The sequence below is a fragment of the Luteibacter sp. SVR4-7G genome (assembly GCF_056755555.1).
The window spans coordinates 1-54,297 of the sequence record NZ_JBPGXO010000025.1 but is presented as its reverse complement, the minus strand read 5'-3'; the positions used below and the strand labels follow the sequence as shown (position 1 = coordinate 54,297).

Sequence of the window (54,297 nt, the reverse complement as noted above, 5' to 3'; positions counted from 1 at the left end):
GTTCAGGCACATCCACATGTTCGCGGCCACCTTGCTGGACCGCCTGTTTTTCCTCGCGCACGGCGAACGCGATTTCGCGGTGGACATCGAGGGCGTGGAAGCGCTCGACTACTGGATCGACCAGGGCCGGGGCGTCCTGCTGATCGGCTCGCACCAGGGCAGCTTCGAAGCGCTGCGCGCGGTAGGTGCGCGGCGTCCCGACATCCCGCTGCGCGTCGTCCTGGATAAACAGAAGACCCCGGCGCTCACCGCCGTCCTCGAAGCCCTCGCGCCCGATGTCGGCGCGGCCGTGATCGACGCCTCGCGCGGCGGTGCCTCGGTGGCGCTGGCGATGGCCGAAGGCGCGGCGCAGGGGGGCATGGTGGCCATACTGGCCGACCGCGGCCATCCGAACGAAGCAACCTGCCGCGTGCCGTTCCTCGGCCGGCCCGCGCCTTTCCCGGTCGGCCCCTGGCTGCTCGCCTCCGCCCTGAAGATTCCCGTGGTGCTGTGCATGGGCATTTACCTCGGGGGCAACCGCTACCGGCTGATCTTCGAGACCTTCTCGGACGGCATCGACATCCCGCGCGCCGAGCGCGCGGCCGCGCTGGACCGGCTCATCGCACGCTACGCCGCACGGGTGGAGCACTACGCCCGTCTTTATCCCTTCAACTGGTTCAATTTCTATGACTTCTGGCAAGAAACTGGCCCTGCTGACGAGCCTGCTGCTGCCGCTCACCTGCCTAGCCACTCCGACGCCTGATGCGGACGACGCGAACGCGCTGATCGCCACCTTGCATCGTCCGGCGCCCGCGCGAACGCCCTTTGCGGAAGCGCGCTTCATGCGCGTGCTGGACAAGCCGCTCGTGGTCTCGGGCGAACTGGCCTGGCTCGGCGGCGACCGCCTGGAACGCCGGGTGGACAAGCCCACCCGGGAAGTCTCGACCATCGCCGACGGCGAGGTGACCCAGGAGCGCGAGGGCAAGAAGCCGCGCAGCTTCTCGTTGAAGCGCGCTCCGCAGTTGCAGGTCCTGCTCGACAGCTTCGTCGCGCTGCTTGCCGGCGATCCGTCGCGGCTCGGCCAATCCTTCGACGTCAAGCTCGCCCGCGACGCCGATCGCTGGCAGCTCACCCTCACGCCGCGCGACGCACGCGTGGCGAAGCAGATCGCGGGCATCCACGTGTACGGCAGCGGTCAACTCGCCCGCTGCATGCGCATGGACGAAAGCGACGGCGACACCTCGATCGACCTCCTCGGCGACCTCGCCGCCAGAATGCCGGCGGAGCCGACCCGCGAAGGCCTGATCGCGCAGTGCGGCGGCGCGATGTGAGGGGCGCACGCCTCGGCTTGCTGGTCGCCTGGATCGCCGTCCTCGCACTGTTGGGGGTACTGGTGGCCACGCAGCTGAAGGTCGGCACCGACCTGCGCAGCTTCATGCCCGCGCCGACCACGCCCGACCAGAAGCTGCTGATGGAGCAGGTGGGCGAGGGGCCGGGCTCGCGCCTGCTGCTCGTCGCCATCGAGGGTGGCGACGACGCGACGAAGGCGTCGCTCAGCCGCGGACTGGCGGCCGTCCTGCGCAAGGATCCGCTGTTCACCCAGGTGGTGAACGGCGATTTCGACCTGGGCATGCTCGACAGCAGCCTGCTGCCCTACCGGTACCTGCTCTCGCCGACGCTCGATGGAGGGGCGCTCGACGAGGCGTACCTGGCCGACCAGCTGCAGCAACGCCTGGACGACCTCGGCTCGCCCGCCGCGACCCTGCTCAAGGGGCTGCTCCCGCGCGATCCCACGCTCGAGACGCTGAAGCTGGCCGAACGCTGGACACCGGTTCGCTCGCCCGAAGTGCGCGAAGGCGTGTGGTTCTCGTCGCAGGGGGAGGCCCTGCTGCTGGCGCAGACGCGCGGCGCGGGCTTCGATCCGGGCGCGCAGGACGAGGCCATCGGGCGTCTCCGCTCCGCCTTCGCGGCGCTGCCTGGCAGCGCTGCCTCGCATCTGACGATCAGCGGTCCGGGTTACTTCACCGTCGTGGTGAACGCGCAGACGCGCGACCAGGCCGACTGGATCGGGCGTATCTCGACGATCGGCTTCATCGTGCTGATGCTCGCGGCGTACCGCAGCGTGAGCAGCCTGCTGCTCGGCGCCTTGCCGGTCGCCACCGGCGCGCTCGCGGGCATCGCGATGCTCACCGCGTGCTTCGCCGAAGTGCACGGCATCACGCTGGCCTTCGGCTTCACCTTGCTCGGCGTGGCCCAGGAATACCCGATCCGCCTGCTTAGCCACCGGCGCGAGGGCGAATCCGCGGTGGCGAGCGTGCGCGGGCTGTGGCCCCTGCTGCTCACCGCGATCGCCTCGGCCTGCATCGCCTACCTCGCTTTTTATGCGTCCGGCGTCGGCGGGCTCAAGCAGCTGGCGGTGTTCACGATCACCGGTCTGCTGGCCGCGGGTTTCAGCACCCGCTACGCGCTGCCCTACCTGCTCCCCGAACACGCGCGCGACGTCGCCGGCATGCCTGGCCTCGCGGCATTCCGTGGCTGGCTGGACGCGCTGCCGCGACCGCGCTGGCTGCCCATACCCATCGTTGCCGCCGTGGTCGCGATGATCGCCTTCGCGCCTGGCCCCTTCTGGCAGAACGATCTGTCCGCACTCACGCCGCTGCCGCGCGACCTGCTCATGACCGATGCGCGCCTGCGCGGCGAACTCGGCGCGCCGGACGTGCGCTACCTCCTGATCGTGCAGGCGAAGACCGCCGACGAGGTCCTGGTCGCCTCGAAGAAACTGGAGCCGCGCCTGCGCGAGCAGGTGGCGGCGAAGGCGCTCGACGGGTTCGAACTGCCTTCCATCTATCTTCCCGACCTCGCGACGCAGCGTGCGCGGCAGGCGAAACTGCCGGATCGCTCGGCGCTCGACGCAGCGCTGGAGCAGGCACTCGAAGGCATGCCCTTCCGCAAGGACTTGTTCGCGCCCTTCGTCGACGACGTGGAGACCGCGCGCAGCGCGCCGCTGCTGACGCCGGAGGTGTTCGCGCGGTCGCCGCTGGGCCAGCGTCTCGCCGCGATGCTGGTGCAGCGCGGCGACCACTGGGTCGGGCTGTCCACCCTGAGCGGCGTGCACGATGCGGCCGCCGTCGCCGCAGCGGTTGCCGCCGCCGGTCCGGGAGCGCGCCTGCTCGATCTCAAGGAAGCCTCCGAATCGCTCGTCGCCGAGTACCGCACGCGCATCCTGCACGCTGTGCTGGCCGCGGGCCTGCTGTTGTTCGTCACCATCACGCTGGCGCTGCGCAGCATTCGCCGCGCATGGCACGTGCTGGCGCCGATGACGCTGGCGACCTTCCTCGTGCTGGCGGTGGAGCGCATGGCAGGCATTCCCGTGTCGCTGTTCCACCTCGTGGCGCTGATCCTCGCCGCGGGCCTGGGCCTGCACTACGCGCTGTTCTTCGAGCGCGACACCGGCGATCCCGCCGAACAGCGGCGCACGCTGCATGCGACGGTGGTCTGCGTCATCGCCGCACTGCTCGTGTTCGGCATGCTGGCCTGGTCGTCGATTCCCGTGCTGCGCGCGATCGGCCTTACCGTGGCGCTGGGCGTGGCCTTCCACTTCTGCCTTTCGATCCTGATGGCCCCGCATGCTCGCCAAGACCGAGTTCATTGACCTCATTCCGCACGCGGGCGACATGTGCCTGCTCGATGGCGTGCTGGCCTGGGACGCCTCGACGATCCACGCGATCAGCACGAGCCACGTGCTCGCCTCGCATCCGCTGCGTGGCGAGGAAGGGCTGCACGCCGTGCACCTCGCCGAATACGGCGCGCAGGCGATGGCGGTGCACGGTGCGTTGAGCGCAAGGGATCAGGGCAGGACGGAGCCGCGTCCCGGCATGCTGGTGAGCCTGCGCGGCGTGAAGCTGGCCGTCGATCGCGTGGATACGCTGCAGGGCAGGCTCGACGTGCACGCGGAGTGCCTGCTGGCCGACGAGAGTGGGGCCCAGTACACCTTCCGCATCGAACACGACGGTGTGGAGATCGCCTCGGGAAGAGCGGCGGTCATCCATCGGCAGGGATAGCCGACGACCCGGAGGGGCAGCGCGAAAGGGTGACTGATGAGGAGCCTGACCGGCCCCTCCGGGCCGACAGGAACAGTCTGCGCCACGCGTGTCTCAGGGAACGAGACGGCTCGAAACTCAGGCCACGCGGGCGAACAGTTCCATGCGCCGTCCTTCGGCCTCGACCAGGTGTTCGTATCCCTCCACCACGGACGGATAGTCTGCCGCGGCGTGCTCCACGATGCTCGACGCCAGCGCGCGCATCATGCGTACGTTGTCGCGCAGCCGGCGGGCGAGCGTGTCGTCGTTGAGGCTGTCGTGCAGCGTGGCATTCATCTCGGCGAACCAGGTGAGGTCGCGCTGGTCCATCATCGTCTTGCCGTTGCGTCGCCCAGACAGGGCATGCCAGCGCTGGAAGAAGGTCTGCATGACCGTGTTGAGCTCGGCCGACTCCATCAGCTCCGGCCCCAGGCGGGTGATGAACCCGGAATCGCCCAGGCGATCCTGGAAGACGATCTGGCAGAGCACGCCCCAGTAATACGCGTAATCCCAGATCACCTTCACCGGCAGCACTTCCGGATCGCCGAAGAGGTTGTACTGGCCGCGGTACATCTTCAGCGTGCTCTCGTAGAAAGAGAAGAACATCCGTTCGTAATGGCGGGCGTACGGCGCCAGCTTCTCGCCGCGCCGGTCGGCGCCGACCAGCAGCGTGATGTAGGTATTGGCGATGGCGATGAAATCGCTGCCCGGCGAATAGAACGGATCGAGGAACGCACCGGCCTCGCCGGTGAGCGCCCAGCGGTCGGACGAGAACATCCGCGAGCAGCCGTAGGAGAAGTTCCGGAAAAAGGCGAAGTCGAGGAGTTTGTCGCGCCGCGAAGCCACATGCTTCGCGACGACCGGCTGGTGCTCCTCGAGCCACGCCAGCGCGAGGTCGAAGGTCTTCATGCTTTCCAGCGGATGCATGGCGGCGTCGGCGACGATGCCGACCGAATGCGCGCCGGACGAAAGCGGGATCAACCATACCCAGTAGCCGGGGCCGACGAGGTGGTTGGTGGAGCGCCAGCGCTCCGGCGGGTGGCAGCGATCCTTCCACACCGCGTCGTCGCACCAGTCGTCGATCGCCAGCCGCTCGCCGATCCGGAACCACACGGCATTGGCGTGATGGCCGTTGTCGCGGGTGAGGTCGAGCTTGCGGCGCATCAGCCCCGCCCGGCCGGATGCGTCGATCAGCCAGCGGGCCTGCAGGCTTTCGTCGTCCGCGCCAGCGGTGAAGCGCACGGTATGCGGCTCATCGCCGGCACCGATGTCGAAGCCGCGCACCGTGACGCCTTCGCGGAAGTCGATGCCGCGGCGGCGCGCCTCGTCGCCGAGGAAGTTTTCCAGGATGCCGCGGTCGATCTGGTAGCTCGGCGTGGGAAGCACCGCGCTGACGCCGAGTTCGGTGACCTCCTCGAGGTTGTGGCTGCCTTCGGAGAAGAAGAAGCGGAAGCCGAACTTGCGGATGTGAGCTTGCTCGAGGTGGTCGAGCAGGCCGAGGGTGTCGCCGAAATAATGCGCGGCGATCTCGACGGTGGACTCCCCAACCTTGTGGGCGGCTTCGGGCAATGGCCGCGCCTGCCGCTCCAGCACGACGATGTCCATGTCCGGGTGGGCGCCCTTGAGCTGCATGGCGAGGGTAAGGCCGGCGAGGCCCCCGCCAAGGATCACGGCGTCGTGCTGCGTGCGCTCCATCGTTCGATCCCCTCGTGCGCTTATGTCAGTGTACGGCCGAGCTTACCGTTCCCTTGTCGTCGACGATCGTGGGATGGGCCCGCGACCGCCGGTAACTGGCGACGATGCTGCCATAGTGGAGCAGCCGGCCTATCGTATACGTGGTGATCCGCGTCACGTCGCGGACAGGCTGGAAGTGGCTGAGGCGGAACTCGCCCTGGTAGCGCGATGCGATGGGCACCGAGACCACGCCGATACCCCGCTCGCGGCAGGCAGTGATCAGTACGGCCGCCTCGAAGACGAAGTGCTCCGCAGGGAGATCGACCAGATCCAGGGTTTCCCGTGGATAGAGTCGCTGTCCGCTCTGCGTGTCGACGATCGGCCGGCCGCAGGCCCAGGAAATGCCCCAGTCGGCCACCGCGTTGGCGCGGCGGCGCCCGCTCGGCTGCTGCTCGCGGTCGAGCAGGCGGGCGCCGATGACGATGTAACCGGGATAGCGTTCCGCCGCGGCGAGGATGGCGGGGATGTCGGCGGCGAGGTGCTGGCCGTCGCCGTCCATCGTCACCACGCCGTCGTAGCCCATGCGGCGCACTTCGCGGAAGCCGGTGCGCAAGGCCTCGCCCTTGCCCCGGCGGGTTTCATGGCGGAGCAGGGTGACCGGCAGCGCGCCGACGATGTCCGGGGTCCGGTCGTCCGAGCCGTCGTCGACCACGATGATGGGCAGGCCCAGTTCCAGGGCTTCGGCAACCACGCGTCCGATCGCCCGTTCCTCGTTGAGACAGGGGATGAGGATGCAATAGCGTGGCGTAGCGATACTCATGTGGCCACTCCGATGTCGATGTGCAGGTCGAGACCGCGCGCCGCGGGAAGGCGCAGCGCCGAAGGGCGGGTGAGCGCCAGCGCATGCATCAGCGGAACGGCGCGCGCGGAAGGATTGCTTGCCGCCAGCCCGTCCAGCCACGCGTGACCCAGCGCTTCGGCGCCGCTGTTGCCGCGCTCCGGCGTGATGTCCAGCCGAATCGCCGCGCCGTCCGCGCGCGGCGAAAGCACCAGGGCGACGGCGAACGGGCCGGTGGTGCTGGTCATCTCGCCGAGCGGTCCCGTGCCGGCGATGTCGTAACTCGCCAGGAGCACGTCGCGATCGTCCGCCACGGCGAGCGTGGCCGCTTCGAGCAAGCCGGCGCCGAAGGCTTCCTCGCCGCCGGAGACGGCACTGGACGACGCATGGCAACCGGTGGCGATGGTCCAGTAGCCCGCCGGCGCGTTGTGCACGGAGTTGTGGAATCTGGTCGGCGAGAGCTCCAGCGGGTTGCCGGCCAGCGTCTCGCACATGTAGTCGGTGATGACCTGGTCGCCATGCGCGGAGGCGAACACGCAGGGCAGGTCGGCGGCGTCGCGACCGCTCATGCGCACGGCCTGTCCCGCGGCGGCCGCGGCGAGGAGAACGCTTTCCGGCGCGCGGCGCCGCTCGTTCGGCGGGAGCACCTCGGCGAGCGGCCGTGCGTATTCGCCCGGCGCCGCCGCGCCGCTGGCGATCTCGCGGAACGCATGCCAGTCCGCCGCACCCGGTGCCCACAGTCCGATGCCGCTGATCCACACCGACAGTGCCGGGCTCATGCGCGCCGCTCCGCGCGGGCGAAGGCCAGGCATGCGTTGTTGCCGCCGAAGCCGAAGGAATTGCTGAGCGCGATGTGGATATCCGCCGCTTCCGTCTGCCAAGCCATCTGCGGTCCGCACAGGGGATCCGGCGTGTCCGCGCCGAGGTTGCCGGGAACGCGGCCGTCGCGCATCGCGAGCAGGGTGATCGCCGCTTCCAGAATGCCGGCGGCACCAAGGGTGTGGCCGGTGAAACCTTTCGTCGAACTCGCGCGGGTCGAGGGAGGGAAGGTCCGCGCGACGAGCGCAGCTTCGACTTCGTCGTTCTTCTGGCTGGCGGTGCCGTGCAGGTTGATGTAGTCGACGTCGCCCGGCTCGATCCCTGCGCGGGCCAGCGCATCGTTCAGTGCGAGCTCCGCGCCCAGCCCTTCCGGATGCGGCGTCGACATGTGGTGCGCGTCGCTGGCCTCGCCGTAGCCGATGAGCAAGGGCGCGTCGGTCGCCGCTTCCACGCGCTCGAGGATGGCGAAGCCTGCGGCTTCGCCGATCGAAATGCCGTTGCGGCCCGCATCGAACGGGCGGCAGGGCTCGGGCGAGACGAGCTCGAGCGAATTGAAGCCGAACAGCACGCTGTCGCACAGCGTGTCGGTGCCGCCGACGATGGCGGCGTCGATCAAGCCGAGGCGGATCATCCGCTCCGCGTTGGCGAATACCTTGGCGCTGGACGAGCACGCGGTAGCCACGGTGAGGCAGGGACCTTCCAGTTCGAACGCCGCCGCGACGAAGCCAGCCAGCGAGTGAGGCGTGTGCAGCACCGGGCGATGCAGGTCCGCCGGCATCCGCCCATGGTCGAGGCGGCGGTAGCCTTCCTCGGTCGCACCGATGCTGGCCGTGGACGTGCCGAGCAGGACAGCCACGCGCGTGGCGCCGTAGCGCTCGCGCAGCGCGCGCACGGCGTCGGCGAAGCCGTCCTGGCGCAGGGCGATCCAGGCGAGCCGGTTATTGCGGCAATCCCATACGGCGAGTTCCGGCGGAAGCGCTTCCTCTTCCACGCCTGCGACGCGGCCGATCCAGCAGTCGAGCGGGGCCACGCTGAAATCGTTCGGGGCGAGGCCGCCGCGCGAGGCGGCAAGGGCGTCGGCGTGGGCCTGCAAGCCGCGGCCGAGGGCGGAGGTAGCGGTGTAGGCAGTGATGGCGAGCGGTGTCATGGGATGGGGCATGCGGCGAGCCTATCCTTTTTGATCCGTAGCGTCGCGTGAACGCGCGAGTGCGTTCAGGCGATACTGCGCTTCCTCGGGATGTAGCCATGTCCGGTATCCAAGCCCCCAACATTCTGCGTCGCGGCGTATGGCGTTACCTAAGCGATCGCGACATCCTCGTGGCCGCGCTGGTCACCGCCGTGGCTGTCGTTGTCAGCCTCGGCCTACTCTACGCCGCGCACCTCGCCCGGGTCTGCTGGCTCGCGGCGCGGGCACCGGCAGGCGCGACCGGCCGTCGGGCAATGCTGATATTCGGCCGTCGGCTCATAAGCGACCTTCCCGAAGCCGACTTTGCCGGGCGCCTCGCCCGTGCCCGCAGCGATGCACTCGCGGGACTGGCCGACCGCGTGCTCCTCCTTGGCGGCTACAGTGGCGGCTCGATCAGCGAGGCCGAAGCGGGCCGCCGCTGGCTGATGGCGGAAGGCTGGCCGGCGGCCGTGCCGCTCGAACTGGAACAGGCCTCCATCGACTCCCTCGAAAACCTGCGGCACGCCCGCGTTTTGCTGCGGGAACGGGACGACGAGCCGTTGCCGCCGGTGTGGCTGGTGACCAGCCGCTACCATCTCGCCCGCTGCCTGTACCTGGCACGGCGCCTGGGCTTCGATGCCTCCCCCGTCGCCGCCGAGGAGCGCCTTCCGCTCGGCCGCCGCTACGTGACCCGGCTGTTGATGGAGGCGGGATACCTCATGTGGATCGACACCGGCATGCGCTGGGCCGCGCTCACCCGCAACCGGCGCATGGCGACCCGGATTTCCTGAGCTAAGCTTGGCGGCCATCCACCGCGAAAGAATGTGCCATGTCCGAACAAGCCGAGCTCGCCGCGTCGTTCCTGCGAGGCCTGCAGGACCGCATCTGCGCAGCCATCGAGGCGGTGGACGGCACGGCGCGCTTCGAGGAGGACGCCTGGACGCGACCGGCCGGTGGCGGCGGACGGACGCGCGTGCTGCGCGAAGGCACCATCTTCGAGCAGGCGGGAGTCAATTTCTCCCGCGTGTCGGGCTCGCCCTTGCCGCCGAGCGCCACGGCGCACCGTCCCGACCTCGTCGGCGGGAGCTTCATCGCCACCGGCGTCTCGCTGGTGCTCCACCCGCGCAATCCGTACATCCCGACTACGCATGCCAACGTGCGCTACTTCGAAGCCTCGAAGGAAGGCAGCGACCCGGTATGGTGGTTCGGCGGCGGTTTCGACCTGACGCCGTATTACCCGTTCGACGAGGACGTGCGTCACTGGCATAGCGTGGCCAGGGACCTCTGCGAACCTTACGGCGACGATGTCTACGCCCGCTACAAGCGCTGGTGCGACGAGTACTTCTACCTCAAGCATCGCGGCGAAACGCGCGGCGTGGGCGGGCTGTTCTACGACGACGTAAACGAAGGCGGCTTCGAGCGCTGCATGAATTTTACCCGCGACATAGGCAACGGTTTCCTCGATGCCTACCTGCCCATCGTGCAGCGACGGCGCGACATGCCGTACGGCGAGCGCGAGCGCGAGTTCCAGCTCTATCGCCGCGGGCGCTACGTCGAGTTCAATCTCGTCTACGACCGCGGCACGCTGTTCGGCCTGCAGTCGGGTGGCCGCACGGAATCCATTCTCATGAGCCTGCCGCCGCGCGTGCGCTTCGAATACGGCTACACGCCGGAGGCAGACAGTCCGGAAGCACGGCTCCAGGAATACCTGAAGCCGCGCGACTGGGTGTGACGGGACAGGCGAAGGTTACGGCGTCGAGCCGGAGAATTTCTTCGCCGTCGCACCCTCGATCTTGCCGACCGTGGCCGAATCGCTGACGTAGAGTTCCACGTCACGCTCGAAGGTCATCGTGCCCTGGACGACGGCGTGCGGGCCGATGACGATCTTCGGTACGCGATCACTGTTGCTGTTGAAGAAGCCCCAGGACGGTTTCTTCACCAGCAGGCCGCCCTCGACCCTGGAGCCCTCGCCGATCGTGACATCGGCGTTGGTGGTTTCGATGCCGCCGCCGACATGGGCGCGCTCCAGGCTGATCTCGCCATTCACGTTCTGCAGGTGGCCCTTCACGTCCGCGCCTTCCTCGAGGCGGACCTTGCCGTTCACGTTTTCCAGGTCCTGGGACACGCGTGCCTTCTCGTTGAGGGTCACGGAGCCGTTGACGGTTTTCACGAGGGTCGCCGTGGCACCCTCGCCGATTTCCACCGAACCGTTCACCGTGCTGGCCTTCTGCACCACGGCGCGGTCGCCGATGCGCACCGAGCCGTTGACGGTGTGGACGTCGCCCGCGTGCTGGCCCGCGTCGACCGAGGCCGTGCCGTTGACCTTACTCACGTCCTCCTGCGCGAGGGCCGCGCCGGACACGGAAAGGGCGATGAGGAGGGAAATAAGGGTTCGACGCATTGCGGGACTCCGCGGGTGGAATGAACCCGTAGGATGCACCGTTTGGCTCCAGGGTTTAGCGTGACTGACGACAGGGGGTGGCGCCGGAGCAAAGTTGACGGCTCCGGGCCCACGCTCCACCATCGGTTTTTTCCTTCCCGCGTGGGACGCCATGTACAAGCTCGTGATGATCCGCCACGGCCAGTCGGCCTGGAACCTCGAAAACCGCTTCAGCGGCTGGGCCGACGTCGACCTCAGCGAGCAGGGCGTGGCCGAGGCCCGCGAGGCCGGGCGGCTGCTCAAGGAAGCCGGCTTCAGCTTCGACCTGGCCCACACCTCCTACCTGAAGCGGGCCGTGCGCACGCTGTGGCACGTGCAGGACGAGATGGACCTGATGTGGATCCCGGTGGTGACCGACTGGCGCCTCAACGAGCGCCATTACGGTGCCCTGACCGGCCTCAACAAGGCGGAAACCGCAGCGAAGTACGGCAACGAACAGGTCCATGTCTGGCGCCGCAGCTACGACACCCCGCCGCCGGCCCTCGAGCCAGGCGCGAAGTCGTTCGCCGACGACGAGCGCTACAAGGGCATCGACGTGCCCCTGACCGAATGCCTGAAGGACACCGTCGCCCGCGTCATGCCGTACTGGCACGAGGTGCTGGCGCCCGCCATCCGCGCGGGGCACAACGTGCTCATGGCCGCCCATGGCAACTCCATGCGCGCGCTGGTGAAATTCTTCGACGGGATCTCGGACGATGACATCGCCGAGCTCAACATCCCGAACGGCATCCCCCTGGTGTACGAGTTCGATGCGGAACTGCGCCCGGTAAAGCACTACTACCTGGGCGACCAGGCCGAGATCGAGGCCAAGATGGCCGCCGTGGCCAACCAGGGCAAGGCCAAGTAGGGCGGGTGACAGGCGTCACCCTCGATGGGTCACAAGGGCCCCTCGAACGGTGACGCCGCTTCGCTAACCTGGCCTCACATCCACCCAAGAGGCTTCGCCATGCTGGCTCCGTCCGCCGTCTCGCTCATTTTCACCGTGCCGCTGATGGCGTTCGCCGTGTACCGCCGCGTGCGCGGCAGCTTCGGCCGCCAGCCGATCCGTACGAAGCGGATGACGGTTCGCGTCGCGATCTTCGCGGTGGTGATCGGTCTGCTGATGCTTTCGGGCCTGCAGGACATCCGCCTCGCCGAAGGCGCCCTTGGCGGCGTGGTGACGGGAGCGGCCCTGGCGATCCTGCTTGGCCTCCGCCTGACCCGGTTCGAGATCGGCGGCGACGGTGCGGACTGTTACGTACCCAACCCCTGGCTGGGCGGCGTGCTCACGGCGCTGCTTCTGGGCCGGCTGGCCTGGCGCTTCCTGATGCTGGCGCCCGCGATGGCCGGTGGCGCCGCGATGGCCGCGCACGGCCCGGCCCCCGGCAACAGCCCGCTGACGATGGCGATCGTCGGGCTTACCATCGGCTACTACCTCGCCTATTACGCCGGCATCCTCGTGCACCACCGCCGATACAAGCGGGCCCTGCAGGCGGCCTGAGGCCTGCCCCGGCGCCCTCGCTCAGAGGGCGTCGTTGTCCAGTTCGCCGGTGCGGATGCGGATCACCTGCTCGAGCGGGCTGACGAAGATCTTGCCGTCGCCGATCTTGCCGGTGCGGGCCGCCTGCTGGATGGCCTCGACCACGCGTTCGATCTGGTCGTCGGCCACGGCCACCTCCAGCTTGATCTTCGGCAGGAAGTCGACCACGTACTCCGCCCCGCGGTACAGCTCGGTGTGGCCTTTCTGCCGGCCGAACCCTTTTACCTCCGTCACCGTCACCCCCTGGACCCCCACCTCGGCCAGGGCTTCGCGGACGTCGTCCAGCTTGAAAGGCTTGATGATGGCGACCACCAGCTTCATATATCACTCCTCGTGCGCGACCCGCCGCCGCGCGGGAGGTCATTGTGCCATCCGGGTCCGGGGTCGTCTCCATACGGTGGCTTGTAGGAAAAACCCTACACTACGTGTAGGTGTCGGCCTATAGCGCCGACGAGCCAGTCACCTAAAATTCATTCACGACATCGAGGTGCGCAAGATGGATGTGCAGGGTATCGATCAACTCGCACAGCGGTTGGCATCGTTGGTTCCGCCAGGGTTGGCGCAAGCGCGTGAGGATCTGCACGCCAACTTCAAAGATATTCTGGCGCAGGGACTACGCCGCCTCGATCTCGTAACCCGCGAAGAATTCGATGTTCAGAGCCAGGTGCTTGCGCGTACGCGCGAACGGCTCGAGCTTTTGGAAAAACGCCTCGCCGATCTCGAAATCAGCGCGGCGCAACGCGGCCAGTAAGGACGGCCGCACGTCCCGGGACCGCCCCCGATCCGTCACCCTCACCCCGAGAGCGGTCGGGGGCGGTTATTTTTTCCTAGTGAGCGCAAGGGAGTGCGTATGCAGAGCGGATCCAGCCCGGATCGGGAGCGTGCTCTGCCGGCCCATATCCGTTACCGGTTACGATACGCCTTGCCATGAGCCTCGCCGTCACCCTTTCGCGTGCGCAGGAAGGTGTCGCGGCGCCCCAGGTGATCGTCGAGGTCCACCTGTCCGGCGGACTCCCTTCCACCTCCATCGTGGGCCTGCCTGAAGCGGCGGTGCGCGAGGCACGCGATCGCGTGCGCGTCGCCATACAGAATACCGCCTTCGAATACCCGAACCGGCGGGTCACCGTGAACCTCGCTCCTGCGGAGCTCCCGAAGGACGGTGGCCGCTTCGACCTCGCCATCGCCCTCGGCATCCTGGTGGCGGGTTCCCAGGTGCCCCGCGAGCGCCTCGACGACTGCGAATTCCTGGGCGAGCTGGCCCTTTCGGGCGAGTTGCGCGCCGTGCCGGGCATCCTGCCGGCCCTCATCAGAGCCCGCCGGAGCGGTCGCCGCATCGTGGTGCCGCGTGCGAACGCCGCCGAGGCGGCCTTGATCGGGGAAGGTGACGTCCTCCTGGCTGGCAGCCTGGCCGAAGTCTGCGCCTGGCTCAGTGGGCACGCCGAACTCGCCGGCCCGGAAGCCGCCGATTTCCAGGCGATGCCGACCTGCGGGCCGGACATGCGGGACATCCGCGGCCAGTACCAGGCCCGGCGCGCGCTCGAGATCGCTGCGGCGGGCGGGCACCACCTCCTCCTGATCGGACCGCCGGGCACCGGCAAGACCATGCTGGCGGAACGCCTGCCAGGCATCCTGCCGCCAATGACGGAATCCGAAGCGCTGGAAAGCTGCGCCGTCCGCTCGCTTTCGGGCGAAGAGATCGACCCGGGCTGCTGGCGCCGCCGGCCCTTCCGCGCGCCACACCATACGGCCTCGGCCGCCGCGCTCGTCGGCGGCGGTTCGTCGCCACGCCCCGGCGAGATCTCGCTGGCGCACAACGGCGTGTTGTTCCTCGACGAGTTGCCCGAATTCAGCCGCCACGTGCTCGAAGTACTGCGCGAACCGCTGGAATCCGGGCAGATCGTGATCTCCCGGGCGGCCCGCCAATCCACCTTTCCTGCGGAATTCCAGCTCGTCGCGGCAATGAATCCGTGTCCCTGCGGATACGCCGGCGATCCGCTGCACGAATGCCGCTGCACGCCCGACCAGGTGCAGCGCTACCGCTCGCGCATCTCCGGGCCGTTGCTCGACCGCATCGACTTGTGCGTCGAAGTGCCGCGCGTTCCGATCGCTGAGCTCTCGGCAGCGCGCGGACTGCACGACGACGACAGCGCCGCCGTGCGGGCGCGCGTGATCGCCGCGCGCGAAAAGGCGTTACTCCGTGCGGGACAGGCAAACGCCGAGCTGAGCGTGGTCAACCTCGAGCGTGACTGCGCGCTCCCGTTGGCCGAGCGCGAGTGGCTGCAGGCAGCGGTCGAGAAGCTCGGTGCATCCGCGCGCGCATACCACCGCATCCTGCGCGTGGCGCGGACCATCGCCGACCTCGACGGTGGTACCGGGTGTGTGGAGCAGGGGCATCTGGCGGAGGCGTTGCATTACCGGAGGTTCTGAGCCGTGACTTGAAGTTGTGTATCAAGCGCTCCATAATGACTGTTATGGAGCAATCGATACATAATTTCTCGGGAGGCCGGCATGGCACGTCCACGCGCATACGATGAATCCAAGGTGCTGGCCGCAGCGGCGGACGTCTTCTGGTCCAAGGGCTACGAGGGCGCGTCCACCCGCGACCTCTCGGCCTGCACCGGGCTGAACGCGTCCAGCATCTACGCGGCCTTCGGGGACAAGCGCGAGCTGTTCCACCGGGCGCTGGATCATTACCTCTCCGCGACGCTCCGCGCGCGGATCGAACACTTCGATCTCTCGGACTCCCCTTCGGCGGCCATCCGCGGATTCTTCGCAGACATCGTCGAGCGGAGCGTCGGCGATCCCGAACGGCGCGGCTGTCTGCTCGTCAACTCGGCGCTCGAGTCCTCTCCGGAAGATACGAAGTTAAGCGAGGCCATAGCCAGCGAGTTGTCGAGCATCGAGTCCTTCTTCGAACGGCACCTCGCGAACGCAAGGCGTGCGGGCGAAATCGCCACCGATGTCTCCCCCGCGCGTTCCTCCAGGCACCTGCTTGCGCTCCTGCTTGGCATCCGCGTGCTGGCGCGCGTCCGCAGCGACCGCAAGTTACTGACCGATGCGGTACGTGAAGGACTCGCGTCGGCGGGCATTCCATTCCCGAACACTTCTCGTAGGACAACAACGTGAGCATTCAACGAACCTTCCTCGTCACCGGCGCAAGCAAGGGCATCGGCCGGGCGATCTCCGAACAGCTTGCGGAGGCCGGTCATCTCGTCGTCGGCGTGGCGCGTGGCAACGATCCCGGGTTTCCGGGTGAACTCCATTCGGTGGACCTGAGCGACAGCGAAGCGGCGCGTGCCGGTTTCGAGGAACTGGCCCGCAGGTATGCGATCGATGGCGTGATCAACAACGCCGGTACGGCGCGGATGCAGGAGCCGGGGAAGATCGACGTCGGCGATCTCGACCACATGCTTCGCCTGAACCTGCACGGCGCCATTCATGCGGTGCAGGCGGCTTTGCCGAACATGCTGGCGAAGGGCTGGGGCCGCGTCGTGAACATCTCGAGCCTCACCGTCCTGGGCCGGCGCAGGCGCTCCGCTTATGCCGCGACCAAGGCGGCCCTCGATTGCCTTACCCGAAACTGGGCGCTGGAGTTTGCCGGGAACGGCATCACGGTGAATTCGGTCGCCCCCGGCCCCATCGCCACCGAACTGTTCCGCAGCAATGCGCCCGTCGGTAGCGACGCGGAGGCGGAGTTCGTCCGGGACATCCCGATGGGACGCGTGGGCAACCCGGAAGAGATCGCCGCCGCCGTGCGGTTCTTCGTCTCGGAAGGCGCGAGCTTCGTGACGGGACAGACGCTGTTCGTCGATGGCGGCGGGTCGTTGGGCCGGGCGGCCTGAGGTGAGGAGCGCTATCGCCCAACTCGAATCCACGAACATTTCTTACGAGTAACGCTGGACGGCGGCCAGTACGCTTTCGGCATTGAAGTGAAGAGTCTTGAACGGCAGCAAGCGACCGTCCTTGGGCGCCCTGCCATTCGACTCGGAAGCTTCAATGGAAAGGTCACGAAACTCGCGCAGGCATCCATTCATCTGGTTCCTTTTCGCCGGCTTCATGGTCGGATCACCTGTTGTGAATGTGTCAGCCGCGGAGAGCGCGCGTGCCATCTGTGCACAGGCTGACGAATCTCCCAAGGCTCCCATCGAAAAGCGCATGGAGTTTGAGCCGATATTGACGGCGCTCGTACAGGATCATCTAGCCAGGGAAGAGCGTCTTCCGGGTCAGCAAGCGACTGTCGTCGCCAAAGTCTGGTACGGCGAAAAGGGCGATGCGATCAACATTGATCTGGGCAGGGGATATTTGCCTACCCACTACACGATGACGTTCGAGGAGCATGTCAACGCTATCGTCGATTTTCTTTACTACACAAAAAAGCCGACGGAAATTTCCAAGGTCAATGTCTGGTTCGATGGAAAAGACATCTTCGAATATTTCCCTGACGAACGTGGACTGCAGGATCGCGTGGGCCCCGGCACAAAATCCACGAAGTCACGACTGTCTTGCCTGAGCGCATAGCGATGGCACCATGCAAGTAGATCCTGCGAGCATGGCTTACGAATAGTGTTGGGCGACGACCGATACGCCCTTCGCATTGAAGTAACGAGTCTTGAACAGCAGCAAGCGCCAGAGCCCTGGTGCATTCTGCGATTCGAACTCGGAGGCTCCAATGGAAAAATCACGAACAACGATCGGACGACGTCTCGTATGGGTGCTTTGCGCCGGTTTCATGGCGAACGCGATGGCCACTAATGTCCCTGCCGATGCCAACCGGCTACGGCCTGCCACGGTGCCCTCGGGGTCACCGCGGGCACCGATCGGAGAGCGCATGGAACTCGAACCGGTACTGACCGCGCTGGTTCAGGAGCACCTCGCAAAGCAGGATCGCCTTCCGGGCCAGCAGCCGACGATCGTACCCAGGGTCTGGTACAGCCAAGAGGGCGATACGATCAATATCGACCTGGGTAAGGCGTACCTGCCCAGTCGTTACACGTTGAGTTTCGAGGAGCGGGTGAATGATATTGCGTCCATTCTTTATGAGGCAGAGAAGCCAACGCCCATCTATAAAGTCGATATATGGTTCGATGGCAAGGATATCTTCGACTACTTTCCAGAGGAGCGCGGGCCTGCGGATCGTGTTGTGCCGAAAGCTAGCCCAAAAGCTTCTCGCAGATTCAGGAGGGATTTGCGTAACACCAAAGTGCTCGTCGCTGCAGGCCATGGTGTTTACTACAACTCCAAGTACAAGGACTGGCGTGCTCAACGCGAATCGGTCAACTCGGTCATCGAGGATTTTGTCACCCCAGCGTTTGCACGCAATCTGGGTAAAACCTGCGCGATAGAAGCAACGCGGAGGTTTTCCTGGCGCGATCGTCGGAGATTCTGAGGCATGGCGAGAGTGGGATGCCTTGGTCGTCGATGGCGGCGCGCTATCACATCAAGGCCGTGTTGCCCGAGTCAGTATCCTTGTGGAATAGCGTCGGAGAGCGGCCGAGTGAGGAGGGTCTAGGGGAAAAGGACCAAGACACTAGGAGCCGTCCATTGTATGCGAACCATCTGGAGGCAGATGCGGTTATTCATCTGCATACGAATGCAGATGACAGGCCTTCAGTACGCGGGATACGCGTATATCATCACCCGAAGAGCGTCGAGAGTAAGCGATTCGGGGATCTGGCGCTTTGCTACATGAAGGAGAGCCTCAGTTCGAACGCGTTTTATGCGAGCTTTCCAATAGCAATGGAGAGTTCGAGATTCAATCACGGAGAGAACCGTCTTGCGAATATGCCGAGCATTATTGCAGAGCTCGGTTTTCACACGAACAAGGACGATGCATCGGCCATTCGGAATTATGTTTTTCAAGAGCTCACAACGAGAGGGCTTGAGAAGGCGTATCGCATGTTCAAGGAAGGTAACGGTTGTCAGCAGTTCGGCGCGACCTATCCCGAGGTCACCGTGATCTCCGGAGCAACTAGCGATGCTGAAGTAGTTTTCGTTGGATACCCGCGATTTCCCATCAGGTATGAGTCCAGCGTGTCCGCATGCCCGCCAGATATCATGTGCCAACGGATCATGGGGCGGTTCAAAGATCCTGGCTCTCCGCTGACGATCACGCACAGTTGCTCTTCCCGGAAGCAGATGACGATCAAATGGAACGTGACCTTCATCGATGCGGACGGGGTGGAGGCGGAAGCAGTCGCCACGATGCATTGCATGCCAAGAGCCTGATCCCTTTTACTGGCGCAAGCAGGCAAACGTTCCCCGCCGCGGCTGCTTTGCCTCTTTGCAGACTCGGCCGGCACCACTGAGGCGAAACGAGGCACTCGTCAGAGTTAATACTTATTTCATGTACTGAGTAGTTGACAAATAGAGGGGGTGGGCGGAGAATTCTGTACCAGGCAGTTCTCTTAATGGGCTGCCCGCCCCGCTCCGGTGCTGGATACCCCTCCCTCCCCCCGCTCCAGCACCGGGGCCCGGCCTTCTTCCAGCGGCGCTTCACCCATTCCCGCGCATCGGCCCGCCTTCCATGGCGCTGGCCGATTTTTCCTGTGCGAGCCTGTGGGATCCGCCAAGGGGCTCATGCCGCCGAGGCGGGACGGAACTGCTGCTCCTCGGTGGAGCCGCTCAGGGCCGAGAGCGAACTCAGCGAGCCGGCGATCACCTGGTTCACGGTGTCGAAGTACCCGGTACCGACCTCGCGCTGGTGCTTCGCGGCGGTGTAGCCGTCCTTCTCCGCCGCGAACTCCGCTTCCTGCAGTTCCACGTACGCTGCCATCTGGCGGTCGCGGTAGCCGCGGGCCAGCTGGAACATGGCGTAGTTGAGCGCGTGGAAGCCGGCCAGGGTGATGAACTGGAATGCGTAGCCCATCTCGCCCAGCCGCGTCTGGAATTCCGCGATGCCCTTCTCGTCCAGGTTCTTCTTCCAGTTGAAGCTCGGCGAGCAGTTGTAAGCGAGCTTCTTGCCCGGGTATTCGGCGTGGATCGCTGCGGCGAAGCGCTGTGCCTGCTCCATGTCCGGCGTCGCGGTTTCGCACCAGATCAGATCGGCATACGGCGCATAGGCAAGACCGCGCGCGATGGCCTGCTCGATGCCCTGGCGCGACTCATGGAAGCCTTCGACCGTGCGCCTGCCGGTGAGGAACGGCTTGTCGTGGTCGTCGATGTCGGAGGTGACCAGCCCCGCACCCATCGCATCGGTCCGCGCAACGATCAAGGTCGGCACGCCGGCGACGTCGGCGGCGAGCCGCGCGGCCACGAGTTTCTGCACCGCTTCCTGGGTGGGCACCAGCACCTTGCCGCCCATATGGCCGCACTTCTTCGCGCTGGCGAGCTGGTCTTCGAAGTGCACGCCGGCAGCGCCCGCTTCGATCATGTGCGCCATCAGTTCGTACGCGTTGAGCACGCCGCCGAAACCCGCTTCCGCGTCCGCCACGATCGGCACGAGCCAGTCGATGCTGTCCTTGCCTTCGGCGTGGTGGATCTGGTCCGCGCGCAGCAAGGTCTTGTTGATCCTGCGCACCACGTTCGGCACCGAATCCACGGGATACAGCGACTGGTCCGGGTACATCGTGCCGGCGGTGTTCGCGTCGGCGGCGACCTGCCAGCCGGACAGGTAGATCGCCTGCAGGCCGGCCTTCACCTGCTGCATCGCCTGGTTGCCCGTGAGCGCGCCCAGCGCATTGATGTACGGCTTGTCGTGGAGCGAGCGCCACAGCCGCTCCGCTCCGCGGCGCGCGAGCGTGTATTCGACCTGGACGGAACCGCGCAGGCGCAGTACGTCCTCCGCAGTGTAGGGACGCTGGATACCCTTCCAGCGTTCGTTATTCTTCCAGTCCAGCGCGATCTGTTCGGCGGTATGCGTCTTCATCGTCTTGGCTCCCGGGATCAGGACAGGTGCTCGTAAGCGGGCAGGGTGAGGAAATCGCGCAGCTCGTCGGCGTGCGTGAGTGCATGGATGAGCGCGGCCGCCTCGTCGGCGCGCCGCGCACCCGGGTTGCCGCTGTCGCGCAGGCGGTGGCAGTGCGCAGCGAGGGCATGGTCGAACAAGGCGAAGTTCACCTCCGCGTGGTCGCTGAATTCCAGCGGGCCGTGGTGCAGCCATTGCCATAGCTGGGCGCGCGCGATTTCCGCCGTGGCGGCATCCTCCATCAGGTGATGGATCGGCACGCAGCCGAGGCCGTCGAGCCAGGCGGCCGTATAGCGCAGACAGACTTCGACGTTGTTGTCGAAACCCTGCCGCGTGATCGTGCCAATGGCCGGCGCGATCAACGCGTCGCGCGACATCTCCACGTCTTCGCGCAACACGTGCAGCTGGTTCGGCGTCGGCATATGCTCGTCGAAGATCGCCTGCGCCACGGGTACGAGCGCCGGATGGGCGACCCACGTGCCGTCGTGACCGGCAGTGACTTCGCGCAGCTTGTCGGCGCGGACCTTGGCCATCGCTGCTTCGTTGGCCCCGTCGTCGCCCTTGATCGGAATCTGTGCGGCCATCCCGCCCATCGCGAACGCGCCGCGTCGATGGCAGGTCTGGATCAGCAGTTCCGAATAAGCCTTGAGGAAGGGCACGCTCATCGCGACCTGTCCGCGCTCCGGAAGCAGACGATCGGGGTGCGCCCGGAAGGTCTTCAGGTAGGAAAAGATGTAATCCCAGCGGCCGCAATTGAGGCCGACGACGCGATCGCGCAACGCATGCAGGATCTCGTGCATCTGGAACGCCGCCGGCAAGGTCTCGATGAGTACGGTCGCCTTCATCGTGCCGTGGGGCAGACCGAGTGAGGTCTCGGCGTGAGACATGACGTCATTCCACAGCGCGGCCTCTTCCATGCTCTGCAGCTTGGGGAGGTAGAAGTACGGGCCGCGATCGCGCTCGTGCAGCGCCCTGGCGTTGTGGAAAGCGAACAGGCCGAAGTCGACCAATGCACCCGCCACGACCTCGCCATCGACCTCGGCATGGCGCTCGGGCAGGTGCCACCCGCGCGGACGGACGACGAGTACCGCGGGATTCGCGCCCACGCGATACACCTTGCCCTCGGCGCTGGTGAATTCGATGGTCCCGTCCACGGCATCGCGCAGGTTGCGCTGGCCGTCCATCTGGTTGGCCCAGGTGGGCGCACTCGAGTCCTCGAAGTCGGCCATGAACACCTTCGCGCCGGAATTCAGCGCGTTGATGATCATCTTGCGTTCGACCGGGCCGGTGATCTCCACGCGGCGGTCGTGCAATGCCACCGGAATCGGCGCCACGACCCAGTCGCCGCTGCGTATCGCGGCGGTATCGGGACGGAAGTCGGGCAGTCCGCCAGCGTCGTAGCGCTGCTGGCGGGCGACCCGTTCGGCAAGGAGGGCACGGCGGCGGGCGTCGAAGCGGCGGTGGAGATCGGCAACGAGGGCCACGGCTGGCGGGCTCAGGATGTCTCGGTAGTCGTCGCCGTCGCGGCCGAAACGGACGCCGGCCAGTGGATTCATCGCGCTCTGGGGAACTGCCATGGAACGTGCTCCGGTGCGGGTATGGTTTCCACGCTAGGACCGGAGCTATGCTTTTGACAAAGCATATGTTTCAAAGATAACGTTTAACAACGTTAAACAATGTTGTAACTTATTGAATGGACAGAGGTAAATCCGTGCGACGGAAGCTGAACCCGACGTCCCGCCGCCCTGGACCGGCCCCCAGACGCGCCGTTCTCGACCCAGCCGAAGGCGAAAGCGGCCGCTTCTACTACAAGGGCAACCGTCTCAAGCAGCTGCGCGCCTTCGTCTATATCACCCGCCTCGGCACGCTCAGCCGTGCCTCTGAGGCGCTCTTTCTTTCGCAACCGTCTGTAAGCCTGCAGCTCAAGGCGCTTGAGCGGGAGCTGGGCACTCCCCTGCTCGAACGGACCCGCCGGCGCGTGACGCTCACGGACGCCGGCGAGGCGTTGTACGAGATCGCACGGCCTCTCGTGGAAGGCTTCGAAAACCTCGACAAGGCGTTCCAGGCCAGGACCCGCGGAAGCCAGGCGGGAAAACTGACCGTCGCCGCGGGAGCGTCGACGATCCAGTACCTGCTGCCCGATCTGGTGAAGGCTTACCGCGAGCGCTATCCGTCGGTGCACCTGCAACTGGCCAACGTCACGGGCAAGGACGGCCTGGCGCTGTTACGTGCGGACGAAGCCGACATCGCGATCGGCTCGATGCTCGATGTGCCACAGGACATCGCCTGGGCACCGGTCTACCACTACGACCCGATGCTCATCATGCCGCCCGGGCATCCGCTCGCCGCGAAGGACGACATCCGTCTCGAAGACCTGTCGCCTTACGGGCTCATCCTTCCGCCGCAGCGCCTTACCACGTTCCGCCTCGTCGACATGGTTTTCCAGCAGCGACACGTGCCATACACGGTGGCGATCGAAGTCGGCGGATGGGATGTCATCAAGCAGTACGTCGCCATGGGCCTGGGCATTTCCATCGTCACCGGCATCTGCATCACCGAAGCGGACAAGGAACGCCTCGTCGTGCGCAACCTGCGCCGCTACTTCCCACAGCGCAGCTATGGCGTGGTCATGCGCAAAGGCAAGTTCCTGAGCCCTGAAGCGCGCGCATTCATCGATCTGATCCGCCCCGGCTTGCTGACGCATCGCGATTATGACGAGCCAGGGCATTCCGAGCGCTGACGGCGCCAGCGTCACGCATCGCGATGCTTGCCGCGATAACCCGCGAACATCGCACGTATGCGCGCCATGTCGGCATCGGTATCGTCGGTGGCTTCCACGAGAGGGCCGACGGTGAAGGTTTTCGTCGGATAGTCGATGAAGATCGGCTGGATCGGCACGCCGGAGGCACGCGCGATGCGCAGGAAACCCGATTTCCACTGCTTCACCGGCTTGCGCGTGCCCTCCGGCGTGATGCCGAGCCACATCTTCTCGTGGCTGGCGAAGCGCGCCACCATCTGGTCGACCACATTGGTGGCCGCGGAGCGGTCGATCGGAATCATGCCGAGGCGCCGGACGGCCGGGCCATAAGGGCCGCTGAAGACCTCGCGCTTGATCATCACGCCGAGATCGAGGCCGAGGGCCGACTTCATCAGCAGCCCCCATACGCCGTCCCAGTAAGACGAATGCGGCGCACCGATCAGGATCAGCTTCGGCAGGTTCGGCAGTTCGCCGACGATGCGCCATCCGCTGAGCCCGATCGCCCAGCGGCAGAAACGCTTCCACCAGGAATCCGGGAGCGCCGGTGCGTTCGATGGGAGGGTCGGCACGACCGCGCTCACTCGCGGCTCCAGTCGCGCGAGCGCGTCTTCTTCGTCTGCGACCGCTGCGCCTTGCCTTCGAGGCGGCGCTCCTTCGACGCCCGCGTGGGCTTCGTGGCCACGCGCTTCTTCGCGACGACGGTGCCTTCGCGGAGGATCTCGGCGAGCCGTTCGCGCGCATCTTCGCGGTTTCGCGCCTGGTCGCGGAAGCGGCGCGCCTGGATGACCAGCATGCCGGCATCGGTCATGCGGCGATCGCGGCGGGCGAGGATGCGTGCGCGCACCTCGTCGGGCAGCGAGGGTGAACCGGCCACGTCGAAGCGCAGCTCGACAGCACTTTCCGTGCGGTTGACGTGCTGGCCACCGGGGCCGTCGGCGCGCGTGAAGCGTTCGATCAGTTCGGCGTCCGGAATGGCGATGGAGCGGGTCACGATAAGCATGGCGTCGCGGATTCTAGCAGCCCGGGCTGTCTGCCCATGCCGTCCATGCCCCGGCCCAGCCGAAGCGCGCCAGTAGCCGCTCCCAGGTCTCGTCGAGCCCGGCCGTCACTGTCATGGCATGCCCGTCGCGCGGATGCGCGAACGACAGCGACGCCGCGTGCAGCAGCAGGCGGTGCGAGGCGAAGTGCTGCTTGAACAGGCGGTTGTGGTCACCGCGACCGTGCTGGCTGTCGCCGACGATCGGGTGGTGGATGTGCGCGAAATGCTTGCGGATCTGGCGGAACCGGCCCGTCTTCGGTTCGGCGGCCACGAGGGCATAGCGCTGCTTCTCGTAACGCCCGAGCGGAATATCCACTTCGACCGTGGCCAGGCGCCGGTAGTCGGTGCTCGCATCCTTCTTCGGGCCGGTGTCGCGCGAGCCGGGCAGGGGATAATCCACCGTGCCTTCGGCGGGTTCAGGCCATCCTCGCACCACCGCGAGATAACGCTTGCTCACGCTGCGTCCCATGAACTGCTCGCCGAGCTGTGCCGCAATCTCCGGCGAGCGCGCGACGAGGAGCACGCCGGAGGTGGCACGATCGAGCCGGTGGGCGAGGTGCAGGCGCCCATCGACCTGCTCGCGCAGGAGGTCGATGAGGAACGCATCGTCCGGGCCGACGAACTTCGACCGGTGCACGGCGAGGTTCGCGGGCTTGTTGACGGCGACGATGTCGCCGTCCTGGTAAAGGATCTCGAGCACGGGTCAGGGAGCGCGGCGCGGCCAGCCGGCGACGAAGGCCAGCAGCCCTGCCACGGCGACGCCCGCCGCGGGCCAGGCCGCCTGCGGGGCCAGCGTGCCGATCAGGGCGGCGGAAACCAGCAAGGTCGCGCCGAGCAGTCCGCACGCGACCAGCCGGCGCATCCGCCGCGCGTCTTCGCGCAACAGTGCGAGCGCGAGCGGATCGGCAATCTGCACCTGGCGGCCGCTGGCGACCTGTTGCAGCGCGTCGCGCACGAGCTCCGGCACGCGCGGCGCGGTGTGGATCCATTCCGGCAGGCGGCGGCGCACATCGCGCAGCGTGGCTCGCAGGCTGTAGCGCTCGCGCAGGATCCGCCGCAGCACCGGATGCGCTACCGCCCAGATGTCGATGTCCGGATCGAGCATGCGGCCGACGCCTTCGATGTTGAGCAGGGTCTTCTGCAACAGGATCAGCTGCGGCTGCAGGGTCAGTTCGAAGCGGCGCGCGGTCTGGAACAGCTTCATCACCAGTTCGGCGATGGAGATCTGCGCGAGCGGACGGGTGAAGTAAGGCTCGCACACGGTGCGCACCGCGGCTTCGAGTTCGTCCAGGCGGATCGTCGACGGCATCCAGCCCGCGGCCACGTGCAACTGTGCGATGCGCGCGTAGTCGCGCTCGAACAGGGCGATGAAGTTCTCGGCCAGCCAGTACTGGTCGGCTTCCGGCAGCGAGCCCATGATGCCGAAATCGAGCGCGATGAAACGCGGCTCGTCCACGCGCGACGTGTCGACCCATATGTTCCCGGGGTGCGCATCGGCGTGGAAGAAGTTGTCGCGGAACACCTGCTCGTAAAACAACCGTACGCCTTTCTCGGCGAGCTGCTTGCGGTCGAGGCCGGCGGCGTCGATCGCGGCGATGTCGTCGGCGCTCACGCCGCGCACGCGCTCCAGGGTCAGCACGCGTTCGGTGCTGAAGTCCCAATGCACTTCCGGCACGTAGAGGTCGATGCCACTGGCGAAGTTGCGCCGGAGCAGGCTGGCGCTTGCGCCTTCGCGCTGCAGGTCGAGCTCGTTGGAGAGCATCTTCTCGACTTCGGCGACCACCTCGAGCGGACGGATCTTGTCCGCGTTCGGGTGCCAGCGCTGGGCGAGCTGGCCCAGCGCGTGCAGGAGGTCGATGTCGCGCGCGATCCGCTTGTCGATGCCCGGGCGCAGCACCTTGACCACGACTTCGCGGCCGTCGTGCAAGGTCGCCGCATGCACCTGGGCGATGGATGCGGAAGCCAGCGCCGTCTCGTCGAAAGAGGCGTAAAGCGTGCCGACCGGCGCGCGCAGCTCGCGCTCGACGATGGCGCGCGCCTCGCTGCCGGAGAACGCGGGCACCTGGTCCTGCAGCAGCGCCAGTTCGTCGGCCACGTCGGCGGGCACGAGATCGCGGCGCGTCGACAGCACCTGCCCGGCCTTGACGAAGATGGGGCCGAGCTCGGTAAGCGCGAGACGCAGGCGGGCTCCACGCGGCAGCGCGCCTACCTCGGCGGACGCGGAAGGAAACAGCGGACGCATCAGCTTCAGCGGGCGGAACAGGTGGGCGCCTTCCACGAGTTCGTCGAGCTGGTACTTGAGCAGTACGGCGGCCACGCGCAGCAGGCGCGGGGCGAGGCGCAGCGGCGTCATGCGCCGCGCTCCTTCAGGGTGCGCTCAAGCCGGGCCAACCGGGCCTCCGCACGCTCGGTGCGTTCGCGAACCGCGTCGACACCGTCGAGGAAGCCGTCCATCTCGCCCGGGGCCACGGCTACCCGGCCTTCGTCGCGCAGCCAGTCGGCGGCGTCTTCGGTGAGGTGCGAGAACGATTCCCGCGCATGCCCAAGGGCCTCGCGCAGGGCCTTCGCCAGCGGTACGCCGATGACATCGCCGAAGGTTTTCGCGAACGCTTCCTCGACGTCGGGCGCGTACTGTCGCGCCAGCTTCTCGAGACGGCGCGCCAGTTCCGCATCGCCGGCGATCTCCACCTTCCCGGGCGCCACTCCGTTGTCGTCGCGGCGCAGGGCCATGGCGAGCAGGCTGCCGGGCGAGGCATTCACGCGGAGGCTGCCGCCTTCCTCGGGCGGGCCGACGCGGAGCCGGCCCTTCTCGACCGAGATGCGGATGGCGAGCGCCGGACCGTCCAGGAAGACCTGGACGCTGCGTCCGTCGAGGGCGTCGAGGCGTGCGCGCGTATCCGGGTCGAGGTCGACGGCGCGGTTGAGCGCGGTTTCCATGGCGCGTCCGGCAAGGACACGCAGCGGACGGGGCAGGAAACGGTTGGGGCCGGTCTCGGCCGCGGAGCGATCGGGGGTCATGCCCCGGATTGTAGCTTGGCCTCAGGCCGCGCCGTCGAAGCCGGCCTGCCGCCAGGCCTCGAATACCGCCACGGCCACCGCGTTGGAGAGGTTGAGGCTGCGGTTCCCGGGTCGCATGGGCAGACGGATGCGCTGCGCTTCCGGGATGCCGTCGATCACCTCGTCGGGCAGGCCAGCGGTTTCGCAACCGAACAGCAGGGCGTCGTTTGCCTCGAAGGCCACGTCCGTATGCAGTCGCCGGCCCCGGGTCGAGAACGCGAAGACGCGCGGGCGGCCGATCGCGGTGAGGCAGGCATCCAAGTCGTCGTGGACGGCGACGCGGGCAAACTCGTGGTAATCCAGTCCGGCGCGGCGCAGACGGGTGTCGTCCAGCTCGAAGCCAAGCGGTCGCACGAGGTGCAAATCCGCGCCGGTATTGGCGCAAAGGCGGATCACGTTGCCCGTATTGGGCGGAATCTCAGGTCGGAACAGGATGACGTGGGGCATGCGCCCATTATGAGGCCGAGAACGGGCAGACGACGCCGTCCGGCGGCAGGGCGCAGACCGTGGCCGTGGCGCCCGTGCTCGCGGCACCCAGGTTGGCCAGTTGGATGGGCTCGCCGGCGTAGGTGAGCATGTTGCCGAGGATCAGGCCGCAGACCAGCAGCGAGGCCACCAGCAGGCTGCGCAGCATCAGGAGTTCGTGTTTCATGGTGTGGTTTCCTGGCATCGTGTTTCTTGCAGATCGGTCAGAACATCAGGCCGAGGGTCAGGCCGCAGATCAGCATCGAGGTGACCAGCAGGCTGCGGAGCATCAGCATTTCGTACTTCATGGCGTTCTCCACGCTGGGTGCCGGATGGACGTGCCCACCGGCTTGGCATGACTAGTAACGCAAACGCCGTGCCAGCCTTCGAGGGCCTGCAATCAGCTGAATTTCATGAGGTTTGTCATGCGGGCCAGCCAGCTTTGGTGTCCGCGGACACTGACCGCCGCCGAGCGGACACTGCGCTTGCCCGGTGGCGGACACCTTGTCCGCCGGAACGGGAACCTCATTGCGCTCGCAGGACGGCGCGGGCTAACGTCGCGGGAGTTTCGAGGCCACGAAGGCCCTGAGGAGCCGTACATGAAGAAGAGCTACGCCCTGCTCGTCGCAGGGCTGCTGTCCCTGGTTGGCGCCGCGTCCGCCACCCCCGCTTCGTCCGACGCCATTCCCGATATTCCCTACACCCGCTTCGAACTTCCGAATGGGCTCACCGTGGTGGTCCATGAGGACCACAAGGCACCCGTCGTCGCGGTCAGCATCTGGTACCACGTCGGTTCGGCCGACGAACCGGCCGGCAAGACGGGCTTCGCGCACCTCTTCGAGCACCTGATGTTCTCCGGCTCGGAGAACCGCAAGGGCACCTACTTCCAGCCGTTCGAACGGGCGGGCGCCACGGACATGAACGGCACCACGTGGTTCGACCGCACCAACTACTTCGAAACGGTGCCCACCACGGCGCTCGACATGGCGCTGTGGATGGAATCCGACCGCATGGGCCACCTGCTCGGCGCCATCGGCCAGAAGGAGCTCGACACCCAGCGCGGCGTGGTGCAGAACGAGAAGCGCCAGGACGAGAACCGTCCATATGGCCGCGTGGACGAGAACATCCTGCTCAACACCTACCCGGCCGACCATCCGTACCACCACGACACCATCGGCTCGATGGCGGACCTCGACGCGGCGTCCCTCAACGACGTCAAGAAGTGGTTCCACGATTACTACGGCGCAGCCAACACCACGCTGGTGCTTGCCGGCGACATCACCGTCGCGCAGGCGAAGGCCAAGGCCGAGAAATATTTCGGTGATATCCCCGCGGGCCCACCCGTGCCGCGCCAGCAGCCCTGGATCACCCCGCTACAGACCTCCACCCGCGGCACGCAGCACGACCAGGTCGCGCAGACGCGCATCGTGCGCACCTGGGTGGTGCCGCAGCTGGGCAGCGACGACGCCATCCAGCTCGACCTCGCGACGACCGTGCTCGGCGGCGGCAAGACGTCGCGCCTTTACCAGCGCCTCGTCTACCAGGACAAGCTTGCCGACGACGTGAGCGTGGGCATCTCGCCGTTCGCCCTCGCCAGCCAGGTGCAGCTGAGCGTCGACGTCAAGAACGGCGTCGATCCCGCGAAGGTCGAAGCCGCCATCGCCGACGTGTGGAAGGACTTCCTCGCGAAGGGTCCGACCGAGGACGAACTGGCGCGCGCCAAGGTCGTCAACAGCGCGGGCTTCATTCGCGGCCTGGAGAAGGTCGGCGGTTCCGGCAAGGCCGCGATCCTCGCCGCGGGCCAGGTGTACCGGAACGATCCCGGCGCGTACAAGAAGGACCTTGCGCGCGCGCAGGCCGCGACCGTCGCCTCCGTGCTGGCGGTGTCGAAGACCTGGCTCGCCAAGGGCGATTACACGCTGACCGTGCTCCCGGCCGGCCCGGGCTTCGATCCGGCTGCCGAAGACAAGGCGGTCGTGGGCCTGGGTGCGTCCGGCAAGAAGCCGGCGGCGGTGCTGCCCAAGCCGGCCAGTTACACGGTGACGAAGTCGGAGGTCGACCGTTCCAAGGGCGTCCCCTCCGTCGACAGCTTCCCCAACCTCGTCTTCCCGGCCTTGCAGCGCGGCAAGCTGAAGAACGGCGTGGAAGTCGTGCTGGCCGAGCGCCATACGATACCGGTCACGCAGGTGCAGCTGCTGTTTGACGCGGGCTACGCCGCGGACCAGGGCCGGAAGCTCGGCACGGCCAGCTTCACCTCCACGCTGCTCGAGGAAAGCACGAAGTCGCTCGACTCCGTCGAGGTGGCGCGGCGCAAGGAACGCCTCGGTGCCTTCGTCAACGCGAACTGCTCGCTGGATACCTGCGCCGTCGGCCTCGACGCGCTTAACGCGGAACTGAAGCCCTCGCTGGACCTCTTCGCCGACATCGTGCGCAACCCGGCGTTCAAGACGGAGGACATCGAACGGATCCGCGGCCAGTGGTTGGCCGGCATCGCGCAGGAGAAGACCGAGCCCACCGGCCTCGCGCTGCGCACCCTGCCGCCGCTGCTCTATGGCCGCAACCATGCCTATGGCATTCCGTTCACGGGCAGCGGCACCGAGGAAGCCATCGCCTCGCTGAAGGCCGACGACCTGAAGGCCTTCCAGCGCGACTACCTGCGTCCGGACAACATGCGCATCCTCGTCGCGGGCGACACCACGCTGGCGGCCATCCTGCCGCAGCTCGACGCGGTGTTCGGTGACTGGACGCCGCCGGCCACCCCGGTGCCGAAAAAGAACGTCGGCAAGGTCGCCATCCAGGCGAAGCCCCGCGTGTTCCTCATCAACCGCACCGACGCGCCGCAGTCGCTCATCCTCGCCGGTCTGGTCGCACCGTCGACCAAGGCGAAGAACGCGCTCGACCTCGGCATCGCCAACGGCGCCTTCGGCGGCACCTTCACCTCGCGCCTCAACATGAACCTGCGCGAGGAGAAGCGTTGGGCCTATGGTGCCGGCAGCATGCTGTCGGATGCGCAGGGCCAGCGGCCGATGCTCATCTATGCACCGGTGCAGACCGACAAGACGGCGGAATCCGCTGCGGAAATCCTCAAGGAAGCGAAGGGCGTCGTCGGCGCGAAGCCGCTGACGGACGACGAGATCGCGAAGATCCGCGCCCAGCGGGTGCGCGCGCTGCCGGGAAGCTTCGAGACCACCAGCGCCGTGCTCGGCGCCATGATGGGCATCGTCGTGTACGACCGGCCCGACGACTACGTGCAGACGCTGAAGCCGCGCATCGAAGCCGTCGACCGCAAGGCCGCCGAGGGTGCGCTTGCCGAAGTCATCCATCCGGATGCGCTCACCTGGGTGATCGTGGGCGACCTGCGCAAGATCGAAGCGCCCATCCGCGCGCTGAACCTCGGCGAGGTGCACGTGGTGGATGCCGATGGCAAGCCGGTGAAGACCGCCTCCAGGAAGTGAGTGGGGTGGAGGCGCGGTCGTAGATCGCGCCTCCACCGACATCCGGCTAGCATAGGCACCGACTGTTCCCCCGGAGCCACCCATGCGCAAGACCCTCCTGATCCTCCTTCCGCTCGTCCTTACCGGTTGCGACTGGGGCATCAAGCTCGACGATTCGGCGCGGAACGTGCGCACGGCATGGAATGGCGACGTCGGCAGCTGCCGCGAGCAGGGCAAGGTCACCGTGTCGGTGATGAACCGCGTCGGTCCGGTGGACCGCAACGACCTGAAGGTGCGCGACGAGCTGGAAGTGATGGCGCGCAACGAAGCCGCGAAGATGGGCGCCGACACGGTGAAGCCCCTGGGCGAACCCAGCGACGGCTCCCAGGAGTGGGGCGCCTACAGCTGTGGAAGCCGCAACGTCGCACCGGTGCGCGGCAACAATCCGCCTCCGCCGCCGGCGAATACGACGCCGCAGGGCGGTTTCGAGACGGTTCCCCTCAAGAACTGAAGCCTCAGGACATCGTCACGCCTTCGCCTGCCCGGGCCCGGAAGGTTTCGCCGACCCAGTCGATGAACACCCGCACGCGCGGCGACAGCTGGCGGCTGTGCGGATAGAGCAACGACACCGGTGACGGTGTCGGAGGCAGGTGCGGCAGCACCTCCACCAGCGTCCCGTCGGCCAGGTCCGCAGCCACGTGGTAACGCGGCACCTGGGTGAGGCCGAGGCCGAGGCGTACCAGCATGGTGTTCGTTTCCGCACCGGCGACCGTTACGACGGAGGGCAGGTTGACGTGGTGGATTTCGCCGCCGTCCACGAATTCCAGCGGCAGGGTGCCGCCAGTCGCCGATGACAGGAAGCCGATGGCGAAGTGGCCTTCGAGGTCCGCCAGCGATTCCGGGATGCCGTGCCGCGCGAGGTAGTCCGGACTGGCGCAAGTGACCTCGTCCAGCATCGCGATGCGCCGCCCCACCATGCTGCTGTCGTGGAGGTCGCCGACGCGCAGCACACAGTCCACGCCTTCGCGCACCAGGTCCACCCAGCGCTCGCCTTCGCCGATGTGCACGCGCAGGCCGGGATATCGCGCGAGGAAGTCAGGAAGGGCGGGAAGCACGAACGTGCGCGCCAGCGTGCCTTGCATGTCGACACGCAGCATCCCGCTGGGGCGCGAATCCACGAACGCCGCTTCGGCATCTTCGATGTCCGCCAGGATCGCGATGCAGCGGCGATGGTAGGCCTCGCCGTCCAGGGTGGGGCTGACCTGCCGCGTGGTGCGCTGGAGCAGGCGCACGCCCAGCCGGGTTTCCAGCCGCTTGATGGCCTGGGTGGCCGTCGAGCGCGGCAGGTCCAGGTCGTTCGCCGCCAGGGTGAAGCTGCGCCGCTCCACGATTCTCACGAAGAGCCGCATGGTTTCGAAGCGGTCCAGGGCCACGGCATTTGTTCCATTGTACGGAATAGTGTTGCCTGATTCTGCAAGATTATCCGGCGGCGAACAACGAGCATGCTGTTCTCACCCCGGCAATGGAGCCGGCAGTGGAGAACCCCTATGAACGTGAATTCCGAATCCAGGATCGCCCTCGTCACCGGTGCCTCGCGCGGCATCGGCGCCGCCGTGGCCAGGCGCCTCGCCCGCGACGGCTTCACCGTGGTGGTGAATTACGCCGGCGGCGCCCAGGCCGCCGAGAACGTCGTCCGCGAGATCGAAGCGGCCGGCGGCAAGGCCATCACGGCCCAGGCCGACATTTCCAAGGCGGCCGACGTGCGGCGCATGTTCGACACCGTCGAAGAGGTCTACGGCGGCATCGACGTCCTCGTGAACAACGCCGGCGTCATGGTCCTGTCCCCCATCGCCGAACTGAAGGACGAGGATTTCGATCGCCTCTTCGACATCAACGTGAAGGGCAGCTACAACACCATGCGCGAAGCAGCGAAGCGCCTGCGCAACGGTGGGCGCATCGTCAACTTCTCCACCAGTGTGGTCGGCCTGCTGCTGCCCACCTACGCGCCGTACGCCGCCACCAAGGCCGCGATCGAAACGACCACGAAGATCCTCGCCCGCGAACTACGCGGCCGCGCCATCACGGTGAACGCCATCGCCCCCGGCCCGACGGCCACGGACCTCTTCCTCGACGGCAAGTCGAAGGAACAGGTCGACCACCTCGCCAAGCTCGCACCGCTCGAACGCCTCGGCACGCCGGACGACATCGCGGCGGCCGTCTCCTTCCTCGCCGGCCCGGACGGCGCCTGGATAAACGGCCAGGTCCTGCGCGCCAACGGCGGAATCATCTGAAGCACCCTTGAACGGAGCAGCGTCATGAAGCAGATCATTCTCATCACCGGCGCGTCGAGCGGTTTTGGCCTGCTCACGGCGCGTGCCCTGGCCGACGCCGGCCACACCGTCTACGCCAGCATGCGTGACATCGCGGGCCGCAACGCCGCCCAGGCGGAGGCCGTGCTCAAGGAAGCGAAGGAGCGCAACGTCGACCTGCGCGTCGTCGAGCTCGACGTAACCTCCGATGCCTCGGCCGAGGCCGCGGTCCAGACCATCGTGCAGCGCGACGGCCGCCTGGACGTGCTGGTGCACAACGCGGGCCACATGGTGTTCGGCCCGGCCGAAGCTTTCCCCGCGGAACAGTACGCCCAGCTCTATGACGTCAACGTGCTGGGCACGCAGCGCGTGAACCGCGCGGCCTTGCCCGTCATGCGCAAGCAGGGACGCGGCCTGTTGCTCTGGGTTTCGTCCAGCAGCACCCGCGGCGGAACGCCTCCGTTCCTTGCTCCGTATTTCGCCGCGAAGGCAGCCATGGATTCGCTCGCCGTGAGCTATGCGGGCGAGCTGACGCGCTGGGGCATCGAGACCTCGATCATGGTGCCCGGCGCGTTCACCAAGGGCACCAACCACTTCGCCCACTCGGGCAAGCCCTCCGACACCGCCCGCGAGGCGGAATACATGGAAGGTCCATACGCCGGCATGCCCGACAAGATCCTCAAGGGCCTCGCATCGCTGGAGCCGGAGGACGCCGATGCCGCGGAAGTGGCGCGGAAGGTCGTCGAGGTGGTGAACATGCCCTTCGGCAAACGTCCCTTCCGCGTCCACGTGGATCCCTCGCAGGACGGCGCCGAGGTCGTCAACGGCGTGGCCGACCGGATGCGCCGCGAGCTGTTCTGGCGGGCCGGCATCCAGGACCTGCTGGCGGTGAAAGCCTGAGGAAACCCGCCGGGCGTGGGGTGGGGCGGGGCTGAACCCCGTGAAGGACATCACTGCCACCACCTACGCCAATGCATTCTGGGCCGATGCGTGGGCCGGAGAGACCGTGTTTTTTCTGCCCGAGGTGACGGCGGTAGCCCTGCACCGGGCAGAATGGTCTTGTTCAATGGCACCATTCCCCACGTGGCGCGAGCCCCCAGTCGCGACGGCCCAATGCTGAGGACGACCCTGATGTACAAGTTTCGGATCGACGATCCATCATGAAGTTGACAACGGTGCTGTTGCTGATAATCGGGGTAAGCGGTGTCGTCAGCTGGTCAATCGTCGGGAAGTATCGGAAAGCGTGGGGAGCAGAGTCCGGGGTGACCTACATCTGCAAGCGACTGATCGCGGAGAAGAGAGCAGAGGGTTGGGTATTGATTGCGAGCCAGGTACTCACCGTCGCATCCGGAGCCTTCCTGCTGTATCTGATCAACTTCACATAGGAAGAAGCGCAAACACTTTCGCTGTAATCCTGGAGGGTACCGGGCGAGAAGTGACCCTGCTCGATTGGGATCAAGTACGAAACACCTTGTTGGCAGGCTTGGGATTCCAGAGAGGACCGGTCAGTTAACGTCGTCCGGACTGATTATGTGGCTGCCGGGGTGGCGCGCCGTGGCCTTCCTAAGACCACTTAGTGACAATACATCTATTGAATATACACAAATGAACTATATACTTCTGAGGTAACTGCCTCAGGACACCTCTTTCATGCGCGATTTCGCCCCCACCGAGGCTCGCCTCGACGTCACCCGGGCCAAATACCCCGCGTTCCCGAGGGAGCCGGCCGTCCTGGTGCGCCTGATCAAGCACCTGTTCAAGGAGGTGCACGACGAGGCGAACTCGGCGCTGCGCGCGTACGGGCTCAATCATCCCGAGTACAACATCCTCATGATGCTGTACGGATCGCCGGACAACAGCATGCATCCTTCGGAACTGGCCGATGCCGCTGGGGAGAAATCGGCGAACGTCACGCGGCTCACCACCCAGCTTTGCGAGAAGGGCCTCATCGCGCGCTCGGGCCACGAGGAGGACCGGCGCAAGGTCACGCTCACGCTGACGCCCAAGGGGCTGGCGCTGATCGGCCGCTTTCTCCCCGACATCGTCACGTTGCTTCACCACCAGACGCGTAACCTGACGGCAGGCGAGCAGGGCCAGCTCGAGACCTTGCTCAAGAAGATGCTGGCCGGGTTCGGCGAGTGAGCGGACGCGTGTCATGACCGGCTCCGAACTCTCAGGCAAGGCTCCCGTCACCCGCCAGCTCGTCGTCGAGACGCTGCGCGAGGAAGCCTCCGTGTGGCTGTTCGTGACGAAGACGCTCCTAGCGATCTTCGTCACGGGCTGGATCGCCATGCGCCTGGCCCTGCCGTCGCCTTCCACGGCGATGATCACGACGCTCATCGTGGCGAACCGCCAGACCGGCATGGTGCTGGCGAAAAGCTTCTACCGCGCGGTCGGCACCGTCGGCGGGGCGGCGGCAGCGATCGGCATCGCAGCCGCCTTCCCGCAGCAGCGCGACCTGTTCCTCGTTGCCCTGTCGCTCTGGCTCGGACTGTGCGCGGGCGGTGCCACCCTGTACCGCAACTTCAAGGCGTATGCCTTCGTGCTCGCCGGGTACACGGCCGCCGTTGTCGTCATCCCCGTCATCGACAATCCGCCCGGCGTGTTCGACTCCGCCGTCGCCCGGCTCAGCGAGGTTCTGCTCGGCATCCTGGTCAGCGGCGCGATCAGCGACGTCGTCTTCCCGAGCCGCGTGCGCGATATCCTGCGCCGTAGCGCACGAGGGCAGTTCAGCGATTTCCTCGGCTTCGTACGCGGTAGCATGGAGGGCGCGGTCGCACGCGAAGCCATGGAGAAAGCGCATCTCCGTTTCGTCCGTGCTGCCGTAACCCTCGAGGACCTGCGCAGCTCGGTGATCTTCGAAGACGTGGAGACGCGTGCGCGCAGCAACCACCTGCGCCTGTTCAACCAGCGCTTCATGGCGGCGTCGACGAGCTTCCAGTCGCTGCACCACCTGATCAACCGGTTGAAGCGCGCACGGCGCGACCGCGTCGCGAACGCGCTCATCCATCTTTACGCCCCGCTGGGCGAGGCACTGGATGCGCCGCTCGAGGCGGGCGAGGCTGCACGCGTGCTGTTGCCGCGCCTGCGCGAGGCGCGCGATCGCATGCGTGCGGACGCCGATACGGTTCGAGCGGGCTTTGCCGACGAGCAGGACCTGCGCGATTTCGACACGGCGGCTTCGCTGCTGCAGCGCTTTACGGATGAGTTATACGACTACGTCGATGCCGCATCGACCCTGCAGGCACCCCGCATCGTCGGCGGCCCCGTCGAGCGCGTCCGCTTCGATCGCGGCAACGACTACCTCGGCGCCGGCGTCGCTACCTTGCGCACGACATTGACCATGCTCGTCCTAGGTGTCTTCTGGATCGAGAGCGCGTGGCCGTTCGGCGCCAGCGCGATGCTGATCGCGACCATCTTCGCCGGACTCTTCGCCGTCACGCCGAATCCGACGCGGGTGACCTGGGACGTCACCTACGGCTACCTGATCGGCATGGTGCTCGGCTTCGTCTGCAACTTCTTCGTGCTCACCCAGCTCGACGGCTATGGCCTCATGGTTGCCGGCACGCTTCCTTTCGTCGTCGGCGGCCTTGTGCTCCTGGCCAGCCCGCGCTGGGGTGGCGTGGGCCTGGGCTGGGTGCTGGGCATGCTCTACATCGTGGCGTTCAAGAACCTGCAGACCTATGACGTGGCCCATTTCATCAACGACGCCGTGGCGCAGCTCGTCGGCCTGATGGCGGCGGTGGCTTCGTTCATCGTGATCCCCTCGGCGATCGGCAGCGCGTGGCTGCGCCGCCGTCAGATGGCCCGCCTGCGCGGGCAGGTGGCGCTGGCGGCGGAAGCGCCGCTCCCGGGCCTGCGCCATCGCTTCGAGAGCGTCAACCACGACCTGGTCAGCCAGGTGGTGGCCCAGACCGAACCGGGCAGCGCCGATTCGCGTGCGCTCATTGCCTGGGCGCTCGCGGTCCATGAAACCGGCCGCGCGCTGATCGAACTGCGCCACGACATGTCGCGCGGCGAGCTGCCGTCGGCGCTGCGTCCCTACCTGGAGCGCGCGCTCGCGACGCTCGCCCGCTTCTACGAGAAGCCGGACGCCGCGGGTTACCTTCTCGCGCGCGACGCCGTCGCCACGGCCCTCGCTGCCGTCTGCGAACACGATGGCCAGGGCCATCTGCTGGAACACCTCCGCCTCGTCCGCATGGCCTTGCTCGACAGCGAGTCCGTCCTCGCCGCCTACATGCCGGACACCCCCGCCGCCAAGGAGATTGCCCATGCCTCGTGAAATCGCCCTCGGCGATGCGCTGGTCCCGGGACTGCTCGTCCTCTTCGTGCTGGCGCTCCTGGCGTTATGGCTGCTGGACTGGCTGGCCGGGCGCTTCGGCCTGTACCGGCTCGTCTGGCACCCGCCGCTGTTCCGGCTTGCCGTCTTCGTCTGTGTCTTCGGCGCCTTCGCGCTGTTCCTGTACTGAGTGATGCCGTCATGAAACTCGCCACCCTCGTCCGCTTCGCCGTCACCGCCGTCGTCGTGCTGGTCGCCGCCTTGGTCGCCCACGCGCTGTGGAAGCACTACATGTATTCGCCATGGACCCGCGACGGCCGCGTGCGCGCGGAGATCGTGCGCATCGCGCCCGACGTGGCCGGCATCGTCACTGACGTGCGCGTGGTCGACAACCAGACGGTGAAGAAGGGCGACCTGCTGTTCGTCGTCGACCAGGCACGCTACGCGAACGCCGTCGCACAGGCGAGGGCGAACCTCAACGCCGCGGAAGCAGCGGCGCGGGCCGCGGGCGCGAACATCAACGCCGCCTCCGCCGGCGCGGAGCAAAGCCGTTCCAACTATGAGATGTACGAGGCGCAGTCCGAGCGCCGGCAGAAGCTCATCAATAACGTGATCTCCGCGGAGGACAAGGCGAACGCGCTTGCCGCGGCGAATGCGGCCCGTGCCGGCTGGCAGCAGGCTCAGGCCAGTACGAAGCAGGCCAGCGCCGCGCAGCAGCAGGCCCTGGCCGCCGTCGCGCAGGCCCAGGTGGAACTCGCCTCCGCCCAACTGAACCTGGATCGCACGCGGGTGCTCGCCCCGGTCGACGGCTTCGTCACCAATCTCGACGTGCGCGTGGGCGACTACGCCAGCGCGGGCAGTGCGCGCCTCGCCCTCATCGACCGCGATTCCTACTGGATCTACGGTTACTTCGAAGAGACCAAGTTGCCGGGCCTGCGCATCGGCGACCCGGTGGACATCCGCCTCATGAGCGGAGGGGTGCACCTGAAGGGTACGGTGGAAAGCATCGCGCACGGCATCACGGATGCCGACAATCCGACCGGCAGCGACCTGCTTGCCGACGTGAACCCCACCTTCAACTGGGTGCGCCTGGCGCAGCGCGTGCCGGTGCGGGTGAAGATCGACACGGCGCAGCTCCCGCCCGGCACGGTGCTCTCGGCAGGCATGACGGCCACGCTGATCGTGCACCCGCACGGCGAGAGCGTAGCGGCCCGGTAGGAGCGCGCCTGCGCGCGACATGTGTTGGGGCCGAGCCCCGGAGCTGGCGCGCAAGCTTCGGGATTGCGGCGAAAAGATGTCGCGCGCGGTGCGCAATCCTACATTGCCGGGGAAGGCGCCAGGCGGCGCAGTCGCAGCTGCAGCCACTTGTCCACGTCGGGCCATTCGGTGGCGAGGATGCTGTAGCAGACGGTGTCGCGCAGCGAGCCGTCCGTACGCCGTTTGTGCGCCCGCAATACGCCTTCGCGCTTTGCCCCGAGCTTCTCGATCGCCCGCTGCGAATCCTGGTTATAGGCGTCCGTGTGGAACTCCACGGCGACGGCGCCCACGTTCTGGAAGGCGTTGGACAGCAGGAGATGCTTGCAGGCCGTATTCACGTGGCTGCGCTGCCAGCGGCGCGCATACCAGGTGTAGCCGATGGCGACGCGGCTCGGGTCGGGCACGATGTCGTAGTAGCGCGTCGAGCCGACGATCTCGCCGCTGGTCTTCTCGCGGATGGCCCAGGGCGACATCCGCCCTTCCTCCTGGCCGCGCAGGGCCGCTTCCACGTACTCCGCCATGCGCCCGGGCCCTGGCACCGAGGTGAACCAGAGATCCCAGAGTCTGCCGTCGGCGGCGGCGCGTTCGAGGGCCCCGATGTGGTCCAGGGTCAGGGGCTCCAGCGTGACGTGGGCGTTTTCCAGGCAGACGGGGTTCATCGGCGGGCTCAAGCGTCGAGGTCGGGGATCAGGCGGCTCTCGATCCGGGCGATGGTGTCCTTCAGGAGCAGCTTGCGCTTCTTCAGGCGGGTGAGCTGGAGCTCGTCCCGGCTGATCGAGGCCGCCAGGTGGTCGATGGCCGCGTCCAGGTCGCGGTGCTCCATCTTCAGTTCGGCGAGGCGGTGGGCAAGCTGTGCGGGATCCTGAACCTGCATTGCGTTCGGCCGGCAGCGAGGGAAGAGGCGATTGTAACGCCGGGCGAGGGCCGCCGCAGCGGCTACAATAGGCGGGTCCCCCTTCCGACCCCACGCCCGCCGCATGTCCGCCAGCCCAGACGCCACCCGCAAGCAGAGCTACGAAGCCGGCAAGCTGGCCAAGCGCCTGCGCCGCCAGGTCGGCCAGGCGATCGCCGACTACGGCATGATCGAGGACGGCGACAAGGTGATGGTGTGCCTTTCCGGCGGCAAGGACTCATACACGCTGCTGGACATGCTGCTTTCCCTGCAGGCGAAGGCACCGGTGCGCTTCGAACTGATCGCGGTGAACCTCGACCAGAAGCAGCCGGACTTCCCGGAGCACGTACTGCCCGCGTACCTCGAGGCGCGCGGCGTGCCGTTCCACATCATCGAGCAAGACACGTACAGCGTCGTCACGCGGGTCATCCCGCAGGGCAAGACGATGTGCAGCCTGTGCTCGCGCATGCGCCGTGGCGCGCTTTACCAGTGGGCGGCCGACAACGGGATCACGCGGATCGCGCTGGGGCACCACCGCGACGACATCCTCGGCACGTTCTTCCTGAACATGTTCTACCAGGGCAGCCTCAAGGCCATGCCGCCGAAGTTACTGTCCGACGACGGCCGCCACCTGGTGATCCGTCCGCTCGCCTACTGCCGCGAGGACGACATCGCGGCGTATGCGGAAGCGCGCGCGTTCCCGATTATTCCCTGCAACCTGTGCGGCTCGCAGGAGAACATGCAGCGCAAGGTGGTGAAGCGCATGCTTGCCGACTGGGAGAAAGCGCATCCCGGCCGCAGCGAGACCATCTTCCGCGCCATGGGCAACATCGCGCCGTCCCAGCTGACCGACCGCAACCTCTTCGATTTCGCCGCGCTGGGTGCGCGCGATGGCGCGCCCCGCGCCGACGTGCATGCATGGCTTGCCGGCGGCGACGCCGTCGACGATAACGATTGATCCTCACCTACACACACGTTTCAAGGCCTGTCCACCATGACCCTGTTCTCTACCGTCGAACTCGCTCCACGCGATCCGATCCTCGGCCTCAACGAGGCATTCGGTGCCGACACCCGTGCCGACAAGGTCAACCTCGGCGTCGGCGTGTATTACGACGCGAACGGTCACGTGCCGCTGCTGCGTGCCGTGCGCGAGGCCGAGAAGGCGCGCGTGGAAGCGGCGCTGCCGCGCGGTTACCTGCCCATCGACGGCATCGCCCTCTACGACCTGGCCGTGCAGAAGCTGCTGTTCGGCGCGGAATCGCCCCTGCTGACCGATCGTCGCGTCGTCACCGCGCAGTCGCTCGGCGGCACGGGCGCGCTGAAGGTCGGCGCGGACTTCCTCAAGCGCCTGAATCCGTCGGTGCCGGTGGCGATCAGCACGCCGAGCTGGGAAAACCATCGCGCGCTGTTCGAAAGCGCCGGATTCCAGGTGGTGGAATACCCGTATTACGACGCGGCCACGCATGGCGTCGACGTCGAGGGGATGCTTGCCGGCATCGCCAAGCTGCCTGCCGGTGCCGTCGTCGTGCTGCATGCCTGCTGCCACAACCCGACCGGCGTCGATCTCGGCACCGAGGACTGGAAGCGCGTGGTGTCGACCGTGCACGAGCGCGGTCTCGTGCCCTTCCTCGACATCGCCTACCAGGGCTTCGGTGACGGCATCGAAGCCGATGCCGAAGCGGTGCGTCTGTTCGCCGCGGCGGAGGTGCCGTTCCTGGTGGCCAGCTCGTTCTCGAAATCGTTCTCGCTGTACGGCGAACGCGTGGGCGCGCTGTCGATCGTCACCGCCTCGCACGACGAGGCGCTGCGCGTGCAATCGCAGCTGAAGCGTGTGATCCGCACCAATTATTCCAACCCGCCGACCCACGGCGCCGCCGTCGTTTCGGCCGTGCTCAACCACGACGACCTGCGCGCGACCTGGGAAGCCGAACTCGGCGAGATGCGCGAGCGCATCCGCGCCATGCGCCGCGGCCTTACCGAGCGCCTGTCGAAAGTCGGCGACTTCGCTTTCATCGAACGGCAGCGCGGCATGTTCTCGTATTCCGGGCTATCGGCCGCACAGGTGGAGCGCCTGCGCACCGAATTCGGCATCTATGCCGTGAGCACGGGGCGCATCTGCGTCGCGGCGCTCAACGAGGGCAATATCGGCCGCGTGGCCGACGCCATCGCCCGGGTCGTGTAAGCACCTCGCGAACCTGATTCGCCGGCAGCCGCGCGAGCGGCGGCCATGGCTCTTCCTTTGCATGAGATTCGTCGATACATGTTCTTCCGCAACCTGACGCTGTTCCGTTTCTCCGAGCCTGTCGCCGCCGACCTCGAACGCCTCGACGAGGTGTTGCCCGAGCACAGGCTGCGCCCGGTGGGTCCCATGGAGATGTCGACCCGCGGTTTCGTGTCCCCGCTCGGTCGCAACGAGGAAGGCCTGACCCATGTCGTCGGCCGCAACACGATGGTCACGGTCGGGAGCGAGGATAAGCTCCTGCCGTCGTCGGTGGTGAACGACGAACTGGCCAACCGTGTGCAGAAGATCGCGGAAGAAGAAGGTCGCAAGGTGAGCGGCCGAGAGCGCAAGAAGATCAAGGACGACGTGATGAACGAACTGCTTCCGCGGGCCTTCGTGCGCAGTTCGCGCATGAAGGCCTACGCGGACCGCAAGAATGGCTGGCTGGTGCTGGACACCTCCAGCCGGAAATCGGCGGAAAACACCCTGAGCCAGATTCGCGAGGCCCTGGGCAGCTTCCCGGCGGTGCCCCTGGCCCCGGAGGAGTCGCCCCGGATGCTCATGACCCACTGGGTCCAGACCGGGGAACTCCCGGCCGGGCTGGCGCTGGGCGACGAATGCGAGCTTCGTGATCCGGCCACGGCTTCCGGCGCCATCGCGCGCTGCCGCCGGCAGGATCTCGACACAGATGAGATTCGAGAGCACCTGCGCACCGGTAAACAGGTGTTCCAGTTGGGTTTGGTCTTCGACGACCGCATTTCCTTCGTACTTGGAGAAGACCTGATCCTGCGTAAAATCAAGTTCACCGACGTGGTGCTGGACGAACAGGCCGACAGCCCGGAATCCGCCGCCGCGGAGATGGACGCGAATTTCGCCCTCATGGCGCTCGAATACGAGCGCCTGCTGGGCAAGCTGGAAGAGTGGTTCAAGCTGCCGCGGCCGGAGTGACGGACCCTGCCGTCGCAGGCGCTGATACGGGTGGGTGGGATGTTCGTCGGGATCGGTACGAGACTCGCGACATGGCATCGGAAGACGGCGACTGGCTGGAACTGGCAACCCCTACCGGCGGCACCATACGGGTGCTGAAGGCGGCGCATCCGCGTGCGCGCCGCCTGCGCCTGACCGTCACGCCCAAGGGCGCCCGCCTGACCTATCCCAACGGTACCCACGTCGCGCAGATGACGGCCTTCCTGCGCCATCACGCGGACTGGCTGGAGCAGAAGCTCGACGAGTTCCACCTCGATGCCGTTCCCTTGCCGCCCTTGCGTGTCGGCGTTCCCACGACGTTTCCCCTTCGTGGCGAGGACGTCGTGCTGGATTGGGCCGAGGGCAGCTATCCCCGGGTGGATCACGAAGCGGGTGCGCTGGTGCTCAGCATTCCACGCCCGCACACGCGGGCGCTGCTGGTTGCGCGCGGCTTGCTGGCCACCCACTTCGAGGCGCAGATCCGGCGCGACGTGTCGCGCTGGCTCCCTGCCTACATTCCGCAGATCAACGCCGCCCCCACCGCCCTGCGCATCCGCCCGCTGAAAAGCCTGTGGGGCAGCCTGGATACACGCGACAGGATCAACCTCGACCTCGCCCTGGCGCTCGCGCCGCCGGCAGCGCTGCGCTACGTGCTGGTGCACGAGCTGTGTCACCTGAAGGTGCGCAACCACTCGCCGCGCTTCTGGCATTGGGTCGAGAGCGTGTTCCCCGACTACAAGGAACAGCGTGCGTGGTTGCGCGCGAACGGAAGCGGACTGAAGCGGCAACTCGATCGCCTGATCGCCGACGTCGCCGATTGACTGTAGGAGCGCGCTTGCGCGCGACATCTTTTGAGGCCGTGACTTGAAGCTGGCGCGCCAGCTCCAAGGGTGTCGCGAAAACATGTCGCGCGCTTGCGCGCGCTCCTACACCAGAAGTCGCGATGCGCGTGAAGATTTGCGACGTGCTTAGTGCGCCAGCGCGAAGCCCGTGATGATCCGCGCCGTTTCCACCGGCTTCTCCAGCATCGGCATGTGATTGCAGCCGTTCATCACGGTCGCGCCGATCGACGGGGAACTCTTCAGCCCGGCACGCAGGGTGTCCAGCGCCGACACGTCGATGATCTTGTCGTCGTGGCACCACAGGCCCAGGACCGGCATCGACAGCTTCCCGATCACCGGGTCCAGCGCGAACGCCTGGTCGGGCTGCTTCAACGCGTTGAAGGTGCGCTCGATGAAGGCATGGTCCTTCTCGTTGCGAGCGACCAGCGCATCCTCGAGCCGGCCGGGAATATGCGGCGGCTTGACGAAGATGCGCGCCAGCAGCGCCTCCAGGCCCGCACGGTCGTGGTAGATGAAGGGATTGTTCCCCGCCTTCACCTCGCGCACGAAATCGTTCTCCTTGAAGGTGAGCCCGAGCGAACTCATCAGCACCAGGCTGGCGACGCGCTCGGGATGCTTCTCCGCATAGACGCCTGCGATCGCGCCGCCCATCGACTGCCCGACGAGGAGGAAACGCTGCGCCCCGATGGCGGCCGCGAACTCCTCCAGGCGATCCGCCTGCGCGGAGATACCGTAATCGGCATCTTCATGACGCGACGACTCGCCCCAGCCGGGCAGGTCGGGAATCACCACATGGAAGTGCTCGGTGAGGCCCTTGGCCGTCTCCAGCCAGGTCTCCTTGTTCGCGGCGAACCCGTGCAGCAACACGATGGTCGGGCCGTCGCCGCCTTCGTAGTACGACCAGTTCGTATCGCGCGCTGCGATGGTCTTCTTCTCGAGGTGTGCCGACATCGCCTGGCGCGCGGCATCCGCCTCGAGCAGCATCGCGGGAGCGAAGAGGTATACGAGGGCCGCTCCCAGGCCCAGCACCGCCGCCACCACGACCAGGAACTTCAGCCGGCGTAGCAGCAGCCGTTGCCAGAGCGGACGGCTGTCGGGAGTGGCGAGCTTGGGAGTCTTGGCCATGCGCTTACTTCTTCTTCGACGTGCCGGCGAGGATGCGTTCCACCGCCTGCTGGGTCATCGGATGGTAGCCGGCCTTCGCCTTCGCATAGGTTTCCTTCGCGAATGCCAGGCCTTCCGGCGTGCGCGCGAACGCGCGGTAGACCGGCGTGGTGAGGTACAGGCGGCCGATGCGGGTCATGTGCTCGGCGGCGGCCGTCCACACGTCCTTGTCGCCGGCGGCGATGGCGTGCGCGTACCAGCGCATGCCGATCTCGGCGTTCGGCGTACCGGTGAGGCGCCAGGCGGCATCGATCTCCTTGATCTTCGGCAGCGGGGTCACGTCGGGCAGGCGGTCGAGGAAGTACATCCACTCCTGCGTATTCCAGCCCTTCGCATCGAGCTTGTCCGCGGCGAGCTTGCCGGCGAGGAAGTCCGTGCGCTCCTTGTCGATGGCGTCGAAACGCGGCGACGAAGGCAGGGGCGCATCCTTCGGGATACCCGGCTGCCAGATCCAGGCGCGGGCCTCGGCCTCGCTCATCTTGCCCGGGTACTTGTCCAGCAGATTGGCCTTGAGGTACGCGAACATCGTGTCGGTGTCGATGCTCTGGAAGGCGAAGTGGGCGAAATAACCCTTCAGGTAGGTGTCGAAGGTCTCGCGGCCGAAGCGCTGCTCCAGCGTGCGCAGGAACCAGGAGCCCTTGTCATAGGCGACATCCGAGAGCGCGTCGTCGGCACCGATGCCGCGCGGATCGGGCGTGAGCTTCTGCGCGTTCGCCGGCATGCTGCCGATCGATTTCTGCAGTGCGCGCGCCGACAGCAACGCTTCCTCGTCGGCCAGCGCCTTGCCGTACACGGCCTCGGTGATGCGGCCCTGCACGTAGGTGGTGAAGCCTTCGTTCAACCAGATGTCGCGCCAGGCGGCGCTGGTCACCAGGTTGCCCGACCACGAATGCGCGAGCTCATGCGAGACCAGCGAGACCAGGCTCTTGTCGCCCACCAGCACGGTCGGCGTCGCGAAGGTCATGTTCGGGTTTTCCATGCCGCCGAAGGGGAACGACGGCGGCAGCACGAGGATGTCGTAGCGGCCCCAGGCGTACGGGCCGTACAGCTTCTCGGTGGTGGCGATCAGCTTCTCGGTGTCCTCGAATTCGTGCGCGGCCTTGCCGACGACGCTGGGCTCGGCATAGACGGCGCTGCGTGGGCCGGTCTCCTTCACCGCCAGGTCGCCCGCGGCGATCGCGAGCAGGTACGATGGAATCGGATGCGGCTGGTCGAAGGAGAAGTCGCCATCCAGTGGATGCTTCGCATCGTTGATGGCACTCATCACCACGCGCACGTCCTTCGGCGCGCTCACGTGCGCGTCGTAGGTGAAGCGGATGGCCGGCGAATCCTGCAGCGGCACCCAGGAGCGCGCATGGATCGATTCCGACTGCGAGAACATGAAAGGCTGCTTCTTGTCAGCCGTCTGTTCCGGGGTGAGCCATTGCAGTCCGGACGCTTCCGGCACCGTCGCATACGTGATCCGCACGGCGGCCGGGTGGGCCGGCGCCGCGATGGTCAGCTTGGAGCCGAGTTCCTTGTCGCGCGGGGCGAGCGCGAAGGTCAGCGGCGAGGCCTTGCCCGTGGCGTCGACGGCCTCGACGCTGGCGATCTTGAGATCGCGGGTGTCGAGGACCAGGTCCTTCGCCGTGGCGTTCTTCCAATCGAGTTTCAGCGTGGCATTGCCGGCCAGCTCGCGCTTGCCGAAGTCCAGCTTGAGGTCGAGGTCCAGGTGGGTGACCCGGACCACGTCGGGCTGGGCATAGGAATGCGGGTCGGCCGCGAAGGCCGCGGCGGGTAACAGCACAAGGGTGAAAGCAGCGATGGGAAGCAGACGCATGGGCGGTTTCCGGACACGGGACGCCCCAGTATGCCATCGACCGCTGCCACGCTCAGGGCGCGATGTCGAATTCGTTGCCCAGTAACCGTACCGAGTTGGGGTCTGAGAGGGTCGGCTCGAGTTCAGACGGCTCGATGCCGATAAAGTCCGTGCGATACAGGACGTACGCGTCGCTGCTGTTGGTCCCGTAGAGCTTGAATGCCCGGTAGCGGGCTGTCGTCATGTTCTCGGACAGGGCGCGCAAGTTGATGCGGATCCCATTGCCCAGGGCGCTGCCGAGGGTGGCACCCGGCCCTGTGTTGGCGTGAGCCGGTAGCCAGGGAACCAGCTCAGGCGGCAAGGAGGCCAGCGGCGTCGTAGGCGGCAGGGTCGTCACCGGAATGCCCGTGACCCAGAGATCTGTTGCGCCGCCCCGCGACACTTTGAATCGCTGTAGCCCGATGCTCAAGGCATCTGTTCCATGCAACTGGCCGGGAAAATAGGCGTAGACGCTATCAGGCCACCTTTCGGCAGCGATGGCCCATCGCACTTTGCGCACGTACGGTCCCAGGACGCCTTCCTCCTGCACGGGCAACGCAGGGGACGCCTGTGCCGGGGACGGCGCTTCGGACGGGGTCGGCGTCGGGGAAAGTGTCGGTGCCTCGCCCGGTGCCCGCCTCCCTGCCTCGAGCGCCCTGTTCCAGGCTACCAACTGCGCCGGGGAGAGGCGCGTCGGGGCTGTGTCGGAGCCGAGCATATGCTCCAGCGTGAGGGCGTATTCGGTCGTCGTGAGCAGCCGGCTGTGGGCGAGCGACTCCACGAACGTGAAGCGCTGATGCCTCGTCAGCGCCGCCACGTCCGGATTCAGCCGGCTGTTGTCCGCCCAGGTATCGACGGCCGCCCAGATATCGATGGACGATGTCGGCCTCAGTGTCGGGGGTGCCCGCCTTGCCGCGGCCAGCGCCTCGTTCCAGGCGCGCGCTTGCGCGGCAGAGAGACGTGCCGGGGCTGCGTCGCCGCCAAGCATGCGGTCGAGGGTGTGGGTGTAATCGCGCGCCGAGAGGCTGCGATTGAGCGTATCGGTCAGCACGCTGCGCTGATGCAGCGTCAGCGCCGCCACATCCGGATTCAGCAGTTCGTTTTCCGCGCGGATGTCGATGGGCGCTTCCTGCATCCCCCGGTATCGCGACCGGGCATGGCGGCCGGGAAGGTTGCCGCCGCCGACGAGCCCGACCCGTCGGTAGCCCCACTGCCCTTCGGCCACTTTCTCGACGGATGGTCCGTAGGAACTGCCGGGAGGGGGCCGAAGCCGCCAGCCCTTGATATCGGAATCGAAGCGCACGTAATAGGCCTGACCGCGGTGACGGATGAAGTCGTCGGCGCCGATGGTGAAGACGCCGGAGGCGGGTTCCTTGCTGGGTAACGTGACGCCCTCGGCGAGGTAGCGCTTGTTGAACAAGGCCTCGGGTGGCGGCACGGTGCGGAGGGTGGGAGCGAGCGTGCGGGAGCCGGGGGCGGCGCGCATGCGGGCGCCGGTGGCGGAAGGCACGTGGGTGTAGAGGGGCAGCACCATGAGTGATGAGGTGTAGCCGTCGACGAAGGCGAGGAAGGCTTCGATGGAGTCGCCGCTCTTCACATGATCGTAGAAGCGCCATGCGGCCTGGGCAGTGCGCGGCACGCTGTGCACCACGCCGGTGACCGCCTCCAGGACGACTTGGGCAAAAGGATTCCAGTACCAGAACACGTCGAAGGCACTGCCCACGTCGGCGGCGGCGGTGGAGCGCGTCATGTCGCTGGCATTGCGCTTGGCCAGCCGGATGGCGGTGGTGTAGGCGGTGTCGAGGAAGGACGTGCTGACTTCGCGCTCTTCGAAGTGCTCGGCAAGCTCGGTGCATCCGGTGCAGACGGGAAGGTTGAAGACCCAGCTGGCCGGGCGGTTGTCATTGAAGCGGCCGAGCTTGAAGCGGCGCTGGCCGAGGGCATTGGTTTCGGCGAACGTGGCGGGCAGGCGGTCGAGGAGGTAGGTTTCGAAGCGGCGGTTGAGGAGGAAGTCGCGGGTGAGTTCGGCGCGGTCGCTGAACTCACGGAAAGCGACGCCATCGGGCGCGTCGGGAGTGTAGAGGACGACGCTGCTGACAGCATCGGGCTGCCGGGTGCCGATAAGGAACACACCGGCCATCGGTTCGCGCTGGTAGGTGAGTTGGCGCACGACGATCTCGTGTTTCTCGACCAGGGCGCGATTGGCCGGATGGGGGTGGTCCAGCACGGCCTGTACCCATTGGAATCCACGCTCCCTATGGTCGAAGCGAAAGGATCGCGGCTCGTGGGAGCTGTAGTAGGCCAGCCGCGCATTGGCGGCCTCGAAGCGCATGCGCGCCTTCTGGAAGGCGATGCCGGCGTCGCGCTGCCGCTGTCCCTCGGATGAGTTCATGAGGGCGTTGTCCAGGTGTTGCGCATAGCGGTGGGGGAGGTCCAGATCGCGAACGATGTCGCGCAGGGTCTCGGCCGAAACGTCGCTACGCGGCGATCCGTCGGCGTGGATGACCTGGAGGCCCTCGGTCGGCAGGTCGCCGACATTACGGTAAGCCAGTTCGAGGAGGGACAGTTCCTCGTACCGGAAACCGGAAAAGGCCGTGGCGATGGGTTTGTGCAGCAGGCGGTGGGTGAGGCGCACGCGCAGGTCGTGTGGAGACAGGTCGATGCCGTGCTCGCGCAAGGCCGTGGCTAGGGCGTTGCCGGCGAAGGTGGCCAGCGGTGGCACGGTGGCTTGCGCGGTCGTGGTGGCCTCATGCAAGCGGTCGCGGTAGTCGTTGGCGGCACGGCGCCATTGGTCGCGAACGATGGCCGGCTGCTCGGCCAGTCGTTCCTCGCCGTGTTTAATGGTCAGGGCGAGGTCGCGGTGCCGCACGATGGCATGAACGTCGAGCAAGGGGTGCAGGTTGAGTGCGTCGCCGAGGGCGTCGTTGCGTTCTTCAGGGGTGGAGGCGAGTGTCCAGGCGAACACGATCTGTTCGTGCAGGCGGCCGATGAGGCGGCGGGCGAGGGTGTCGAAGACGTCACCGCCGATGGCACGGATATCGAGGAAGTGGGTAACGATGATGGCGTCGATATCGTCCATGCTGACCCCCGGCAGTTCGGCGCGACGGGTGAGCGCCTTGCGCATGCCCCGCTCCACGTCGCGGTACAAGGCGTTCAGGGAATCGAAGACCTGCCAGCCGGCCTGGGTGGTGAAGAGCAGGACCTGGTCCGGATGCCGATCATCCTGGAGCACCAGCGCGCCGGCGTAGGGCACGGTGCCGGCGAGTAGCTCGTATGCCTTGATGTGCGTGGGCAGGGAACTGCCCGCCTGCTGGACGAGGGTGAGGACCCGCGTGGCCTGGTCGTCGGTGAGCGTGCCGTCGTTGCGGCGCAGCGTGGCATCGTCGCTGGCCGTCATCGCAAGGCTCAAGGCCAGTGCCTGCCGGCGGGGGGCGGCAGGTTTCCCCGGCGCTTGTTCGACGAGCACCTCCCAGAAGGCATCGAAGGAGGTCAGGACGGTGTCCGGCGGATTGGCGTCCGACGGCCCCGCCACCGCCTCGAGCACGGCTTTCCCGAAGTCGTCGAGCGAAACGTGGTCGGTGTCGGGAAAGCTGGAGTACGTGGACCCCGACACCAGTTCGAGCAGGGCCTCCTGCTGTTCGGTGAGCCATCGCTGCGTGTCCTCCATGCGCTCGAGCGCATCGAGAGCAGCCTGGTTGGCGTGGGCGACGTGGGCAGGCGGTGCCTGCGGAGGAAGCATGTCCATGGCAATCCTTGCGTGGGATGTGCGCAAAGGATAGGCACGGACTTACTGCCGGTCTGTCGCGGCCGCGACGCCGGTCTCTCGGCACTCCAGTGAGTACAGGCGTAGGCGGGGAGGTCCCCCCCTCGACAGTTACGGCTACAGCTTGTAGCCGCGATGGATGGCTACGACGCCGTTGGTGAGGTTGCGCACTTCCACGTGGCCAAAGCCCGCCGCGAGCATCATGCCCTTCAGGGTTTCCTGATCCGGGTGCTTGCGAATCGACTCGGCGAGATACCGGTAGCTGTCGGCGTCGTTCGCGAACAATTGCCCGAGGCGCGGCAGGATCTTGAACGAGTGCACGTCGTAGAGCTTCGAGAGCACGGTGCTCTGCACCCTGGAGAACTCCAGCACCAGCACGCGGCCGCCGGGTTTCAGGATGCGGTACATGTCGGCCAGCGCCTTGTCCTTGTCGGTGACGTTGCGCAGGCCGAAGGCGATGGTGACGGCGTCGAAACTGTTGTCCGGGAAGGGCAGCATCTCCGCGTTCATCTGCGCCCAGCGCAGGCCGGACACCAGGCCCCGGTCGGTGAGGCGGTCGCGGCCGACGCCAAGCATCGCCGCGTTGATGTCGCCGACCACCACCTCGCCTTCCTCGCCCACCACCGGCTTCAGCAGCGCCGCGATGTCGCCCGTGCCGCCGGCGAGGTCGAGCACGCGGTCGCCGCGGCGCACGCCGCTGACGGCCACGAAATGCCGCTTCCACAGACGGTGGATGCCGAACGACATGAGGTCGTTCATCAGGTCGTAGTTGCGCGCCACCGAGGTGAACACCTGGCCGACGAGCTTCTGCTTGTCGGCCACCGGAACGTCGCGGAAGCCGAAGTGGGTGGTTTTTTCGTTTTCCATGGCGCGATGGTACTCGGGTTGTCCCCCGCGGGGGCGCTCAGTGGTGTTTTTCGTGCCGTTCGCGCTCGTTCGCGACGTGACGATCGTGCAGCGACTCGCCGGCCGAGCCGTCGTCGGGATCCACTGGCGGACGGGCGTCGTAATCGCGATCGCTCTCGCCGCCGGGGGTGATCTTGAGGATCGAATGGCGTACCTCGCGGGCAAGGATCACCCGGGCGTCGCGCACCATGTCTTCCAGGGCGTCGCTGAAATCGAGCTTGCCGTCGGCATCGGTCCAGACGACCTTCACCTCGCGCAGCTTCTGGATGAAGCCACGGAACAGCGCCTTGTCGAAGAACTCCGGCGCCGACAGCTCGTTGAGCAGGCTGAGGCGTTGCGCGGTGAGCGTGCAGGCGGTTTCGAGTTCGCCCGAACTCATCGTGTGCGGGCCGTTCTTCACCAGCGCCGCGATGGCGATGTAATAGCGCTCGAAGGCCTGCAGCATGCTGCGCGCGATGACGCGCAACTGGTAGGCGCCGTCGTCCTGGCCAGGACCGCGTTCGAGCACGCGACCCTCCGCGCTGGCTTCGAGGATGCCGCGGCGGACGAAGAACTCGATGGTGTCCTGTACCTGCGCCGCGAAGCCGTCCTCGTCCCACGGCAGGAACAGTTCGCCCTGGATGAACGGGTAGATGATCTTTCCGAGGCGCAGCACCGAGGAGCGCGACATGCGCCGGTTGTTGAGGAAGCAGGCCGCCACCCATGCCGCGGGGGCGTTGAGGTGGAGCACGTTGTTACGGAAGTAGGAGAGCAGCACCGCCTGCTCGCCGTCGGTCACGAGCACGTCGCCGAGCGGGTGGCGCACGCGGCGGATCCAGCCCATCTGCTCGCCGTAGGTGATGATCCCCTGCGGGTTCATGGGCGTGATGGTGACGCGGTCGGAGTAGGGTAGCTCCTGGAACAGCGCCTTGCTCAGTTCGAGCTGCGCGAGCAGGTCGTTCTCCGCCATCGCGTGCTTGGGCGTCGCCAGCAGGGCGAGCGCGAGCAGGTTGATCGGGTTCACGTCGGCCGCGCGGTTGATGTTCACCTGGATGCGCTCGGCGAGGTCGTCGACCACGCGGCTCATCCATTCCGGCTTGACGTCGGGATCGGCGGTGGTTTCGCGCCAGTCGGCCGCGGCCTCGTCGAGCAAGGGCGTGAGCAGGATGGGCTCGCCGAAATTGAGCGTGACGTGGCCGTAGCGCTGGCGCAGGACCTTGAGGCCGCGGATGAGGCCGAGCAGGGATTCCTTTTCCTTCGGCTTGCCCGACAGCTCGCCGATGTACGACTTCCCTTCCATCAGCTTTTCGTAGCCGATGTAGACGGGCTGGAACAGCACGGGCCGGCGCGGCGCGCGCAGGAAGGCGCGCAGGGTCATCGCCAGCATGCCCGCGCGCGGCGCCAGCAGTCGCCCGGTACGCGATCGCCCGCCTTCGATGAAGTACTCGAGCGGCACGCCGCGATCGACCAGCTGGGCGAGGTATTCGTTGAACACCACGGAGTACAGCGCGTTGCCCTTGAAGCTGCGGCGCAGGAAGAACGCGCCGCCGCGGCGGAGGATCGGACCGACGACGGGCAGGTTGAGGTTTACGCCCGCGGCGATGTGCGGCGGCACCACGCCGGAATGGTGCAGCTGGTAGGACAGCAGCAGGTAGTCGGTGTGGCTGCGGTGGCAGGGCACGTACACCACTTCGTGTCCCGGCGCGGCGGCACGGGCCTTGTCGAAGTGGTGCATGGCAATGCCGTCGTAGAGCTTGTTCCAGAAATTCGACAGCAGGAACGAGGTGGAGCGGACGACCGGATGCGAATAGTCGGCGGCGATCTCGAGCGCGAAGTCGCGCGCGCGCCGCTGCGCCTTCGCCAGCGGGATGTTTTCCTTGCTCGCCGTGGCGGCGATGGCGTCGCGCACGGGCTCGGTGTTGAGCACGGCGTCGACCACGGTGCGGCGGTGGGACAGGTCGGGTCCGATCACCGCGGCACGGATGCGCCGGAAGTGCGTGCGCAGCACGCGGGCGATCTTGCGGGTAAGCCTTTCCGGGGTCAGGCCACGTGATTCTTCCAGCACCGTGCGCAGCGACACCGGCGTGGAGAAATGCACCACCGTGTCGCGGCCGTTGAGCAGCAGCGCGAGCATGCGGCGGAAGCGGCCGACCACCAGCCAGTTTTCCGCGAACAGCACGCTGAACCATCCGCTTTCGCGGTTGGGCGCGCGGCCCACGTAGATGGACACGGGTACGACCTGGATATCGCGCGAGGGATCGTCCTCGATGGCGCGGATCAACTGGCCGATCGGTTCGCGCGGGCCGCGCGCGTCGGTGCGGCCGAACAGCCAGCCGTGGCGGCGGCTGAGCGAGAACACGGAGCGCCGGCGCCGGCCCGGCAGGTCGAGCAGCTGCATCGGGCTGGGCAGCCCGGCCTCGCGGCAGGCGCGTTCCAGGATCAGCGCGTCCGAGGTGCCGTCGCGCTCGATGGCGTAGCAGACGGCGGCGCCGCTGCCGAGCAGGGCGGCGGGTTCGGCCGGGTCGCGCTTGATCCGCACCCATGGTTCGAGCATGCGGCCCAGCAGCTTGAACCACCAGGGTGAACGGGCGACGTGGACGTGCGGATCCGCACTCATCGGAATTTCGGACATCGTTGGATTGTACGGCCTCAGCGGCCCTTGGCGTCTGCGACGGGCGCGCCGGGGGCCTGGAGCTGTCTCTTATACACATCT

Annotated in this window: 53 protein-coding genes (1 of these 53 only partly in view); 29 read left to right on the top strand and 24 right to left on the bottom strand. The window is 66.7% G+C overall.

The genetic code is table 11. The annotated features are described in order from the left end of the window. The 4 genes in view from ACR9ZH_RS11330 to ACR9ZH_RS11315 are tightly spaced (each overlapping or abutting the next) and all read left to right on the top strand, a layout consistent with a single transcriptional unit that may run on beyond the window. On the top strand, positions 1-742 hold the 3' portion of the coding sequence (locus tag ACR9ZH_RS11330) for an LpxL/LpxP family acyltransferase (RefSeq protein ID WP_481290848.1). The gene continues 206 nt to the left of window position 1, outside the view; only the last 742 of its 948 coding nucleotides appear in the window; its start codon lies beyond the left edge, outside the window; the stop codon is at positions 740-742. Beyond that, positions 666-1,310 (top strand): LolA-related protein, encoded by a 645-nt coding sequence (locus ACR9ZH_RS11325; RefSeq protein WP_481290847.1) that lies wholly within the window; start codon positions 666-668, stop codon positions 1,308-1,310. The genes ACR9ZH_RS11330 and ACR9ZH_RS11325 overlap by 77 nt, the downstream gene beginning before the upstream one ends. Further along, positions 1,307-3,631, top strand: a complete 2,325-nt coding sequence (locus tag ACR9ZH_RS11320) for an MMPL family transporter (protein WP_481290846.1) — start codon at positions 1,307-1,309, stop codon at positions 3,629-3,631. The genes ACR9ZH_RS11325 and ACR9ZH_RS11320 overlap by 4 nt, the downstream gene beginning before the upstream one ends. Next, entirely contained in the window at positions 3,606-4,040 is a 435-nt protein-coding gene (locus ACR9ZH_RS11315; protein ID WP_481290845.1) for a hotdog family protein, read from the top strand. Before ACR9ZH_RS11320 ends, ACR9ZH_RS11315 begins: the two co-directional genes overlap by 26 nt. Positions 4,041-4,157: 117 nt before the next feature. Here ACR9ZH_RS11315 and ACR9ZH_RS11310 read toward each other — a convergent pair whose 3' ends face one another. Genes ACR9ZH_RS11310 through ACR9ZH_RS11295 form a run of 4 tightly spaced genes read right to left on the bottom strand, consistent with a single transcriptional unit; the run spans position 4,158 to position 8,548 of the window. Continuing rightward, positions 4,158-5,753, bottom strand: a complete 1,596-nt coding sequence (locus ACR9ZH_RS11310; protein WP_481290844.1) for an NAD(P)/FAD-dependent oxidoreductase — start codon at positions 5,751-5,753, stop codon at positions 4,158-4,160. A 25-nt stretch (positions 5,754-5,778) separates the two neighbouring features. Next, on the bottom strand, positions 5,779-6,552 hold the full coding sequence (locus ACR9ZH_RS11305) for a glycosyltransferase family 2 protein (RefSeq protein WP_481290843.1): 774 nt from the start codon (positions 6,550-6,552) through the stop codon (positions 5,779-5,781). After that, a complete protein-coding gene (locus ACR9ZH_RS11300; RefSeq protein ID WP_481290842.1) occupies positions 6,549-7,349 on the bottom strand; it encodes a beta-ketoacyl synthase chain length factor in 801 nt (266 codons plus the stop codon). The genes ACR9ZH_RS11305 and ACR9ZH_RS11300 overlap by 4 nt, the downstream gene beginning before the upstream one ends. Further along, complete coding sequence (locus tag ACR9ZH_RS11295) at positions 7,346-8,548, bottom strand: beta-ketoacyl-[acyl-carrier-protein] synthase family protein (RefSeq protein WP_481290841.1); 1,203 nt, start codon at positions 8,546-8,548, stop codon at positions 7,346-7,348. Before ACR9ZH_RS11295 ends, ACR9ZH_RS11300 begins: the two co-directional genes overlap by 4 nt. Positions 8,549-8,634: 86 nt before the next feature. On the opposite strand from ACR9ZH_RS11295, the gene ACR9ZH_RS11290 reads away from it, so the two are divergent. Together ACR9ZH_RS11290 and hemF are read left to right on the top strand one after the other, a co-directional pair. Continuing rightward, complete coding sequence (locus ACR9ZH_RS11290) at positions 8,635-9,345, top strand: YdcF family protein (RefSeq protein ID WP_481290840.1); 711 nt, start codon at positions 8,635-8,637, stop codon at positions 9,343-9,345. 38 nt (positions 9,346-9,383) lie between these two features. Beyond that, positions 9,384-10,286, top strand: coding sequence for an oxygen-dependent coproporphyrinogen oxidase (gene hemF / locus ACR9ZH_RS11285; RefSeq protein WP_481290839.1), 903 nt, complete (start codon positions 9,384-9,386; stop codon positions 10,284-10,286). Between the two features lie 15 nt (positions 10,287-10,301). On the opposite strand, the gene ACR9ZH_RS11280 is transcribed toward hemF, so the two are convergent. Then, the gene (locus tag ACR9ZH_RS11280; protein WP_481290838.1) at positions 10,302-10,955 is read right to left on the bottom strand and encodes a DUF4097 family beta strand repeat-containing protein; all 654 of its coding nucleotides are present in this window, start codon (positions 10,953-10,955) and stop codon (positions 10,302-10,304) included. A 151-nt stretch (positions 10,956-11,106) separates the two neighbouring features. On the opposite strand from ACR9ZH_RS11280, the gene gpmA reads away from it, so the two are divergent. Both gpmA and ACR9ZH_RS11270 read left to right on the top strand, forming a co-directional pair. After that, on the top strand, positions 11,107-11,841 hold the full coding sequence (gpmA, locus tag ACR9ZH_RS11275) for a 2,3-diphosphoglycerate-dependent phosphoglycerate mutase (RefSeq protein ID WP_481290864.1): 735 nt from the start codon (positions 11,107-11,109) through the stop codon (positions 11,839-11,841). A 99-nt stretch (positions 11,842-11,940) separates the two neighbouring features. Then, positions 11,941-12,474 carry a CcdC protein domain-containing protein gene (locus tag ACR9ZH_RS11270; RefSeq protein WP_481290837.1) on the top strand — a complete coding sequence of 178 codons (534 nt, stop codon included), beginning with the start codon at positions 11,941-11,943 and terminating at the stop codon, positions 12,472-12,474. A 21-nt stretch (positions 12,475-12,495) separates the two neighbouring features. Here ACR9ZH_RS11270 and glnK read toward each other — a convergent pair whose 3' ends face one another. Further along, on the bottom strand, positions 12,496-12,834 hold the full coding sequence (glnK, locus tag ACR9ZH_RS11265) for a P-II family nitrogen regulator (RefSeq protein ID WP_481290836.1): 339 nt from the start codon (positions 12,832-12,834) through the stop codon (positions 12,496-12,498). A gap of 175 nt (positions 12,835-13,009) precedes the next feature. On the opposite strand from glnK, the gene ACR9ZH_RS11260 reads away from it, so the two are divergent. The 5 genes from ACR9ZH_RS11260 (at position 13,010) to ACR9ZH_RS11240 (ending at position 17,031) form a co-directional block, all read left to right on the top strand. Next, positions 13,010-13,264, top strand: a complete 255-nt coding sequence (locus tag ACR9ZH_RS11260) for an accessory factor UbiK family protein (protein WP_481290863.1) — start codon at positions 13,010-13,012, stop codon at positions 13,262-13,264. A 176-nt stretch (positions 13,265-13,440) separates the two neighbouring features. Beyond that, positions 13,441-14,940 (top strand): YifB family Mg chelatase-like AAA ATPase, encoded by a 1,500-nt coding sequence (locus tag ACR9ZH_RS11255; protein ID WP_481290835.1) that lies wholly within the window; start codon positions 13,441-13,443, stop codon positions 14,938-14,940. An 81-nt stretch (positions 14,941-15,021) separates the two neighbouring features. After that, positions 15,022-15,639: a TetR/AcrR family transcriptional regulator gene (locus ACR9ZH_RS11250; RefSeq protein WP_481290834.1), complete on the top strand. Its 618-nt coding sequence runs from the start codon at positions 15,022-15,024 to the stop codon at positions 15,637-15,639. Then, positions 15,636-16,355, top strand: a complete 720-nt coding sequence (locus ACR9ZH_RS11245) for an SDR family oxidoreductase (protein ID WP_481290833.1) — start codon at positions 15,636-15,638, stop codon at positions 16,353-16,355. Before ACR9ZH_RS11250 ends, ACR9ZH_RS11245 begins: the two co-directional genes overlap by 4 nt. Before the next feature lie 97 nt (positions 16,356-16,452). Further along, entirely contained in the window at positions 16,453-17,031 is a 579-nt protein-coding gene (locus tag ACR9ZH_RS11240) for a hypothetical protein (RefSeq protein ID WP_481290832.1), read from the top strand. A 36-nt stretch (positions 17,032-17,067) separates the two neighbouring features. Here the strand turns inward: ACR9ZH_RS11240 and ACR9ZH_RS11235 are convergent, their stop codons facing one another. Next, positions 17,068-17,343, bottom strand: a complete 276-nt coding sequence (locus tag ACR9ZH_RS11235) for a hypothetical protein (protein WP_481290831.1) — start codon at positions 17,341-17,343, stop codon at positions 17,068-17,070. Between ACR9ZH_RS11235 and ACR9ZH_RS11230 the strand changes: the two genes are divergently transcribed. Then, complete coding sequence (locus tag ACR9ZH_RS11230) at positions 17,342-17,899, top strand: hypothetical protein (protein WP_481290830.1); 558 nt, start codon at positions 17,342-17,344, stop codon at positions 17,897-17,899. The genes ACR9ZH_RS11235 and ACR9ZH_RS11230 overlap by 2 nt on opposite strands. A gap of 17 nt (positions 17,900-17,916) precedes the next feature. Continuing rightward, entirely contained in the window at positions 17,917-18,738 is an 822-nt protein-coding gene (locus ACR9ZH_RS11225; protein WP_481290829.1) for an N-acetylmuramoyl-L-alanine amidase family protein, read from the top strand. Positions 18,739-19,087: 349 nt separating this feature from the next. On the opposite strand, the gene aceA is transcribed toward ACR9ZH_RS11225, so the two are convergent. Then, positions 19,088-20,377: an isocitrate lyase gene (gene aceA / locus ACR9ZH_RS11220; protein ID WP_481290828.1), complete on the bottom strand. Its 1,290-nt coding sequence runs from the start codon at positions 20,375-20,377 to the stop codon at positions 19,088-19,090. Positions 20,378-20,394: 17 nt separating this feature from the next. Further along, the gene (gene aceB, locus ACR9ZH_RS11215) at positions 20,395-21,993 is read right to left on the bottom strand and encodes a malate synthase A (protein WP_481290827.1); all 1,599 of its coding nucleotides are present in this window, start codon (positions 21,991-21,993) and stop codon (positions 20,395-20,397) included. 116 nt (positions 21,994-22,109) lie between these two features. Here aceB and ACR9ZH_RS11210 point away from each other — a divergent pair, with 116 nt between their 5' ends. Further along, positions 22,110-23,156: a LysR family transcriptional regulator gene (locus ACR9ZH_RS11210; RefSeq protein WP_481290826.1), complete on the top strand. Its 1,047-nt coding sequence runs from the start codon at positions 22,110-22,112 to the stop codon at positions 23,154-23,156. Between the two features lie 11 nt (positions 23,157-23,167). Here ACR9ZH_RS11210 and ACR9ZH_RS11205 read toward each other — a convergent pair whose 3' ends face one another. From ACR9ZH_RS11205 to ACR9ZH_RS11175, 7 genes are read right to left on the bottom strand one after another with little or no spacing between them, the layout of a single operon-like run. Continuing rightward, on the bottom strand, positions 23,168-23,755 hold the full coding sequence (locus ACR9ZH_RS11205) for a lysophospholipid acyltransferase family protein (RefSeq protein ID WP_481290825.1): 588 nt from the start codon (positions 23,753-23,755) through the stop codon (positions 23,168-23,170). Next, positions 23,752-24,174 carry an alternative ribosome rescue aminoacyl-tRNA hydrolase ArfB gene (arfB, locus tag ACR9ZH_RS11200; RefSeq protein ID WP_481290824.1) on the bottom strand — a complete coding sequence of 141 codons (423 nt, stop codon included), beginning with the start codon at positions 24,172-24,174 and terminating at the stop codon, positions 23,752-23,754. The genes ACR9ZH_RS11205 and arfB overlap by 4 nt, the downstream gene beginning before the upstream one ends. A gap of 13 nt (positions 24,175-24,187) precedes the next feature. Beyond that, on the bottom strand, positions 24,188-24,913 hold the full coding sequence (locus ACR9ZH_RS11195; protein ID WP_481290823.1) for a pseudouridine synthase: 726 nt from the start codon (positions 24,911-24,913) through the stop codon (positions 24,188-24,190). 3 nt (positions 24,914-24,916) lie between these two features. Further along, positions 24,917-26,566, bottom strand: a complete 1,650-nt coding sequence (gene ubiB, locus ACR9ZH_RS11190) for a ubiquinone biosynthesis regulatory protein kinase UbiB (protein ID WP_481290822.1) — start codon at positions 26,564-26,566, stop codon at positions 24,917-24,919. Then, positions 26,563-27,231, bottom strand: a complete 669-nt coding sequence (locus tag ACR9ZH_RS11185) for a ubiquinone biosynthesis accessory factor UbiJ (RefSeq protein ID WP_481290821.1) — start codon at positions 27,229-27,231, stop codon at positions 26,563-26,565. Before ACR9ZH_RS11185 ends, ubiB begins: the two co-directional genes overlap by 4 nt. Positions 27,232-27,252: 21 nt before the next feature. After that, on the bottom strand, positions 27,253-27,717 hold the full coding sequence (locus ACR9ZH_RS11180) for a tRNA (cytidine(34)-2'-O)-methyltransferase (protein ID WP_481290820.1): 465 nt from the start codon (positions 27,715-27,717) through the stop codon (positions 27,253-27,255). 7 nt (positions 27,718-27,724) lie between these two features. Beyond that, positions 27,725-27,922 carry a hypothetical protein gene (locus ACR9ZH_RS11175; RefSeq protein WP_481290819.1) on the bottom strand — a complete coding sequence of 66 codons (198 nt, stop codon included), beginning with the start codon at positions 27,920-27,922 and terminating at the stop codon, positions 27,725-27,727. A 412-nt stretch (positions 27,923-28,334) separates the two neighbouring features. On the opposite strand from ACR9ZH_RS11175, the gene ACR9ZH_RS11170 reads away from it, so the two are divergent. Beyond that, positions 28,335-31,190: a M16 family metallopeptidase gene (locus ACR9ZH_RS11170; protein WP_481290818.1), complete on the top strand. Its 2,856-nt coding sequence runs from the start codon at positions 28,335-28,337 to the stop codon at positions 31,188-31,190. An 82-nt stretch (positions 31,191-31,272) separates the two neighbouring features. After that, positions 31,273-31,680, top strand: coding sequence for a DUF4156 domain-containing protein (locus ACR9ZH_RS11165; protein WP_481290817.1), 408 nt, complete (start codon positions 31,273-31,275; stop codon positions 31,678-31,680). Between the two features lie 4 nt (positions 31,681-31,684). Here the strand turns inward: ACR9ZH_RS11165 and ACR9ZH_RS11160 are convergent, their stop codons facing one another. Further along, on the bottom strand, positions 31,685-32,596 hold the full coding sequence (locus tag ACR9ZH_RS11160; RefSeq protein WP_481290862.1) for a LysR family transcriptional regulator: 912 nt from the start codon (positions 32,594-32,596) through the stop codon (positions 31,685-31,687). 126 nt (positions 32,597-32,722) lie between these two features. On the opposite strand from ACR9ZH_RS11160, the gene ACR9ZH_RS11155 reads away from it, so the two are divergent. The 7 genes from ACR9ZH_RS11155 (at position 32,723) to ACR9ZH_RS11125 (ending at position 38,975) form a co-directional block, all read left to right on the top strand. Then, positions 32,723-33,460 carry an SDR family oxidoreductase gene (locus ACR9ZH_RS11155; protein WP_481290861.1) on the top strand — a complete coding sequence of 246 codons (738 nt, stop codon included), beginning with the start codon at positions 32,723-32,725 and terminating at the stop codon, positions 33,458-33,460. A 24-nt stretch (positions 33,461-33,484) separates the two neighbouring features. Then, positions 33,485-34,378, top strand: coding sequence for an SDR family oxidoreductase (locus ACR9ZH_RS11150; protein WP_481290816.1), 894 nt, complete (start codon positions 33,485-33,487; stop codon positions 34,376-34,378). 260 nt (positions 34,379-34,638) lie between these two features. Next, on the top strand, positions 34,639-34,863 hold the full coding sequence (locus ACR9ZH_RS11145) for a hypothetical protein (RefSeq protein ID WP_481290815.1): 225 nt from the start codon (positions 34,639-34,641) through the stop codon (positions 34,861-34,863). A gap of 265 nt (positions 34,864-35,128) precedes the next feature. After that, complete coding sequence (locus tag ACR9ZH_RS11140) at positions 35,129-35,620, top strand: MarR family winged helix-turn-helix transcriptional regulator (protein WP_481290814.1); 492 nt, start codon at positions 35,129-35,131, stop codon at positions 35,618-35,620. Positions 35,621-35,633: 13 nt separating this feature from the next. Further along, a complete protein-coding gene (locus ACR9ZH_RS11135) occupies positions 35,634-37,760 on the top strand; it encodes an FUSC family protein (RefSeq protein ID WP_481290813.1) in 2,127 nt (708 codons plus the stop codon). Next, complete coding sequence (locus tag ACR9ZH_RS11130; protein WP_331541955.1) at positions 37,750-37,947, top strand: DUF1656 domain-containing protein; 198 nt, start codon at positions 37,750-37,752, stop codon at positions 37,945-37,947. The genes ACR9ZH_RS11135 and ACR9ZH_RS11130 overlap by 11 nt, the downstream gene beginning before the upstream one ends. 11 nt (positions 37,948-37,958) lie before the next feature. Beyond that, positions 37,959-38,975: an HlyD family secretion protein gene (locus ACR9ZH_RS11125; RefSeq protein WP_481290812.1), complete on the top strand. Its 1,017-nt coding sequence runs from the start codon at positions 37,959-37,961 to the stop codon at positions 38,973-38,975. A gap of 98 nt (positions 38,976-39,073) precedes the next feature. Here ACR9ZH_RS11125 and ACR9ZH_RS11120 read toward each other — a convergent pair whose 3' ends face one another. After that, on the bottom strand, positions 39,074-39,673 hold the full coding sequence (locus ACR9ZH_RS11120; RefSeq protein WP_481290811.1) for a GNAT family N-acetyltransferase: 600 nt from the start codon (positions 39,671-39,673) through the stop codon (positions 39,074-39,076). Between the two features lie 8 nt (positions 39,674-39,681). After that, positions 39,682-39,888, bottom strand: a complete 207-nt coding sequence (locus ACR9ZH_RS11115) for a YdcH family protein (protein WP_481290810.1) — start codon at positions 39,886-39,888, stop codon at positions 39,682-39,684. A 103-nt stretch (positions 39,889-39,991) separates the two neighbouring features. On the opposite strand from ACR9ZH_RS11115, the gene ttcA reads away from it, so the two are divergent. The 4 genes from ttcA to ACR9ZH_RS11095 all read left to right on the top strand — a co-directional run bounded on the left by ttcA (position 39,992) and on the right by ACR9ZH_RS11095 (position 43,914). Further along, on the top strand, positions 39,992-40,864 hold the full coding sequence (gene ttcA / locus ACR9ZH_RS11110) for a tRNA 2-thiocytidine(32) synthetase TtcA (protein ID WP_481290809.1): 873 nt from the start codon (positions 39,992-39,994) through the stop codon (positions 40,862-40,864). A 36-nt stretch (positions 40,865-40,900) separates the two neighbouring features. Further along, positions 40,901-42,088, top strand: coding sequence for an amino acid aminotransferase (locus tag ACR9ZH_RS11105; protein ID WP_481290808.1), 1,188 nt, complete (start codon positions 40,901-40,903; stop codon positions 42,086-42,088). Positions 42,089-42,166: 78 nt separating this feature from the next. Beyond that, positions 42,167-43,075, top strand: a complete 909-nt coding sequence (locus ACR9ZH_RS11100; protein WP_481290807.1) for a recombination-associated protein RdgC — start codon at positions 42,167-42,169, stop codon at positions 43,073-43,075. A gap of 71 nt (positions 43,076-43,146) precedes the next feature. Further along, on the top strand, positions 43,147-43,914 hold the full coding sequence (locus ACR9ZH_RS11095) for a M48 family metallopeptidase (protein WP_481290806.1): 768 nt from the start codon (positions 43,147-43,149) through the stop codon (positions 43,912-43,914). 147 nt (positions 43,915-44,061) lie between these two features. Here ACR9ZH_RS11095 and ACR9ZH_RS11090 read toward each other — a convergent pair whose 3' ends face one another. From ACR9ZH_RS11090 to plsB, 5 genes are all read right to left on the bottom strand, one after another. Next, entirely contained in the window at positions 44,062-45,060 is a 999-nt protein-coding gene (locus ACR9ZH_RS11090; protein ID WP_481290805.1) for an alpha/beta fold hydrolase, read from the bottom strand. A gap of 4 nt (positions 45,061-45,064) precedes the next feature. Continuing rightward, positions 45,065-46,918, bottom strand: coding sequence for a M1 family metallopeptidase (locus ACR9ZH_RS11085; RefSeq protein ID WP_481290804.1), 1,854 nt, complete (start codon positions 46,916-46,918; stop codon positions 45,065-45,067). A gap of 52 nt (positions 46,919-46,970) precedes the next feature. After that, entirely contained in the window at positions 46,971-50,681 is a 3,711-nt protein-coding gene (locus tag ACR9ZH_RS11080; RefSeq protein WP_481290803.1) for a dermonecrotic toxin domain-containing protein, read from the bottom strand. Between the two features lie 135 nt (positions 50,682-50,816). Next, on the bottom strand, positions 50,817-51,566 hold the full coding sequence (ubiE, locus tag ACR9ZH_RS11075) for a bifunctional demethylmenaquinone methyltransferase/2-methoxy-6-polyprenyl-1,4-benzoquinol methylase UbiE (RefSeq protein ID WP_481290802.1): 750 nt from the start codon (positions 51,564-51,566) through the stop codon (positions 50,817-50,819). A 37-nt stretch (positions 51,567-51,603) separates the two neighbouring features. Beyond that, positions 51,604-54,216 carry a glycerol-3-phosphate 1-O-acyltransferase PlsB gene (gene plsB / locus ACR9ZH_RS11070; RefSeq protein WP_481290801.1) on the bottom strand — a complete coding sequence of 871 codons (2,613 nt, stop codon included), beginning with the start codon at positions 54,214-54,216 and terminating at the stop codon, positions 51,604-51,606. Positions 54,217-54,297 lie beyond the last annotated feature (81 nt).

Excerpts from the sequence above, each read along its gene's own strand:
- ACR9ZH_RS11325 (WP_481290847.1), top strand. The coding sequence starts at position 666 with ATGACTTCTGGCAAGAAACTGGCCCTGCTGACGAGCCTGCTGCTGCCG.
- ACR9ZH_RS11315 (WP_481290845.1), top strand. The coding sequence starts at position 3,606 with ATGCTCGCCAAGACCGAGTTCATTGACCTCATTCCGCACGCGGGCGAC.
- ACR9ZH_RS11310 (WP_481290844.1), bottom strand. The coding sequence starts at position 5,753 with ATGGAGCGCACGCAGCACGACGCCGTGATCCTTGGCGGGGGCCTCGCC.
- ACR9ZH_RS11305 (WP_481290843.1), bottom strand. The coding sequence starts at position 6,552 with ATGAGTATCGCTACGCCACGCTATTGCATCCTCATCCCCTGTCTCAAC.
- ACR9ZH_RS11300 (WP_481290842.1), bottom strand. The coding sequence starts at position 7,349 with ATGAGCCCGGCACTGTCGGTGTGGATCAGCGGCATCGGACTGTGGGCA.
- ACR9ZH_RS11295 (WP_481290841.1), bottom strand. The coding sequence starts at position 8,548 with ATGCCCCATCCCATGACACCGCTCGCCATCACTGCCTACACCGCTACC.
- ACR9ZH_RS11290 (WP_481290840.1), top strand. The coding sequence starts at position 8,635 with ATGTCCGGTATCCAAGCCCCCAACATTCTGCGTCGCGGCGTATGGCGT.
- hemF (WP_481290839.1), top strand. The coding sequence starts at position 9,384 with ATGTCCGAACAAGCCGAGCTCGCCGCGTCGTTCCTGCGAGGCCTGCAG.
- ACR9ZH_RS11280 (WP_481290838.1), bottom strand. The coding sequence starts at position 10,955 with ATGCGTCGAACCCTTATTTCCCTCCTCATCGCCCTTTCCGTGTCCGGC.
- gpmA (WP_481290864.1), top strand. The coding sequence starts at position 11,107 with ATGTACAAGCTCGTGATGATCCGCCACGGCCAGTCGGCCTGGAACCTC.
- ACR9ZH_RS11270 (WP_481290837.1), top strand. The coding sequence starts at position 11,941 with ATGCTGGCTCCGTCCGCCGTCTCGCTCATTTTCACCGTGCCGCTGATG.
- glnK (WP_481290836.1), bottom strand. The coding sequence starts at position 12,834 with ATGAAGCTGGTGGTCGCCATCATCAAGCCTTTCAAGCTGGACGACGTC.
- ACR9ZH_RS11260 (WP_481290863.1), top strand. The coding sequence starts at position 13,010 with ATGGATGTGCAGGGTATCGATCAACTCGCACAGCGGTTGGCATCGTTG.
- ACR9ZH_RS11255 (WP_481290835.1), top strand. The coding sequence starts at position 13,441 with ATGAGCCTCGCCGTCACCCTTTCGCGTGCGCAGGAAGGTGTCGCGGCG.
- ACR9ZH_RS11250 (WP_481290834.1), top strand. The coding sequence starts at position 15,022 with ATGGCACGTCCACGCGCATACGATGAATCCAAGGTGCTGGCCGCAGCG.
- ACR9ZH_RS11230 (WP_481290830.1), top strand. The coding sequence starts at position 17,342 with ATGGAACTCGAACCGGTACTGACCGCGCTGGTTCAGGAGCACCTCGCA.
- ACR9ZH_RS11235 (WP_481290831.1), bottom strand. The coding sequence starts at position 17,343 with ATGCGCTCTCCGATCGGTGCCCGCGGTGACCCCGAGGGCACCGTGGCA.
- ACR9ZH_RS11225 (WP_481290829.1), top strand. The coding sequence starts at position 17,917 with ATGCCTTGGTCGTCGATGGCGGCGCGCTATCACATCAAGGCCGTGTTG.
- aceA (WP_481290828.1), bottom strand. The coding sequence starts at position 20,377 with ATGAAGACGCATACCGCCGAACAGATCGCGCTGGACTGGAAGAATAAC.
- aceB (WP_481290827.1), bottom strand. The coding sequence starts at position 21,993 with ATGGCAGTTCCCCAGAGCGCGATGAATCCACTGGCCGGCGTCCGTTTC.
- ACR9ZH_RS11210 (WP_481290826.1), top strand. The coding sequence starts at position 22,110 with ATGGACAGAGGTAAATCCGTGCGACGGAAGCTGAACCCGACGTCCCGC.
- arfB (WP_481290824.1), bottom strand. The coding sequence starts at position 24,174 with ATGCTTATCGTGACCCGCTCCATCGCCATTCCGGACGCCGAACTGATC.
- ubiB (WP_481290822.1), bottom strand. The coding sequence starts at position 26,566 with ATGACGCCGCTGCGCCTCGCCCCGCGCCTGCTGCGCGTGGCCGCCGTA.
- ACR9ZH_RS11185 (WP_481290821.1), bottom strand. The coding sequence starts at position 27,231 with ATGACCCCCGATCGCTCCGCGGCCGAGACCGGCCCCAACCGTTTCCTG.
- ACR9ZH_RS11180 (WP_481290820.1), bottom strand. The coding sequence starts at position 27,717 with ATGCCCCACGTCATCCTGTTCCGACCTGAGATTCCGCCCAATACGGGC.
- ACR9ZH_RS11175 (WP_481290819.1), bottom strand. The coding sequence starts at position 27,922 with ATGAAACACGAACTCCTGATGCTGCGCAGCCTGCTGGTGGCCTCGCTG.
- ACR9ZH_RS11170 (WP_481290818.1), top strand. The coding sequence starts at position 28,335 with ATGAAGAAGAGCTACGCCCTGCTCGTCGCAGGGCTGCTGTCCCTGGTT.
- ACR9ZH_RS11165 (WP_481290817.1), top strand. The coding sequence starts at position 31,273 with ATGCGCAAGACCCTCCTGATCCTCCTTCCGCTCGTCCTTACCGGTTGC.
- ACR9ZH_RS11150 (WP_481290816.1), top strand. The coding sequence starts at position 33,485 with ATGAAGCAGATCATTCTCATCACCGGCGCGTCGAGCGGTTTTGGCCTG.
- ACR9ZH_RS11145 (WP_481290815.1), top strand. The coding sequence starts at position 34,639 with ATGAAGTTGACAACGGTGCTGTTGCTGATAATCGGGGTAAGCGGTGTC.
- ACR9ZH_RS11140 (WP_481290814.1), top strand. The coding sequence starts at position 35,129 with ATGCGCGATTTCGCCCCCACCGAGGCTCGCCTCGACGTCACCCGGGCC.
- ACR9ZH_RS11135 (WP_481290813.1), top strand. The coding sequence starts at position 35,634 with ATGACCGGCTCCGAACTCTCAGGCAAGGCTCCCGTCACCCGCCAGCTC.
- ACR9ZH_RS11130 (WP_331541955.1), top strand. The coding sequence starts at position 37,750 with ATGCCTCGTGAAATCGCCCTCGGCGATGCGCTGGTCCCGGGACTGCTC.
- ACR9ZH_RS11125 (WP_481290812.1), top strand. The coding sequence starts at position 37,959 with ATGAAACTCGCCACCCTCGTCCGCTTCGCCGTCACCGCCGTCGTCGTG.
- ACR9ZH_RS11120 (WP_481290811.1), bottom strand. The coding sequence starts at position 39,673 with ATGAACCCCGTCTGCCTGGAAAACGCCCACGTCACGCTGGAGCCCCTG.
- ACR9ZH_RS11115 (WP_481290810.1), bottom strand. The coding sequence starts at position 39,888 with ATGCAGGTTCAGGATCCCGCACAGCTTGCCCACCGCCTCGCCGAACTG.
- ttcA (WP_481290809.1), top strand. The coding sequence starts at position 39,992 with ATGTCCGCCAGCCCAGACGCCACCCGCAAGCAGAGCTACGAAGCCGGC.
- ACR9ZH_RS11105 (WP_481290808.1), top strand. The coding sequence starts at position 40,901 with ATGACCCTGTTCTCTACCGTCGAACTCGCTCCACGCGATCCGATCCTC.
- ACR9ZH_RS11100 (WP_481290807.1), top strand. The coding sequence starts at position 42,167 with ATGTTCTTCCGCAACCTGACGCTGTTCCGTTTCTCCGAGCCTGTCGCC.
- ACR9ZH_RS11095 (WP_481290806.1), top strand. The coding sequence starts at position 43,147 with ATGGCATCGGAAGACGGCGACTGGCTGGAACTGGCAACCCCTACCGGC.
- ACR9ZH_RS11090 (WP_481290805.1), bottom strand. The coding sequence starts at position 45,060 with ATGGCCAAGACTCCCAAGCTCGCCACTCCCGACAGCCGTCCGCTCTGG.
- ACR9ZH_RS11085 (WP_481290804.1), bottom strand. The coding sequence starts at position 46,918 with ATGCGTCTGCTTCCCATCGCTGCTTTCACCCTTGTGCTGTTACCCGCC.
- ACR9ZH_RS11080 (WP_481290803.1), bottom strand. The coding sequence starts at position 50,681 with ATGGACATGCTTCCTCCGCAGGCACCGCCTGCCCACGTCGCCCACGCC.
- ubiE (WP_481290802.1), bottom strand. The coding sequence starts at position 51,566 with ATGGAAAACGAAAAAACCACCCACTTCGGCTTCCGCGACGTTCCGGTG.
- plsB (WP_481290801.1), bottom strand. The coding sequence starts at position 54,216 with ATGTCCGAAATTCCGATGAGTGCGGATCCGCACGTCCACGTCGCCCGT.